The sequence below is a fragment of the Neoroseomonas eburnea genome, assembly GCF_018129005.1.
Taxonomy (GTDB): domain Bacteria; phylum Pseudomonadota; class Alphaproteobacteria; order Acetobacterales; family Acetobacteraceae; genus Neoroseomonas; species Neoroseomonas eburnea.
In genome coordinates, this window is sequence record NZ_JAAEDL010000001.1 from 450258 (window position 1) to 497883 (window position 47626).

At 71.5% G+C, this 47626-nt stretch carries 44 protein-coding genes (1 of these 44 running past the window's edge); 17 read left to right on the forward strand and 27 right to left on the reverse strand.

Features of this window, described 5'->3' with window-relative positions; translation table 11 throughout:
- The 8 genes from GXW74_RS02095 to GXW74_RS02130 form a co-directional block, all read right to left on the reverse strand.
- Positions 1–1544, reverse strand: partial view of a hydantoinase/oxoprolinase family protein gene (locus GXW74_RS02095; protein WP_211844604.1) — the 5' portion only. The gene continues 538 nt to the left of window position 1, outside the view; only the first 1544 of its 2082 coding nucleotides appear in the window; its start codon is at positions 1542–1544; the stop codon falls past the left edge of the window.
- The gene (locus GXW74_RS02100; protein ID WP_211844605.1) at positions 1531–3291 is read right to left on the reverse strand and encodes a hydantoinase B/oxoprolinase family protein; all 1761 of its coding nucleotides are present in this window, start codon (positions 3289–3291) and stop codon (positions 1531–1533) included. Before GXW74_RS02100 ends, GXW74_RS02095 begins: the two co-directional genes overlap by 14 nt.
- Positions 3292–3496: 205 nt before the next feature.
- A complete protein-coding gene (locus GXW74_RS02105; protein WP_338148109.1) occupies positions 3497–4462 on the reverse strand; it encodes an ABC transporter ATP-binding protein in 966 nt (321 codons plus the stop codon).
- Positions 4455–5414, reverse strand: coding sequence for an ABC transporter ATP-binding protein (locus GXW74_RS02110; protein ID WP_211844607.1), 960 nt, complete (start codon positions 5412–5414; stop codon positions 4455–4457). Before GXW74_RS02110 ends, GXW74_RS02105 begins: the two co-directional genes overlap by 8 nt.
- A gap of 8 nt (positions 5415–5422) precedes the next feature.
- On the reverse strand, positions 5423–6265 hold the full coding sequence (locus tag GXW74_RS02115; RefSeq protein WP_211844608.1) for an ABC transporter permease: 843 nt from the start codon (positions 6263–6265) through the stop codon (positions 5423–5425).
- On the reverse strand, positions 6262–7275 hold the full coding sequence (locus GXW74_RS02120) for an ABC transporter permease (RefSeq protein ID WP_211844609.1): 1014 nt from the start codon (positions 7273–7275) through the stop codon (positions 6262–6264). The genes GXW74_RS02115 and GXW74_RS02120 overlap by 4 nt, the downstream gene beginning before the upstream one ends.
- Before the next feature lie 10 nt (positions 7276–7285).
- Positions 7286–8878: an ABC transporter substrate-binding protein gene (locus GXW74_RS02125; RefSeq protein WP_211844610.1), complete on the reverse strand. Its 1593-nt coding sequence runs from the start codon at positions 8876–8878 to the stop codon at positions 7286–7288.
- A gap of 468 nt (positions 8879–9346) precedes the next feature.
- A complete protein-coding gene (locus GXW74_RS02130; RefSeq protein ID WP_211844611.1) occupies positions 9347–10144 on the reverse strand; it encodes an enoyl-CoA hydratase-related protein in 798 nt (265 codons plus the stop codon).
- Positions 10145–10230: 86 nt separating this feature from the next.
- Between GXW74_RS02130 and GXW74_RS02135 the strand changes: the two genes are divergently transcribed.
- The gene (locus GXW74_RS02135; protein ID WP_211844612.1) at positions 10231–11208 is read left to right on the forward strand and encodes a Gfo/Idh/MocA family protein; all 978 of its coding nucleotides are present in this window, start codon (positions 10231–10233) and stop codon (positions 11206–11208) included.
- A gap of 5 nt (positions 11209–11213) precedes the next feature.
- Here the strand turns inward: GXW74_RS02135 and pobA are convergent, their stop codons facing one another.
- A complete protein-coding gene (gene pobA / locus GXW74_RS02140) occupies positions 11214–12386 on the reverse strand; it encodes a 4-hydroxybenzoate 3-monooxygenase (RefSeq protein WP_211844613.1) in 1173 nt (390 codons plus the stop codon).
- A 228-nt stretch (positions 12387–12614) separates the two neighbouring features.
- Here pobA and GXW74_RS02145 point away from each other — a divergent pair, with 228 nt between their 5' ends.
- Entirely contained in the window at positions 12615–14162 is a 1548-nt protein-coding gene (locus tag GXW74_RS02145) for an ABC transporter substrate-binding protein (RefSeq protein ID WP_211844614.1), read from the forward strand.
- 343 nt (positions 14163–14505) lie between these two features.
- On the opposite strand, the gene GXW74_RS02150 is transcribed toward GXW74_RS02145, so the two are convergent.
- The 8 genes from GXW74_RS02150 to minC form a co-directional block, all read right to left on the reverse strand.
- Positions 14506–15459, reverse strand: a complete 954-nt coding sequence (locus tag GXW74_RS02150; RefSeq protein ID WP_338148110.1) for an ABC transporter ATP-binding protein — start codon at positions 15457–15459, stop codon at positions 14506–14508.
- Positions 15456–16433 (reverse strand): ABC transporter ATP-binding protein, encoded by a 978-nt coding sequence (locus tag GXW74_RS02155; RefSeq protein WP_211844615.1) that lies wholly within the window; start codon positions 16431–16433, stop codon positions 15456–15458. The genes GXW74_RS02150 and GXW74_RS02155 overlap by 4 nt, the downstream gene beginning before the upstream one ends.
- Entirely contained in the window at positions 16430–17284 is an 855-nt protein-coding gene (locus tag GXW74_RS02160; protein WP_338148111.1) for an ABC transporter permease, read from the reverse strand. The genes GXW74_RS02155 and GXW74_RS02160 overlap by 4 nt, the downstream gene beginning before the upstream one ends.
- An 8-nt stretch (positions 17285–17292) precedes the next feature.
- Positions 17293–18210 carry an ABC transporter permease gene (locus GXW74_RS02165; protein WP_211844617.1) on the reverse strand — a complete coding sequence of 306 codons (918 nt, stop codon included), beginning with the start codon at positions 18208–18210 and terminating at the stop codon, positions 17293–17295.
- A 48-nt stretch (positions 18211–18258) separates the two neighbouring features.
- The gene (locus tag GXW74_RS02170; RefSeq protein ID WP_211844618.1) at positions 18259–19866 is read right to left on the reverse strand and encodes a gamma-glutamyltransferase family protein; all 1608 of its coding nucleotides are present in this window, start codon (positions 19864–19866) and stop codon (positions 18259–18261) included.
- A gap of 217 nt (positions 19867–20083) precedes the next feature.
- Positions 20084–20371 (reverse strand): cell division topological specificity factor MinE, encoded by a 288-nt coding sequence (gene minE, locus GXW74_RS02175; protein WP_211844619.1) that lies wholly within the window; start codon positions 20369–20371, stop codon positions 20084–20086.
- Positions 20371–21189, reverse strand: coding sequence for a septum site-determining protein MinD (gene minD / locus GXW74_RS02180; protein WP_211844620.1), 819 nt, complete (start codon positions 21187–21189; stop codon positions 20371–20373). Before minD ends, minE begins: the two co-directional genes overlap by 1 nt.
- A 38-nt stretch (positions 21190–21227) precedes the next feature.
- On the reverse strand, positions 21228–21998 hold the full coding sequence (minC, locus tag GXW74_RS02185; protein ID WP_211844621.1) for a septum site-determining protein MinC: 771 nt from the start codon (positions 21996–21998) through the stop codon (positions 21228–21230).
- A gap of 236 nt (positions 21999–22234) precedes the next feature.
- Between minC and GXW74_RS02190 the strand changes: the two genes are divergently transcribed.
- The 5 genes from GXW74_RS02190 (at position 22235) to GXW74_RS02210 (ending at position 25928) form a co-directional block, all read left to right on the forward strand.
- Positions 22235–23140 (forward strand): ABC transporter substrate-binding protein, encoded by a 906-nt coding sequence (locus GXW74_RS02190; RefSeq protein ID WP_211844622.1) that lies wholly within the window; start codon positions 22235–22237, stop codon positions 23138–23140.
- A gap of 2 nt (positions 23141–23142) precedes the next feature.
- Complete coding sequence (locus GXW74_RS02195; protein ID WP_211844623.1) at positions 23143–23589, forward strand: acyl-CoA thioesterase; 447 nt, start codon at positions 23143–23145, stop codon at positions 23587–23589.
- A 61-nt stretch (positions 23590–23650) separates the two neighbouring features.
- The gene (locus GXW74_RS02200) at positions 23651–24622 is read left to right on the forward strand and encodes a D-2-hydroxyacid dehydrogenase family protein (RefSeq protein ID WP_211844624.1); all 972 of its coding nucleotides are present in this window, start codon (positions 23651–23653) and stop codon (positions 24620–24622) included.
- Positions 24619–25458 carry an alpha/beta hydrolase gene (locus tag GXW74_RS02205; RefSeq protein WP_211844625.1) on the forward strand — a complete coding sequence of 280 codons (840 nt, stop codon included), beginning with the start codon at positions 24619–24621 and terminating at the stop codon, positions 25456–25458. Before GXW74_RS02200 ends, GXW74_RS02205 begins: the two co-directional genes overlap by 4 nt.
- The gene (locus tag GXW74_RS02210; protein WP_211844626.1) at positions 25455–25928 is read left to right on the forward strand and encodes an MOSC domain-containing protein; all 474 of its coding nucleotides are present in this window, start codon (positions 25455–25457) and stop codon (positions 25926–25928) included. Before GXW74_RS02205 ends, GXW74_RS02210 begins: the two co-directional genes overlap by 4 nt.
- 198 nt (positions 25929–26126) lie before the next feature.
- Here GXW74_RS02210 and GXW74_RS02215 read toward each other — a convergent pair whose 3' ends face one another.
- Positions 26127–27833, reverse strand: coding sequence for a BTAD domain-containing putative transcriptional regulator (locus GXW74_RS02215; protein WP_211844627.1), 1707 nt, complete (start codon positions 27831–27833; stop codon positions 26127–26129).
- Between the two features lie 738 nt (positions 27834–28571).
- Here GXW74_RS02215 and GXW74_RS02220 point away from each other — a divergent pair.
- The 6 genes from GXW74_RS02220 (at position 28572) to GXW74_RS02245 (ending at position 33614) form a co-directional block, all read left to right on the forward strand.
- A complete protein-coding gene (locus GXW74_RS02220; RefSeq protein WP_211844628.1) occupies positions 28572–28757 on the forward strand; it encodes a hypothetical protein in 186 nt (61 codons plus the stop codon).
- 79 nt (positions 28758–28836) lie between these two features.
- Positions 28837–29649 carry a DUF6065 family protein gene (locus GXW74_RS02225; RefSeq protein WP_211844629.1) on the forward strand — a complete coding sequence of 271 codons (813 nt, stop codon included), beginning with the start codon at positions 28837–28839 and terminating at the stop codon, positions 29647–29649.
- Positions 29650–29753: 104 nt separating this feature from the next.
- Positions 29754–30566, forward strand: a complete 813-nt coding sequence (locus tag GXW74_RS02230; protein WP_211844630.1) for a DUF169 domain-containing protein — start codon at positions 29754–29756, stop codon at positions 30564–30566.
- 74 nt (positions 30567–30640) lie between these two features.
- Positions 30641–31789, forward strand: coding sequence for an efflux RND transporter periplasmic adaptor subunit (locus GXW74_RS02235; protein WP_211844631.1), 1149 nt, complete (start codon positions 30641–30643; stop codon positions 31787–31789).
- Positions 31786–32919 (forward strand): ABC transporter permease, encoded by a 1134-nt coding sequence (locus GXW74_RS02240; RefSeq protein WP_211844632.1) that lies wholly within the window; start codon positions 31786–31788, stop codon positions 32917–32919. Before GXW74_RS02235 ends, GXW74_RS02240 begins: the two co-directional genes overlap by 4 nt.
- Positions 32919–33614, forward strand: coding sequence for an ABC transporter ATP-binding protein (locus GXW74_RS02245; RefSeq protein WP_211844633.1), 696 nt, complete (start codon positions 32919–32921; stop codon positions 33612–33614). Before GXW74_RS02240 ends, GXW74_RS02245 begins: the two co-directional genes overlap by 1 nt.
- A gap of 262 nt (positions 33615–33876) precedes the next feature.
- Here the strand turns inward: GXW74_RS02245 and GXW74_RS02250 are convergent, their stop codons facing one another.
- Both GXW74_RS02250 and GXW74_RS02255 read right to left on the reverse strand, forming a co-directional pair.
- Complete coding sequence (locus GXW74_RS02250) at positions 33877–35298, reverse strand: M20 family metallopeptidase (RefSeq protein WP_211844634.1); 1422 nt, start codon at positions 35296–35298, stop codon at positions 33877–33879.
- 93 nt (positions 35299–35391) lie between these two features.
- Positions 35392–36153 carry an amino acid ABC transporter permease gene (locus GXW74_RS02255; RefSeq protein ID WP_211844635.1) on the reverse strand — a complete coding sequence of 254 codons (762 nt, stop codon included), beginning with the start codon at positions 36151–36153 and terminating at the stop codon, positions 35392–35394.
- A gap of 24 nt (positions 36154–36177) precedes the next feature.
- Between GXW74_RS02255 and GXW74_RS02260 the strand changes: the two genes are divergently transcribed.
- Positions 36178–36972: a transporter substrate-binding domain-containing protein gene (locus GXW74_RS02260; protein ID WP_211844636.1), complete on the forward strand. Its 795-nt coding sequence runs from the start codon at positions 36178–36180 to the stop codon at positions 36970–36972.
- Here the strand turns inward: GXW74_RS02260 and GXW74_RS02265 are convergent, their stop codons facing one another.
- The 7 genes from GXW74_RS02265 to GXW74_RS02295 all read right to left on the reverse strand — a co-directional run bounded on the left by GXW74_RS02265 (position 36973) and on the right by GXW74_RS02295 (position 43766).
- The gene (locus GXW74_RS02265) at positions 36973–37287 is read right to left on the reverse strand and encodes a hypothetical protein (protein ID WP_211844637.1); all 315 of its coding nucleotides are present in this window, start codon (positions 37285–37287) and stop codon (positions 36973–36975) included.
- Positions 37288–37344: 57 nt separating this feature from the next.
- Positions 37345–38172: a carbohydrate ABC transporter permease gene (locus GXW74_RS02270; protein WP_211844638.1), complete on the reverse strand. Its 828-nt coding sequence runs from the start codon at positions 38170–38172 to the stop codon at positions 37345–37347.
- Positions 38172–39092, reverse strand: a complete 921-nt coding sequence (locus GXW74_RS02275) for a carbohydrate ABC transporter permease (protein ID WP_211844639.1) — start codon at positions 39090–39092, stop codon at positions 38172–38174. Before GXW74_RS02275 ends, GXW74_RS02270 begins: the two co-directional genes overlap by 1 nt.
- Positions 39093–39096: 4 nt before the next feature.
- Complete coding sequence (locus GXW74_RS02280) at positions 39097–40431, reverse strand: extracellular solute-binding protein (RefSeq protein ID WP_211844640.1); 1335 nt, start codon at positions 40429–40431, stop codon at positions 39097–39099.
- Positions 40432–40525: 94 nt separating this feature from the next.
- Entirely contained in the window at positions 40526–41089 is a 564-nt protein-coding gene (locus GXW74_RS02285; protein WP_211844641.1) for a cupin domain-containing protein, read from the reverse strand.
- A gap of 10 nt (positions 41090–41099) precedes the next feature.
- Positions 41100–42068, reverse strand: coding sequence for a S1C family serine protease (locus tag GXW74_RS02290; RefSeq protein ID WP_211844642.1), 969 nt, complete (start codon positions 42066–42068; stop codon positions 41100–41102).
- A 108-nt stretch (positions 42069–42176) separates the two neighbouring features.
- A complete protein-coding gene (locus GXW74_RS02295) occupies positions 42177–43766 on the reverse strand; it encodes an ABC transporter substrate-binding protein (RefSeq protein WP_211844643.1) in 1590 nt (529 codons plus the stop codon).
- A 182-nt stretch (positions 43767–43948) separates the two neighbouring features.
- Here GXW74_RS02295 and GXW74_RS02300 point away from each other — a divergent pair, with 182 nt between their 5' ends.
- From GXW74_RS02300 to GXW74_RS02310, 3 genes are all read left to right on the forward strand, one after another.
- A complete protein-coding gene (locus tag GXW74_RS02300) occupies positions 43949–44935 on the forward strand; it encodes a phosphotransferase family protein (RefSeq protein WP_211844644.1) in 987 nt (328 codons plus the stop codon).
- A complete protein-coding gene (eno, locus tag GXW74_RS02305; RefSeq protein WP_211844645.1) occupies positions 44932–46221 on the forward strand; it encodes a phosphopyruvate hydratase in 1290 nt (429 codons plus the stop codon). Before GXW74_RS02300 ends, eno begins: the two co-directional genes overlap by 4 nt.
- 376 nt (positions 46222–46597) lie before the next feature.
- Positions 46598–47536 carry a 2-hydroxyacid dehydrogenase gene (locus GXW74_RS02310; protein ID WP_211844646.1) on the forward strand — a complete coding sequence of 313 codons (939 nt, stop codon included), beginning with the start codon at positions 46598–46600 and terminating at the stop codon, positions 47534–47536.
- Positions 47537–47626: the final 90 nt, after the last annotated feature.

The following is a 47626-nucleotide window of genomic DNA, read 5'->3' on the forward strand; positions in this document are numbered from 1 at the left end:
ACGCTGCGCGTGAACTCGGCCTTGAGGTCGGCGGCAAGCAACCCCTGCGCGCAGAGCACGCCCGGCGCCGGCGGCACCAGCACGCGGGTGATGCCGAGCAGTTCCGCCAGCGCGCAGCCATGCAGCGGCCCGGCGCCGCCGAAGGGCACCAGGGTGAAGTCGCGCGGATCATGCCCGCGCTCCACCGAGACGACGCGGATGGCGCCGACCATGTTGTTGTCGGCGATGGCGAGGATGCCGCGCGCCGCCGCGTCGAGCGTCAGGCCGAGCGGCTCCGCGACCCGCGCCACCGCCGCCGCCGCCTGCGCGGGATCGAGCGCCATGCGCCCGCCGAGCAGCGAAGGCGGCAAATGCCCGAGCACCATATGCGCGTCGGTCACCGTCGCTTCCGTGCCGCCACGGCCGTAGCAGGCGGGGCCGGGTTCGGCGCCGGCGCTCTGCGGGCCGACGGTCAGCGTGCCGTCGGCGCCGATGCGCGCGAGCGAGCCGCCGCCGGCGCCGATCGTCACCATGTCCACCATCGGCAACGGCAGCGGCCAGGGGCCGACACGGCCGGTCTGGGTCAGGCCGATCTCCCCCTTGGCGATCAGGCAGATATCGGCGCTGGTGCCGCCGATATCGACGGTGATGAGGTTCCCGACACCGGCGGCCGCGGCGACGGCGCGCGCGCCGACCACACCGGCGGCGGGGCCTGAGAGAGCGGTCTGCGCCGGCGCGCGGCGGATCGCGGCGGCGCCGGCGACACCGCCATTCGACTTCATCAGCAGCAGCGGCGCGGCGATGCCGGCCTGTTCGAGCCGCGTCTCCAGCCGCGCGATGTAGGTCGAGACCGCCGGCATCACCGCGGCGTTGAGCACCGTCGCCATGCTGCGTTCGTATTCGCGCACCACGGGGAAGACATCGACCGAAGCGGTCAGCGCCAGGCCCGGCGCTTCCTCGGCGAGGATCGCCAGCGCGCGGCGTTCATGGTTCGGATTGGCGAAGGCGTGCAGGAAGCAGACGGCGATGGCGGCGACCCCGGCGAGCTTCGCCGCACGGGCGGCGGCGCGCACCGCGGCCTCGTCGAGTGGCGCCAATTCGCTGCCATCCGCCGCCATGCGCCCGCCGGCCTCGAAGACCAGCGAAGGCGGCACGGGCCGCCTTGGCTTCACCCAGGCCCAGAGATTGTCGCGCCGCGGCAGGTCGGCGCGGCCGATCTCCAGCACGTGGCGGAAGCCGGCTGTGGTCAGCAGCGCGGTCGGCGCCGTGCGACCTTCCAGGATCAGGTTGGTGGCGACGGTGGTGCCGTGCAGGACGCGGCCGGTCTCCTCCGCGCGGCGGCCGGCGGCATCGAGCGCCAGGCGCACGCCGGTGACGAAGGCCTCGGACGGGTCGCGCGGCGTGGAGGGGGTCTTGGCGGTCCAGGCCTCGCCGGTCACCGCATCCTGCAGCGTGACGTCGGTGAAGGTGCCGCCGATGTCGACGGCGACGATCAGCGGAGCCGGCGCTTCACGCTGCACGCCTTCGGCATCCCGCGATCGCGGGTCGAGGTCACGCGACGGCATCGCGGTATCCGTTCCGATGAAAGAGGCCCGTCGCCGGGCGCCGCGCCCGATGCTCCGCGGTGGCGGCTTCGTCCAGCGCGCCGTTGCGGATGACCACGCCGTAGTCGCGCGCGGCGCGCTCGGGCGAGACGAAGCCGCCGAGCACATCGGCCAGCACCTGCGCAGCCGGCCTGTCGAAGGGATCGCCCCAGCCGCCTCCGCCGCCGGTCTCGATGCGGAACACGTCGCCCCTGCGCAGGATGGTGCCGTCCGACAGCGGCGCGAGGATGCGCTCGCGCTCCGTGCCCGGGTTCACCACCGCGCGGCCGGAGCCGCCGTTCATCCCGCCGGCGACGCCCCAGGGCGGGTTCTTCACGCTGTCGATGCGCACGGCGAGCATCGCCTCATCGGCCAGCACTTCGAACTCGCGGATCACGCCGCAGCCGCCGCGATGCAGGCCCGGCCCGCCGGAATCGCGGTTCAGGCCATAGGCGCGCAGGCGCACCGGGTAGGTCAGTTCCATGAACTCCGCCGGGTAGTTCTCCTGCGCCACGAAGTAGACGGCGTCGGTGCCATCGGCGAAGGGGCGCGCGCCGTAGCCGACGCCGATGCCGTCGCTCATCAGGAAGCGCCTGCCCTCCGCCGTGCCGCGCAGGGCGATGACGACATAGGCGGAATGCGCCGCCGGCGCCTCGCCGTGGCGCGCGACGGCGACCAGCCCGTGCAGCGCCGCCAGCAGGCGCATCATCGTCAGCCCGCGCAGGCCGAGCGGCGCCGGGGCGCGCGGCGCGAGCAGCGAACCCTCGCGCAGCCGCACCTCGTCGATCGCATGCGGCGCGCCGGCGTTCAGCACCTGGCCCGTGGTGCCCTGCAGCACATAGAGGCCGAGCGCCATGCCCGGCACGTCCGGATGCATCAGCAGGTTCACCGGGCCGGGCGCCTGGTCGTCGGTCCCGGTCGCGTCGAAGATGAAGCGGTCGTCCTCGGTGCGCGTCAGCTCGAGGCGCAGCGTGAAGGGGCCGTTGCCGTGGCCGTCGGTGTCGATGGCATCGGCGAAGCGCGTCGTGCCGACGGGGAAGATCTCCTTCAGCTTGCCGCGCACCGTCGCTTCCGTGCGCGCGAGCAACTGTCGGAAGGCATCGGCGAGCACCCACGGCCCGAAGCGGCCGGCCATCTCGGACAGGCGCTTCTCGCCCAGCCGCACCGCGGCCATCAGCGCGCGCGTGTCGCCCTGCGACTGCGTCGGGAAGCGGCTGTTGCGCCAGAAGGTGCGCAGCAGGTCCTCGTTGGTCTCGCCGTCGCGGGCGAGGCGCACCGGCGGGATGATGATGCCTTCCTGGAAATGGTCCGTCGCATCGGGGCTGAGCGAGCCCGGCCGCAGCCCGCCGATGTCCGAGAAATGCGCCCAGCCCATGACGAAGCCGACGCGCCTGCCCTCATGAAAGGCGGGCGCGAGGAAGACCTGGTCGTTGGAATGGGAGACGGCGCCGCGGCTGCCGTAGCAGTCATTGTACCAGTAGAGGTCGCCCTCCCGCATGGTCTCGATCGGGAAGCGCGCGGCGACCGGCGCGACGATGTCGCCGAAGATCGGCAGGTCGCTGCCGACCGCCATGGCGCCCTCCGCGTCGAACAGCGCGGTGTAGAAGTCCTTTTTCTCGCGGATGAAGGCGGACATGGCGGTGCGCTCGAGCAGCGCCTCCATCTCCGCCTGCGCGGCGCGCGCGGCGCCGCGGATGATCTCGAGGGTGACGGGGTCGCAGTGGGTCATGGACATCCTTCGGCGGGAGGGGCTTTGCCCCTCCCGAACCCTCCCCACCAAAGGCCGAAAGGCCTTTGGAAACCGGTACCTGGATCGTACGCCTGCGCCACGGCCGGCGATCCCGCCCCACGGACAGAATCCGGGGGGAATTCACTTTCGCCCCGGTGGGGGAGGCCCGGAGAGGGCGGCGCCCTCTCCAACGCAACCGCACGGCTCACGCCAGCACCCGCCAACGCAGGCACGCCACCGCGTGGTCCGCCGCCGCCACCTCGCGCACCGGCTCGCTCGTCGCGCAGGACGGCGCGGCGTGCGCGCAGCGTGGGTGGAACCGGCAGCCCGGTGGCACCGCGCGCAGGCTCGGCGGATCGCCGGGCAGCGACGGCCCGCTCTCCCGCCCGTCGAGATGCGGCGCGGCGGCGATCAGAGCCCGCGTGTAGGGGTGGCGCGGCTCGGCGAACAGCGTCGCGGCGCTGCCTTCCTCCACCACCCGGCCGAGATACATCACCGCAACGCGGTCGCAGACGCGCCGCACCACCGAGAGATCGTGCGAGATGAACACGTAGGTCAGGCCGAACTGCGCGCGCAGGTCGCGCAGCAGCCGCAGCACCGCCGCCTGCACCGAAAGGTCGAGCCCCGCCGTCGGCTCATCCAGGATCACCACCTTCGGCCGCAGCAGCAGGATGCGCGCAAGGCCGATGCGCCGCTGCTGGCCGCCCGAGAGCTCGTGCGGGTAGCGGTCCGCCAGCGCCGCATCGAGGCCGACGGCGCGCAGCATCCCGGCGATGCGCGCCTGCTGCTCCGCGCGATCCCCTACGCCATGGATGGCGAGGCCCTCCGCCAGCGTCGCACCGACCCGCCACCACGGATCGAGCGCCGCGCCGGGATCCTGGTGGACGTACTGGATGGCATCCCGTGCCCGCCGCGCCGCGCGCGGATCGAGACCGGAGACCACGCGGCCCTCGAGGCGCACCTCGCCCGCGCTTTCCCGTTGCAGGCCGAGCAGCGTGCGCGCGAGCGTCGTCTTGCCGCAGCCGCTCTCGCCGACGATGCCGAAGGTCTCGCCCTCGGCGATGGAGATCTCGACGCCATCGACCGCGCGCACGCCCGCGCGGTGCCGCAGCAGTCCACGGCGGGCGCCGAGTTCGACGACGAGCTGCGACGCCCCAAGGATCTCAGGCACGCAGGGCCTCGGGAATGGCATCCTCGTGCCACGGGCAGGCCACGGCGCGGCCGCCGGGCAATGCGACGAGCGGCGGCGGCTCCACCGGGCAGCCGGAATGGATGATGGGGCAGCGAGGATGGAAGCGGCAACCGCCCGGCTGCGCCGTCGCCGCCGGCACGGTGCCTGGAATGCCGAGCAGATCCGTCGCCCGGTCCGGATGGCAGGCGAGCAGCAGGCGCGTGTAGGGGTGCCGCGGCGCGTCGAGCACCGCGCGCGTCGGGCCGCGTTCCGCCACGCGCCCGGCGTAGAGCACCGTCACCTCAGCGCAGACCGAGGCGAGCACGCCGAAATCATGGGTGACGAACAACAGCGACAGGCCGCGTTCCGCCACCAGCCGGCGCAGCAGCGCCAGGATCTCCCGCTGCGTGGTGACGTCGAGCGCGGTGGTCGGCTCGTCCGCCACCAGCAGCGCCGGGTCGCAGGCGAGCGCCGCGGCGATCAGCAAGCGCTGCCGCTGGCCGCCGGAGAACTGGTGCGGATACTTGCGCAGCGCGGCCTCCGGGTCCGGCAACTGCACGGCGCGGAACAGCTCGACGATGCGGCGCTTGCGGTCGGCGCGCGACCCCGGCGCGTGGCGGCGCATGATCTCGAGGATCTGGTCCCCCGCACGGAACACCGGGTTCAGCGACAGATACGGGTCCTGCGGCACGAAGCCGATGCGCCCGCGGGCAGAGGCCGCCCGATCGGAGAGGATGTCCCGGCCTTCGAACAGGATGGCGCCGCGCGGCGTCTCGCCGCCCTTGGGCAGGATGCCGAGGATCGCGCGCAGCAGCGTGGACTTGCCGCAGCCGCTTTCCCCCACCACGCCGACCGTGCCGCCGCGCGGGACGGTCAGCGAGACATCGTCGAGGATCTCCGCCACCCCGCCTTCCGTCCGCATGCGCACGGCCAGGCCTTCGACCTGCAGCACGGGCGGGCTCATCGCCGGGACCGCCGCAGGCGCGGATCGGCGGCGTCGCGCAGGCCGTCGCCGAGCAGGTTGAAGCCGAGCACCAGCAGCAGGATCGCCAGCCCCGGGAAGGTCGGGAACCACCAGGCCTCCGGCAGGTGCTGCCGCGCCTCGGAGACGGCGAGCCCCCAATCCGGCGAGGGCGGCGCCGCGCCGACCCCGAGGAAGCCGAGGATCGCCGCCGTCAGGATGGTGAAGCCCATGCCGATCGTCGCGCGCACCAGCACCGCCGGGGCCGCATTGGGCAGTACGTGCAGGAAGAGGATGCGCGAAGGGCTCGCACCGATGCCGGCGAGCGCATCGACGAACAGCGCGCTGCGCAGGCGGCGCGTCTCGGCGAAGACGGTGCGGGCGAAGAAGGGCCAGTAGGTCAGCGCCAGCGCCACCATCGCCGAGGCGATGCCCGGCGCCAGCAACTGCCCCAGCGCGAGCGCCAGGATGAGCTGCGGCACGGCGAGGAAGACGTCGGTCACGCGCATCAGCGCCTCCGACAGCCAGCCTTCCTTCCAGCCGGCGGCGAGCCCGATGGGCACGCCGATCGCCATCGCCGCGACCACCACCGCGACCGCCACCAGCAGCGCGTTCCGCGTGCCGAGGATGACGCGGGAGAGGATGTCGCGCCCGAGATTGTCCGTGCCGAAGGGAAACTCCGCCGAGGGCGGCCGCAGCCGCTGCAGCAGGTGGCTCTCGAAGGCGTCGTCCGGATGGGGCGCGATCCAGGGCGCGAAGACCGCGACCAGTGCCGCGAAGACCACGATCAGCAGGCCGAAGGCCGCCACGGGATCGCGCATCAGGTGGCGCAGCGCCGTCATCGCGCATCCTCCGCCACGCGCGGGTCGATCAATGCCTGTGCCACGTCCACGGTGACGTTGACGACGGCATAGACCACGCCGACCACCAGCGTGACCGCGAGCAGCGCCTTGTAGTCGGAGGACAGGATCGCCTGCACCGCATAGGTGCCGAGCCCCGGCCAGTCGAAGATCGCCTCCACCGCCACCGCGCCCGAGATCAGCGCGCCGAACAGCAGCCCGATCTGCGTCACCACCATCGTCACCGCGTTGCGCAGCACGTAGATGGCGGCCAGCCGCACCCGCCCATAGCCGGCGGCGCGCGCATAGAGCACGAAGTCCTTCTGCAGCGTCTCCAGCACGCCGGAGCGGGTGAAGCGCGCGATGGTCGCAAGCCCCGGCAGGCTCAGCGTCACCGCGGGCAGCAGCAGGTGCCGGCAGGCATCGGCGAAGATGTCGAAGCGGCCCGCGACCAGGCTGTCCACCAGCACCAGGCCGGTCACGCGCGGCGGCAGGCCGGTCGCGACATCCACCCTGCCCCGCAGCGGCAGCACGTCGAGGTCCATGGAAAAGACGAGCTGCAGCATGATCGCGAGCCAGAAGGAGGCGATGGCGAGCCCGCCCACCGACAGCAGCCGCACCAGGTGGTCGATCGGCCCGTTGTGGTTCACCGCCGCGAGCAGGCCCAACGGCACGCCGAGCAGCGTCGCCAGCAGCAGCGCCGCGAAGGTCAGTTCCAGCGTCGCCGGCAGGCGCTGCGCGATCTCCTCCGTCACCGGCCGGCCGGAGAAGACGCTGCGCCCGAAATCGCCGGTCAGCACCTGCCGCACATGGATCAGCGCCTGCTCCAGGATCGGCCGGTCCAGCCCGTACTGCGCGCGGATCTCCGCGAGTTGCGCCGGCGTTGCCGCATCGCCCGCCAGCGTCGCCGCCGGATCGCCCGGGACGACGCGGGACAGGACGAAGGTCAGGATCACCAGTCCGAAGAGCGCCGGCAGCGCGAGCAGCAGCCGGCGAAGGATGTAGCGCGCCACCGGCCGGTGCTCAGTTCTCCAGCGACATCAGCCGGATCTCCCCGCCCGAGCCGACCGGCGAGAACTGGTAGCCCTGCACGCGCCGCGTCAGGCCACGCAGGTTGAGCGTGTTGTAGACCCAGATATCCGGGCTGTCGGCGACGATCCGGCGCGTCGCCTGCTGATAGAGGCTTTCCCGCTCGGCGCGGTCGAGGCTCGCGCGGGCACGGCGCAGCAGCGTGTCCACTTCCGCGTTGGTGTACCAGGCGCTGGCCTTCCAGGTGCCGTGGAACTGGCTGTCGTACATCTGGCCGACCCAGTTCTCGGGATCGACGAAATAGGTCGAGACCCAGTGGATCCACATGTCGGGCGTCGTCTCGGCCCGGCCGGTGCTGCCGGTGATGTTCGCCCAGGTGTTCGGCACGATGCGCAGGTTGATGCCGAGCCGCCGCAGGTCGGCCTGGAACATCTGCGCCGCCTGGACGGTCTGTTCGAGCTCCGACTGGATGTGGATCTCGATCTCGCGGCCGATCGGCGCGCCGGCCGCCCGCGCGCGGTCGCAATGCTGCCGTGCGGTCTCGAGGTTGAAGGCGTAGGGCTGCAGGTCCGGCGGATTGCCCCAGAGGTTGTTCGGGTTCGGCCCGCCGTTGCGCACCACGAGCCCGCGCAGGATGACGTCGTTGAAGCCCTGGTAGTTGAAGGCGTGGGCGAAGCAGAGCCGCGCGTCACGGTTGTCGAAGGGCGGCTTGCTGTTGTTCATGCGGATGATGAAGACGCGCATGCTCTCGTCGCGCGCGACGCGCGTGCGGGCGTTGCGGTCCACCCGCTCCACCTGGTCTGTCGGCAGGTAGGAATCGGTCGCGTCGATCTCGCCGCGCAGCAGCGCCAGGACGCGCGTCGAGGTCTCCATCACCGGGCGGGAACGCACCTGCTCGATCGGCCGCTGGTTGTGCGCCCAGCCCATGAAGTGGCCGGGGAAGCGGGCGAGGTCGAGCGACACCCGCGTCTGGTAGTTGGACGGGTCGATCCGGTAGGCGCCGGAACCGGCGTCGTTCGAGGCGAGCCAGGCCGCGCCCCAGTCGTCATTGGCGACATTCGGCGCGATGGCGCGCGGGTTGACGATCGCGACCAGCGGAATGGCCGAGAGGAACGGCGCGTAGGGGCTCGACAGCACGAAGCGCACCGTGCGCGGGCCGGTGGCGGTCACGCTCTCCGGCCGCAGCACCGGCTTGAAGGCGGCGGCGGGCGCGCGGTTCATCGCCAGCAGGCGGCGGAAGGAATAGACGACGTCCTCCGCCGTCATGTCGCTGCCGTCGTGGAACTTGATGCCCTCGCGCAGGGTGAAGTCCCAGGTCAGGCCGTCGGCGCTGGTGGCGTGGCTCTCGGCCAGCCAGGGCACGAGCTGCGGCGGGTTGGCCTGATAGCGATAGAGCCCGTCATAGACGTTGAGCAGGATGAACTGGCTCGGCACGTCGAAGATCGCATGCGGATCGAGCGTCGCGGGCAGCTGGTCGCCCCAGACCAGAGGGCGCTGCTGCGCGAGGGCCGGCGCAGGGGCCACCGCGACGGGCAGCGTGGCGACGGCGGCGGCGAGCAAGGCGGCACGCAGGCGGCGGAAGCCCATCTCTCGGTTCTCCCTGAGACGCATTTCGGGCGGCATGAGAACCCCGGCCGCGGGTGCCGGCAAGCCCCCTGTCGCCACGAAACCGCGCAGGCCGCGCACCGGCATGCCATCGCGCGCGGCAGGATGCATCGGCATGCGGCAGCGATGCGACCCCTGCCCACCCGCTGGCGGATGCCGCATGCCGTGGCGCGACCGTCGGTGCGGGCATGCGGGCATTCGGAACCATGACGCTGGCCGAAACTGCGGCATGAGGCCCTGGATTGCCGCGCTCGGTGCCACGCTGCCGATGCGGTCGGTGGCATCGCCCATGACGCAGCCAGCCGGTGATCGCGCCGATGATCACCGCGAACGCCGCCGGACCGCGTCAGCGACGTCACCTGTCGCCGTTCTCCGCCCTGGTCACGCCGAGCGGCGGCCGGGTGGCGCGGATGCTCCCCGTCGCCGCACAACCCGCGCCTGCGGCGCCGATCAGGATGCCCAGCGCGGCGGCCGCTTCTGCTGGAAGGCGGCGATGCCCTCGCGCGCTTCCTCCCCCGCCGCGCACCTGGCGAAGGCAAGCGCGCCGGCCTCGGCATAGCCCTCCGGCGCGAGCGGACCGAGCGCGGCGATCAACGCCTTGGTCTCGGCGATGGCGCTCGGCGCGCCCTTGCGGATATCGGCCAGCACCGCCTCGACCGCCGCCTCCAGCCCCGCCGCATCGGCTGCCACCTGATGCACGAGACCGAGACGCAGCGCTTCGGCCGCGTCGATCACGTCGGCGCGCAGCACCAGCCGGGTCGCCGCGCTGCGGCCCATGCGGCGCACCAGCCAGGGCAGGATCTGCGCCGGCACCAGGCCGCGCAGCGTCTCCGGCGCACAGAACCGCGCATCCGCCGAAGCGATGGCGATATCCGCCGCGCAGACCCAGCCGAGCCCACCCGCATGCGCGGCCCCCTGCACCGCGGCCACCACCACCTTCGGCAGGGCGCAGAGCCGGCGGTAGCGCTCGCCGATCTTCCGGTTGCGCTCCTGCGCGGCTGCGAGGCGCTCGGCCTCGCTCTCCTGCGAGCCCACCTCGCCGAGATCGAGCCCGGCGCAGAAATGCCCGCCGGCCCCGCAGAGCAGCAGGACGCGGCTTTCCCGGTCCGCCTCCAGCGCGTCGAGCGCCGCATCGAGCGCCTCGCCCATCGCGCTGTTCATGGCGTTGCGGCGCTGCGGCCGGTTGAGCACCAGGCGCGCCACGGCGCCATCCAGCGTCAGCAGCACCGGCGTCTCGGCTTCGGACATGCATTCCCCTTTCGATATGTGCACGGAGGATAGACCGCGACGCCAAGGGCGGCGATACAGGCGCCCGCCTCGCGGAGGGAACGGACATGGCGGATCGGATCGGCCTCGGCATCGTCGGCTTCGGCATCATGGGCGAACGGCTTGCCCGCTTTGCCGCGGATCATGAGCAGGTGCGCCTCATCGGCGTGTGGGACCCGGCGCCCGAGGCCGCGGCGCGGCTCGCCGCCGCGGTGCCGGGCGTGCCGATGCTCGGCTCGGCGGAGGAAGTGATCGCCGTCTGCGACTGCCTCTACGTCGCCTCCCCGCCGGCCTTCCACCTGGCGCATGCCAAGGCGGCCTTCGCCGCGGGCAAGGCGGCCTTCCTGGAAAAGCCGCTGGCGGTGAATCCGGAAGAAGCGCGCGCCTTCGTCGCTGCCGCGGAAACCTCCGGCGCACGCGGGGCGGTGAACTTCCCGATGGCGTCCTCGCCGGCGGTCGCGCAGTTGACCGCCTGGCGCGCGGCCGGCGCCGTCGGCACGCCGCGGGAGCTCTCCGTCACCGTCGCCTTCGCCGGCTGGCCGCGTTCCTGGCAGCGCGACGCAGCGTCGTGGCTCGACAAGCCGGAACAGGGCGGCTTCACGCGGGAAGTCGTCTCGCATTTCCTGTTCCTGACGCGGCGGCAGCTCGGGCCGATGGTGCTGGAGGCCGCGCGCGCGACCTTCGCCGTGCCAGGCCATTCCGAGACCGCCATCGCCGCGCGTCTCACCGCCGGCGGCGTGCCCGTGGCGCTGTCGGGCGGCGTCGGCACGACGCTCGCCGACGACCACAATGCCTGGGTGCTGGAAGGCCCGGCCGGCGCGATCCGCCTGCGCGACTGGTCCTTCGCGGAACGCCGCGGCGCCGACGGGGTCTGGTCGCCCGCGCCGGACGCGCTGCCGAACGAGCGCATGCGCCCCATGGTGCTGCGCCGCCAGCTCGACGGCGTTGCCGCCATGACGCGCGGCGAGCCGCACCACCTCGCCACCCTGCGCGAGGCGCTGGAGGTGCAGGAGGTCGTCGAGGCGGTGCTCGCCGCGCGGGGCTGAACGGTTCAGCCCAGCGGCAGGCCGACGTAGTTCTCGGCCAGCGTGGTCTGCGCGGCGACCGAGCCGGCGAGGTAGTCGAGCTCCGCGATGCGGATGTGCTCCTCGAAATCGTCCTGGCCATCGTAGCGGTGCAGGAGCTGCGTCATCCACCAGGAGAAACGCTGCACCTTCCAGACACGGTCCAGGCAGGTGGCGGAGTAGCTGTCCATCAGCGCCTCCCCCCTGCCGGCGAAGAAGGCCTCGAGCGCGCGCACCAGCACGCGCACATCGGCGATCGCGAGGTTCATCCCCTTCGCCCCGGTCGGCGGCACGATGTGCGCCGCGTCGCCGGCGAGGAACAGCCGGCCGTGGCGCATCGGCTCGGCGATGAAGGAATGCATGGCGGTGACGCCCTTCTGCAGGATCGGGCCGTCCTCAAGCTCGCCGTCGCGCGCGCCGAGGCGCGTGCGCAGCTCCGACCAGATGCGAGCGTCGGACCATTGCGCGAGGTCCTCCCCCGGCGCGCATTGCAGGTAGAGCCGGCTGATGCTGGTGCTGCGCATGGTCGCCAGCGCGAAACCGCGGGTGTGGCGGGCGTAGATCAGCTCCTCGGCCATCGGCCGCGCGCGCGCCAGGATGCCCAGCCAGGCGAAGGGGTAGACGCGATCGAACAGGCGCAGCTCGCCGCCGGGGATCGAAGCGCGGCTGACGCCGTGGAAGCCGTCGCAGCCGGCGATGACGTCGCAGTCCAGCGCCTGGTCGCGGCCGTCATGGCGGAAGGTGACGCGCGGGCGGGCGGTGGCCAGGTCGTGCAGCGCCACCCCCGCCGCCTCGAACAGCAGCGGCAGGCCGGCGGCGAGGCGGATGGCGATCATGTCCTTCACCGCCTCCTGCTGGCCGTAGATGGTCACCACCTTGCCGCCGGTCAGGCCGGAAAGATCGATGCGGTGGTCCCGGCCGCCGAAGCGCAGATGCAGCCCGCGATGGACCAGGGCTTCGCGGTGCAGGCGATCGGCGACGCCGGCCTCGCTCAGCGTCTCGACGGATCCCTGTTCGAGCAACCCGGCGCGGATGCGGCCCTCGACATGGGCGCGCGACCGCGCCTCCAGCACCACGCTGTCGATGCCGCGCTGATGCAGCATCTGCGCCAGCAGCAGCCCCGCCGGCCCGGCGCCGATGATGCCGACCTGGGTCCGCATGCCCGCTCCCCCCTTTCCAGGCGGTATGGGCGATCGGGCAGCGCCGATGCAAGTGCGCCGATCGGCGGGCCCGCGTGGTCGGATTGGCGACCCTGCACTGGACGGAGGAAGCCGGCCCCGTCACTTGCGGCACTCCGCCATCAACGCTTCCGGAGGCGGGCCGAGCCCGGGCTTGCTCCCCGGGCGACTCCGTCCCTAGGCTTTCCCCACGACAGGGAGAATACGGACATGACCATCGGACGACGCTTACTTGGCCAGAGCCTTGCGGCGACGGCGGGCGGCTTGGCGCTGCCGGGGCTGATCGGCGGCCCGGCGCAGGCGCAGCGCGGCACGGACACGCTCCGCATCGTCTTCCGCGACGCGGTGCCGAACATCGACCCCTATTTCAACAGCCTGCGCATCGGCCTGATCATCGGGCACCAGTACATGGACGGGCTGGTGCACCGCGACCCGGAGACCTTCCGCATCGTCCCCGCACTCGCCTCCGAGTGGAACTGGGTCAACACCACGACGCTCGACTTCACCCTGCGCCGCGGCGTGAAGTTCCATGACGGCAGCGACTTCTCGGCCGACGACGTGGTCTACACCGTCAACACCGTCTCCAACCCGGAGACGCGCGTCGCGACGCCGAGCAACTACGCCTGGATGGACCGCGCGGAGAAGACGGGCGACCACGCCGTCCGCCTGCACCTGAAGCGGCCGACGCCGGCGGCGCTGGACTACCTGGCGCTGGTGACGCCGATCTGGCCCAAGGCCTATCGCGAGCGCGTCGGCGGCGACGGCTTCGCCCGCGCCCCGGTCGGCACCGGCCCCTATCGCGTGACCAAGGTCGAGGTGAGCGCGAGCGTCGAGTACGAACGCTTCGACGGCTACTACCAGGGCGGCCCGAAGGGCCGGCCGGCGATCCGCCGCCTGCTGGTGCGCTACATCCCCGATGCGGCGACGGAGCTGACGGAGCTGCTCGGCCAGCGCACCGACTGGATCTGGAACATGAACCCGGACCAGATCGACAACGTGAACCGCCTGCCCTACCTGCAGTCGCTGCAGCAGGAATCCATGCGCATCGGCTACCTCTCGCTGGATGCGGCGGGGCGCAGCGGCGCCGGCAACCCGATGACCAACCTGAAGGTGCGCCAGGCGGTCTGGCACGCCATCGACCGCCAGCAGATGGCCGACCGGCTGGTGCGCGGCGGTTCCCGCGTGCCGATCGCGCCCTGCTACCCGTCCCAGTTCGGCTGCAATGCCGATGCCGCGGTGCGCTACGACTACAACCCGGCGAAGGCGCGGCAGCTTCTCGCCGAGGCGGGCTTCGCGAACGGCTTCGACATCGAGCTGACCTCCTACGTCCAGCCGCGGCAATGGTCGGAGGCGGTGCAGTCCTATCTCCAGGCCGTCGGCATCCGCGCGCGCCTGAACCTGATGCAGGTGGCGGCGCAGATCCAGCGCGCCTGGCGCGGCGAACTCGCGATGTCGATGGGGTCCTGGGGGTCCTATTCGATCAACGACGTCTCAGCGATCCTGCCGAACTTCTTCGATGGCGGGAACGACGACTATGCCCGCGATCCGGAGCTCCAGCGCCTGCTGTTGGAAGGCGGATCGACCGCCGACGAGGAGGCCCGCAAGCGCGCCTACGACGCGGCGATCCGGCGCATCACCGAACAGGCCTACTGGGTGCCGCTGCACACCTACGTCAACACCTACGCCTACCAGAAGCAACTCGACTTCAAGGCCTACCCCGACGAGCTGCCGCGCTTCTACCTGGCGAAGTGGAAGTAGGGAGGAGGCCTTGTTTGGCCCTCAGACGCCGGGCGGCGGCCATCCGGCCGCCTTGGCTTCGCGCGGCCATGTCGCGCCGGCGATCGCGGATGGTCGCGCGCGGTCGCGCTTCGCGCTCCCGGCCCGAGGCTGGCGCCTCGGGCCGCGTTGCCTCTCCATTCCGCTGTGGGATGCGCCCCCCTGCCCCGGACTCATACCAGCGGCACGAGTCTTTGCCTCGTGCCGAGGCCGCGAATGCGGCCCGCCCGCAGTCCGGCGAAGCCAAGCAGACCGGAGGTTTGCACCCGGCGCCTGAGGGCAGGAAAAGGCGGATACCAGCGGTCGCGAATGGCGGCCGCTGGTATCAGGCCAGGTGGCACTCCACGAGGCCCGCCTGATCCGTCGCGGGCCTCGGCGCTTCGGTGGAACAGCGCGCGACCGCGATCGGGCAGCGCGGATGGAAGCGGCAGCCGGGCGGGATGTTCGCCGGGTCGGGCATGATGTCGCCGAGCCCAACATCCGGCACGCCGAGGCCCGGCTCCGGCGTCAGCACTGAAGCGAGCAGCGCCCGCGTATAGGGGTGGCGCGGCGCGGCGAAGAGTCGCTCGGACTCGCCGCGCTCCACGATGCGGCCGAGATACATCACCGCCACCTCGGTCGCGATGTGCTCGACCACCGCCAGGTTGTGGCTGATGAACAGGTAGGTCAGGCCGAGCTCGCGCCGCAGCTCCGCCAGCAGGTTGAGGATCTGCGCCTGCACGCTGACATCGAGCGCGCTGGTCGGCTCGTCGCACACCACGATGCGCGGCCGCAGCACCAGCGCGCGGGCGATCGCCACGCGCTGCCGCTGCCCGCCGGAAAGCTGCGCCGGGAAGCGCGTGCCCTGGTCCTGCGACAGGCCGACGCGGTCCAGCGCCTCCGCGACGCGGCGCGCGATATCCTCCCGCCCGATGTCGCCCTGCGCGATCAGCGGCATGGCGACGATGTCGCGGATGCGGCGGCGCGGGTTGAGCGAGGCGAAGGGGTCCTGGAAGACCGGCTGGATCAGCCGCGCCCGCGCCCGCCGATCCATGCCGCCGAGCCGCCTGCCATCCACCAGCACGTCACCCGCGCTCGGCTCCAGCAGGCCGAGGATCAGCCGCGCGAGCGTCGACTTGCCGCAGCCGCTTTCCCCCACCACGCCGAGCACGCTGCCGGCGGGGACGGAGAAGGAGACATCATCCACCGCCACCACATGCTTCGCCGGGGCGAACATCCCCTGGCGCACGCGGAACTCGCGCCGCAGGCCGCGGACCTCGATCGCCGCAGTGTCGCTCACGCGGCCGCCTTCCCGCCCCAGCCGGGCTCGAGGGTGCACAGGACCTCGTGGCTGTCGCCGGCGTTGCGGCGCGGGATGGCCCCGGCGCAGGCGGCGCTCGCCCGGGAGCAACGGTCGCGGAAGCCACAGCCGGCAAAGCCCGGCCGGATGCGCGGCACCACGCCCGGAATGCTGCCGAGCGGCTCGTCGCGCTTCACCTTGCCGGGCACCGGCACGCAGGACAGCAGGCCGCGCGTGTAGGGATGCTCCGGCGCGGCGAACAGCGCGGCGGTCGGCGCGCTCTCCACCACCTCGCCGGCATACATCACCGACACGCGGTCGGCGATGCGCGCGACGATGCCGAGGTCGTGGGTGATGAGCAGGATGCCGAGGCCGAGGTCCTTCTGGATCCCCGCCAGCAGCCGCAGGATCTGCGCCTGCACCGTGACGTCGAGCGCGGTCGTCGGCTCGTCGGCGATCAGCAGCTCGGGGTCGCACATCAGCGCCATGGCGATCATCACGCGCTGGCGCAGGCCGCCGGACAATTGATGCGGATACTGGCCGAGCCGCAGCCCCGGCGCGGTGATGCCGACGCGCGCCAGCAGCTCCGCCGCGCGGTCCACCGCCTGGGCGCGCGGCGTGCCGCGGTGGCGGCGCAGCACCTCGGTCATCTGCGACCCGACCGTATAGGCCGGGTTCAGGCTGGTCATCGGTTCCTGGAAGATCATCGCCATGCGGTCGCCGCGCAGGCGCTCCATCTGGCGTTCGTCGTAGCGGCCGATCTCCTCCCCGGCGAAGCGCAGCGCCTGCGTCTCCCGCAGCGAGCCCTTCGGCAGCAGGCCCATGACGGAGAGCGCGGTGATCGACTTGCCGCAGCCGCTCTCGCCGACCAGGCAATGGGTCTCGCCCTTGTTCACCGACAGCGACACGCCGCGCACGGCGGCGGTGCTGCCGATCGTCACGCGCAGGCCCTGCACCTCGAGCAGCGCGCTCATCGCGAGAGGTCCGTGCCCATCATGTCGCGCAGCGCGTCGCCGAGCAGGTTCACGCCCAGCACCAGCACGAACAGCGCCATGCCCGGGATGACGATCACCCAGGGGGAGAAGAACATGTAGTCCTTGGCTTCCGAGATCATCAGCCCCCAGGAGGGCAGCGGCGCCGGCACGCCGAGGCCGAGGAAGGACAGCGCCGCCTCCAGCAGGATGGCGAGCGCCATCTCCAGCGTCGCCACCACGGCGAGGTGCGTGGCGATGTTCGGCAGCACCTCCCGCGTCAGCACCCACCAGCGGGAGACGCCGGCGCACCAGGCAGCCGCGACATAATCGAGGTTGCGGATCTGCATGGTGGTCGATCGCGCCACCACCGCGAAGCGGTCCCACAGCAGCAGGCCGAGCACCAGGATCACCAGCATCAGGCTCGACCCGCGCAGCGCCGCGACCGCCAGCGCCACCAGCACGGCGGGGATGGACAGGCGCGTGGTGATGGCGAAGACCACCGCGTCGTCCACCCTGCCGCCATAGAACCCGCCCAGCACGCCGAGCGTCGTGCCGATGATGCCGGAGGTGATGACCGTCAGCACGCCGATCAGCATCGAGATCCGCGCCCCGTAGATCAGGCGGGAGAGGTAGTCGCGCCCGAGCTGGTCGGTGCCCAGCAGATTCTGCAGGCTGCCGCCTTCCATGAAGGCAGGCGGCACGACGCGGCGGTTGAGGTCGATGGCGAAGGGATCATAGGGCACGATCCACGGCGCGAGGACCGCCAGCACAGCGCAGGCGCCGACGATGAAGGCGCCGACCAGGAAGCCGGGGTTGCGCAGCAGCCGCGCGCCGCGGCCGACGGGAAGCACGGCGCCGCTCATCCGGTGCGCAGCCGCGGGTCGAGCACCGCGTTCAGCAGGTCGGCGGCCAGCGTCAGCCCGATATAGAGCAGCGCCAGCACCAGCACGACCGCCTGCACCACCGGGAAGTCGTTCTTGCTGATGCTCTCCCAGGCCAGGTAGCCGATGCCGTGCAGCGCGAAGACCGTCTCGATCACGATCGAGCCGCCGAGCATGAAGCCGAGTTGCACCGCGGCGATGGAGACCACCGGGATCGCCGCGTTGCGGAAGCCGTGCTTGACCAGGATGGACAGGCGCGAGAGCCCCTTGGCCCGCGCGGTGCGGATGTAGTCGGAGGCCAGCGCCTCGATCATCCCCGACCGCGTCAGCCGCGTCAGCGACGGAATGGCCGAGAAGGCCAGCACCACCCCGGGCATCACGTAGTGCTCCCAGGACCCGGTGCCGGAGATCGGCAGCCACCCCAGTTGCAGCCCGAAGACCACCATCAGCACCAGGCCGAGCCAGAAGGACGGCATGGCTTGCCCGATCAGCGCCACCAGCGAGACCGCCCGGTCCACCCAGGTCCCTTCCCGCACCGCCGCCAGGATGCCGAGCGGCAGGGAGACCACCAGGGCGATGCCCAGCCCGACCAGGCCGAGCGTCAGCGTCACCGACATGCGGCTGGCGATCAGGTTGGCGACACGGTCACGGAAGAAGAAGCTGTCCCCGAAATCGCCCTGCACGGCGCGGCCCAGCCAGTCGAAATACTGGACATGGAGCGGCCGGTTCAGCCCGTAGACCTGCCGGATCGTCTCCACATCCGCCGCCGTGGCATTCGGCCCGGCGATCGAGATGGCGAGATCGCCCGACAACCGGGTCAGCAGGAAGGCGAGCGTCAGGACCGTCAGCGCGACGAGCACCGCGACCGTGAAGCGCCGGAGGAAGAAGCGAAGCATCCCGGCAGCGAGCCTAGGCGGGGCTCGCGCGCTGCGGCAAGCCCGGCGTTACCAGGCCGCCGCCCAGCCGTCCCTCCGCGGGTCGGAAGCCGCCATGCGCACGCCGTTCTCCAGCACGCGGATGGCCTCGACGCTGCAGGCGCCTTCCAGGTCGCCCACCACCTTCACCGCGTGGCCGCGCTCGCGCAGGCCGGCGATGGCGGCCTCCCCCGCGCCGCTCTCGATGGTCAGCACGTCGCCGCCGCCATGCGGGTAGTTGGATTCCTGGCCGGGCTGGGAGGAGGTCCAGCGCGGCGCCTCCAGCGCCTGCTGCGGGTCCATGCCGAAGACGGCGCAGGCGACCAGCACCTGGAAATTCACCTGCACCTGGTTGTCGGCGCCCGGCGTGCCGAACACCATCCAGGGCTTGCCGCCCTTCATCACCATCGGCGCGTTCATGGTGTGCCGCACGCGGCGGCCGGGGGCGAGCGCGTTCGCATGGCCCTCGTCCAGATGCCAGTAGGACATGCGGTTGTTGAGCAGGATGCCGGTGCGCGGCCCCGTCACGCCCGACCCGAAGGCCGAGTTGATCGACTGGATGGCGGAGACGGCGTTGCCCTCCGCATCCACCACGCAGAAATAGGTGGTGTCGGCCTCGGCCATGGCGCGCACGGGCAGCTGCGCGGCGCGCTCCCCGATCGCGGCGGCATGCGCGGCGCGGCGCGCGTCGGAGAGCAGGCCGGCGAAGTCCGGCGCCGCCTTCCCCGCTTCGGTCTCGCGGTCGAGGAAGGCGCGCTTCTTCGCCTCCACCATCAGGTGGATCAGTGCCGCGCTGCCCCAGCCGAGGGCGGCGAGGTCCTTCTCCTCGACGATGCGCAGCATCTGCAGCAGGGCGAAGCCCATCGACGGCGCGGGGGTCTGCCGCACCTCGAAGCCGCGCCAGGAAATGCCGATCGGCGGGGCGTGCAGCGGCGCGACGGCAGCGAGGTCCGCTCCCGCCACCAGCGCGCCGACATCATCCATGTCGGCGGCGAGGTCGCGCGCCAGGCCACCGCGGTAGATGTCTTCCGGTCCCGCCGAGGCGAGCCGCTGCAGCGTCGCCGCCAGCGCCGGCTGCGTGACCAGCTCCCCGAGCGCCGGCGGCGCGCCGCCGGCGAGGTAGATGGCGCGGCTGGCCGGGTCGGGCTCCAGGCGCCCGCGGTTCTCGCCGATGAAGTGGCGCAGCGCATGGGTGGCGGCGAAGCCGTCGCGCGCCGCCTCGATCGCCGGGCCGAACAGCGTGCCCCAGCCCCTGGCGCCGTGCGCCGCGTGCAGTGCCGCGAGGCCCGCCACCTTGCCCGGCGTCTGGACGGAGAGCGGTCCGTGGACGGGAATGCCGCCCTCGGCGCGATAGCGCGCGATGGTCGCGGCGGCCGGCGCCTGGCCGGTGCCGGCATAGGTTTCGGCCCTGCCCGTTTTCGCCGACCAGTGGTGGTAGAAGCCGTCGCCGCCGAGGCCCGACATGTGCGGCTCGACCACGCCCAGCGTCAGGGAGACGGCAACCGCCGCATCCGCCGCCGAACCGCCGGCGCGCAGAACTTCCATGCCCGCCGCCGTCGCGACCGGGTGGTTGGTGGCGACCGCGCCGCGGCGACCCATGATCAGCGGTCGGTGCGCCCGGATGCCCTCATAGGCCATGATTCAGTCCCCTGCCTGCGCTCGCGATCCGCGAGCGGCCCTGGGGAAGGCTACGCCAGTGCCGGGGGGAGGCCCAGGGCAGGAAGGTCGGGGGGAGAGAACTCCCCCCGAATCCCCCCTCCTTCTTTGGATACCTGGTGCTGTCCGTCGCGGCCGGCACCCGGAAGCCAAAGAAGGGAGGGGGAGCGGGGGAGGTTCCCCTCCCCCGCCCTTTCTCTCACCGCGCCTGCGCCGCCACCCGCATCGCTGCCGGCGCCGGCAGTTCGATCTCGATCGCCAGCGTGGACATGTCCCCGCCCCGATCAAGGTTCACATTCACCTTCCCCGGATCGATCGCGACGTAGCGCGCGACCACGGCGACGAGTTCCTGCTGCAGCTTCGGCAGGAAATCCTCCCGCGTGCGCCCGATCCGTTCGTGCGCCAGCACGATCTGCAGGCGTTCCTTGGCGGCGGAGGCGCTGGTCTCCTCCCTGCGCTTGCCGCGGAAGAAGTCGATCCAGGACATCACGCTGCCCTCCCGCCGAACAGGCGCTTGAAGATGCCCTTCTTCTCCGCCTCGATGAAGCGGTGGGGCTTCTCCTCGCCGAGGAAGCGGGCGACGGCGTCGGCATAGGCCTGGCCGGCCATGCTCTCGGCATCCATGATCACCGGCGTGCCGGTGTTCGATGCCCTGAGCACGCTCTCGCTCTCCGGGATCACGCCGAGCAGCGGGATCGACAGGATCTCACGGATGTCCTCGAGCTTCAGCATCTCGCCGCGCTCGACGCGGGCGGGGTCGAAGCGGGTGACGAGGAGGTGCTCCTTCACCGGCTCCCGCTTCTCCTCCGCACGCTTGGACCGCGACTGCAGCACGCCGAGGATGCGGTCGGAGTCACGAACGGAGGACACTTCCGGGTTCGTCACCACGATCGCCTGGTCGGCGAAGTAGAGCGCGAGCAGCGCGCCCTTCTCGATGCCGGCGGGGCTGTCGCAGAGGATGTAGTCGAAATCCTTCGACAGTTCCTCGATGATCTTCTGCACGCCTTCCCGGGTCAGCGCGTCCTTGTCCCGCGTCTGGCTGGCCGGAAGGATGGACAGCGTCTCCACGCGCTTGTCGCGGATCAGCGCCTGGTTGAGCCGCGCCTCGCCGCTGATCACGTTGACGATGTCGAACACCACCCGCCGCTCGACCCCCATGATGAGGTCGAGATTGCGCAGCCCGACGTCGAAGTCGATGACGACGGTCTTCTTCCCCCGCTGCGCGAGGCCGGTGGCGAAAGCGGCGGAGGAGGTGGTCTTGCCCACGCCCCCCTTGCCCGATGTGACGACAACGACCTGTGCCATGTCCCCTGCCTCCTACGTAGTCCCCTGTGGCGGCGCGTTCAGCCGATCGGGTCGAAGCGCATGCGCTCGCCCGTCAGCCGCACCTGCACAGCCTTGCCGATCGGTGCCCCCGTCAGCCCTTCCCGCACCGCGTAGTAGCCGGCGATGGAGATCAGCTCGGGGTCGAAATTCAGTGCGAAGATCCGCGCCTCGGCATTGGCGCCCCCGCCTGCGATGGCGCGCCCGCGCAGCGCGCCGTAGACGTGGATGTTGCCGTCCGCGATGACCTCGGCCCCGGCATTGACGGTGGAGGTGACAACCAGGTCGCCGCCCTGCGCCCAGACGCGCTGGCCGGCGCGGACCGGCTGCTCGACGATCATGGTCGGGCGCGCCATGCCCTCGGGCGGCGGTGGGGCCGGCGGCGGCGCGGCGGGTTCGGCCGGCGCGGCGGCGGCCGGCTCGGGGGCGCTCTCCTCGGTTTCCTTGCCGCCGGCGCTGCGGATCGGCGGCAGGCCGAAGGCCATCGCCGCATTGCGCAGTTCCGGCGTGCCGCCCGTGGTGCCGATCGGCACGATCGAGAGCTCGCGCAGCCCGTCGATCAGCCCGCGGAAATCGACCGCATTGGCCGGCACGTCGAGGTCGCCGAGGCCGAGCACCACCGGCGCGAAGCGCAGGAAGCCAGGGGCGCGGCGGAACTGGTCGCCGATCGCCGGCACCACGGCTTCCGGACGCGGATCGAGCAGGCGCAGGACGAGCAGGTTGAAGTTCGCGCCACGCAGGCGGAACGGCTCCAGGCGGGGCGACGTTTCGGGCCGAGGCGCGGCGGACATGGGTCTCCCGATGGGGTTCGTCTGGGGGCGGAACCATACGGATTGTGTCCGAAGGCGACGCTGTACACCAGATATAGCGTTGCGGTCAGCCTCGGCGAAGGGCGCCGGACGGCGACCCTGTCGGGGCAAGGCCTTATGGCGCGAAGTTCGCAGATGACGCCAGGGGCGAATCGGGGGGCCTTTGCGGTGCGGCATCCGGTTGCGCAGGATGCGCATCCGTCCCGGAGGCCCGCGCCTTGCAGCCCATCACCCTCAACGAGCCCTTCCGCGCCGTCTTCTACGCCCCCTTCTACGTCGCCGAGGCGCGCGGCCTGTTCGCCGCCCAGGGGGTGGAGGTGCGGCGCGACACCGCGGGCGATCCCTCGAAGGCGGCGGAGAACCTGCTCGCCGGCCGCGCCGACATCGCCTGGTCGGGCCCGATGCGGCCGATGATGCTGCGCGACCGGGATCCCTCCTGCCCGCTGCGCTCCTTCTGCGCGGTGGTGATGAAGGACCCCTTCCTGCTGGTCGGGCGCGGGCCGAACCCGGGCTTCACGCTCGCGGACCTGTCGCGGCTGCGCTTCGGGGCGGTCACCGAGGTCCCCACCCCCTGGTGGTGCCTGCAGGACGACCTGCGGCGGGCGGGCATCGACCCCGCCACGCTGAACCTCGCGCCGGGCAGGCCGATGGCCGAGAACGCCGCGGCGGTCGCCGCCGGCACGCTGGATGTCGCCCAGGTCTTCGAACCGCATGCCGCGCTGCTGGAAGCAAAGGGCGGCGCGGTCTGGCACCGTGCGGCGGATCGCGGGCCGTCCGCCTACACCGCCTTCTACGCGACCGAGCAGCGCATCGCCGAACGCAGCACCGAATTCGAGGCGATGATCCGCGCCATGGCCGAGGCGCTCGCCTGGATCGTCCAGGCGCTGCCGGAGGAGATCGCCGCCGCCATCGCCCCGTCTTTCCCCGACGTCCCGCGCGCGGCGCTGACGACCGCCCTCGCCCGCTACCAGGCGCTGGAGCTGTGGTCCCCGACGCCGCATTTCCCGCGCGCCGCCTTCGAACAGTTGCGCGGCGCGATGACGACCGCGGGCATCCTCAAGGGCGTGCCGGATTTCGACACCTGCGTGGACGAGGCCATCGTCGCCCGCGCCCTCGGAGCCTGAAGATGACCAAGACCCGCGGCACCCGCGCCGATTACCGCTTCTTCCTGCCGATCCCGACGCGCTGGATGGACAACGACGTCTACGGCCACGTCAACAACGTCACCTACTACTCCTGGTTCGACACGGTGGTGGCGCGCTTCCTCACCGACTGCGGCTTCCTCCACATCCCGACCGCGCAGGTGATCGGCCTGGTGGTGGAGACGCAATGCCGCTACTTCGCGCCCATCGCCTTCCCCGACGAGGTGACGGCCGGGCTGCGCTGCGGCCGCGCGGGCAATACCTCGGTGCGCTACGAGATCGGCATCTTCCGCGCCGAGGAGGACATCGCGAGCGCCGAGGGCCATTTCGTCCATGTCTATGTGGACCGCGCCACGCAGAAGGCACCGACGCCATTGCCGCCGCCGCTGCGCGAGGCGCTCGCCGGCATCACCCTGCCCGCCGACGACTGAGCGCGGCTTGCGCGTTCAAGGCGCCGGGGCGATCTAGGCGGCATCCCAGGGGAGACGATCCATGAGCCAAGCCACCACGCCGCTGAAGCGGCTCGCCATACTCGACGACTACCAGGGCGTGGCGCTGTCGCTCGGCCCCTGGGACAGGCTGCAGGGCATCGAGATCACGGTCTTCCGCGATACCGTCACCGACCGCGACGCGCTGGCGCGGCGCCTCGCCCCCTTCGACGCCATCCTGGCGATGCGCGAGCGAACCCCCTTCCCGCGCGCGCTGATCGAGCGCCTGCCGAACCTCCGCCTGCTGATCACCACGGCGGCGCGCAACCGGTCGATCGACGCCGCCGCCTGCGCCGAGAAGGGCATCGTCTTCTGCGGCACCCCCTCCTTCGGCGATCCGACGGTGGACATCGCCTGGGGGCTGATCATCGGGCTGATGCGCGACCTGCCGCGCCAGGTGATGTCGCTGCGCGGCGGCGGCTGGCAGACCTCGGTGGGCCACGGCCTGGAAGGGCGGACGCTCGGCGTCATCGGCCTCGGCAAGCTCGGCGCCCGGGTGGCGAAGGTCGGCCAGGCCTTCGGCATGAAGACCATCGCCTGGAGCCAGAACCTGACCGAGGAGCGCGCGGCCGAGATCGGCGCGACCCGCGTCGACAAGGCGACGCTGCTCGCGGAGGCCGATGTCGTCACGCTGCACCTGATCCTCTCGGACCGTTCGCGCGGCACCCTCGGCGCCGAGGATCTCGCGCGCATGAAGCCGACCGCCTATGTCGTGAACACCTCGCGCGGGCCGCTGATCGACCAGGACGCGCTGATCGCCGCGCTGAAGGCGGGGACCATCGCCGGCGCCGGCCTCGACGTCTTCGACACCGAGCCGCTGCCGCCGGGCCATCCGCTGCTCTCGGCCCCCAATACGCTGCTGACGCCGCATCTCGGCTATGTCACGCAGCAGAACTACCGCGCCTACTACCAGGGCGCCGTGGATGCGATCGAGGCTTTCAACGCAGGTGCGCCGGTCCGGGTGATCGCGCCATGACCTCTGCCTATCCGCTCGCCGAAGGCTGGGCCTCCTGGCCGCAGAAGGCGCGGGACGACGCCTACGACAACACCGGCATGGTGCCGGACAGCGCCGGGCAGATCGCCGCGCGCAACGCCGCCTCGGTGCCGTTCCGCGCCGCGCATGGCGGGCATCTCGACCTGCCCTACGGCGAGGCCGAACGCGAGAAATGGGACCTCTACCCCGGCCGCGACCCCGCCGCGCCCTGCCTGGTCTTCATCCACGGCGGCTACTGGCAGCGCAACCGGCGGGAGGATTTCGCCCGCCTCGCCGAAGGCGCGCTCGCCATGGGCTGGTCGGTCGCCATGCCGGGCTACACGCTGGCGCCCGAGGCGTCGCTTGCCGCCATCTGCCGGCAGATCTCCCGCGCGCTCGACTGGCTGGCGGCCAACGGCGCCACGCACGGCATCGCCGGGCCGCTCGTCGCCTCCGGCTGGTCCGCCGGCGGGCACCTCGCCGCGCTGGCCGCCGAGCATCCGGCGGTGACCGCGGCGCTCGCCATCTCGGGCATCCACGAGCTGGCGCCCATCCGCGACACCTTCCTCGACGAGAAGCTCCGCCTGACCGAAGCCGAGATCGCCAACCTCTCGCCGATCCGCCGGCCGATCGTGCAGAAGCCGATCGCGGTCGCCTACGGCGCGGCGGAACTGCCGGAGCTGCGCCGCCAGTCCCGCGTCTTCCACCGCGTGCGGGCGGAGGCGCAGGCGCCGGGTCCGCTCATTCCCATCCCCGGCGCCGACCATTTCCGCGTGCTCGAGTCGCTGTGGACGCCCGGCGGCGTGCTGCTGCGCGCCGCGGCGGAGCTGCTGCGATGAGCTTCGACTTCACCGGCGTGCTGGTGGCCATCCACATCGCGCCGGAGGCCTCGGCGCCGATGGTGGAGCTCGGCGCAGCGCGGCTGATCGCAGGCGTCGGCATCGACGGCGACCGCTACGCCACCGGCCGCGGCACCTACAGCCACAAGCCCCATGCCGACCGCCAGGTGACGCTGATCGAGGCGGAGACGCTCGAGGCCCTGCGCCGCGACCACGGCATCGACCTGCCGCCGCACGAGACGCGGCGCAACCTGACGGTCGCCGGCGTGCCGCTGAACCACCTGGTCGGGCGGGACTTCCGCGTCGGCGAGGTGGTACTCCATGGCGGCCGGCTCAACGTGCCCTGCCAGTATCTCGAGGACCTCCTGGGCAAGAAGGTGTTCAAGCCGCTGATCAACCGCAGCGGGCTGAACTGCATGATCGTGAGGGGCGGCACCCTCCGCCCCGGGGAGGCCATTCGCCCCCTATGATGCCGCCGAGCCTTGCCGATGACGGGCCATCGGGGGCCCGGCGGTATCGCCGCGCGGGGCTGGCGGTGCGGCCACGCGCACGACAAGGATCCTCCTGCCGAGGTGGCCGAATGGCAGACCGGCACGCTGTGGCGAAGGTCGGATGCGGGCCGGTGCCGGACCCGCAAACGCGCCGCGAGGCGCGCTTCCAAACGGCACTCAGGACAGCCCCGCCTTCCTCAGGCCGGTGAGGTAGTGGTCGAGATCGACGGCCGGCTGGAACGGCGCGCGCTCGCGCGCCTTGGCCAGGCTGAAGTCGGGCTCCATCGCGGTCAGCCGTCCCCTCACCTCCGCCGCCTGGTCGCGGCGGCCGAGATGCCCGAGCGCCGAGAGCCAGATCTTGTACGGGAAGGTGAAGTCGGTGTGCAGCGCCGTCACCTGGCGGGCGGCGGCATCGACCTCCTCGTGCCGGCGCAGCAGCAGCAGCGGCACCAGCCTCGCGGCGTCGAAGAAGAAGGCGTGCGGATGCAGCGGCGCCAGGCGCTTGTAGCGCTCCCACCGCTTCAGCGCCTCGACGTGATCGCCCCGGTAGGACAGGGTCAGCGCCGAGAAGACCCAGGCCATGGGCAGGTTCGGGTTCAGCGCGATGGCCCGCTCATAGAGCGAGACCGCCTCGTCCACGCGATGGTGCAGGAAGGCGCGCACATGGCCGAGGATGGCCAGCGCCTGGGCATCCGAGGGATCGAGCGTCACGGCGCGGGACGCCAGCGCCTCGCTCTTCGCCAGCACCTCCTCGCTGTTCTGCGCCCAGCCCTGCCCGACGAGGAACAGGTGCCAGTAGGCGTGCCACGCGAAGGCCGGCGCATAGTCGGGTTCGAGCCGCGTCGCCTCCGCCAGCATGCTGCCGGCGAGTTCATAGGACTCCCGGTCGAGCCGATAGATCGCGGGGATCGCCCGCAGCAGCAGGTCATAGGCGGTGGCATGGACCGGCGGCCGCGCCGCGGCGCGGTTGGCTTCGATCAGCAGGATCTCGGGGTCGATCCGGGCCACCACCTCGGCGGCGATCTCATCCTGAAGGGTCAGCAGATCGCCGGCGTCTCGGTCGAAACGCTCGGCCCAGGCGACGGATTCGGGCGGGCGGTGGTCGGTCAGCCGCAGGGTCACGCGCACGCGGTCGCCGGCGCGCTGCACGGTGCCGGACAGGCTGAAGTCGAGCTCGAGGCTCTGCCCCCCGCCCTCCTTCCGGGCCGCCGCGGCAATCGAGGAACTGTCGACCAGGACCAGCCACCGGAAACGTGCCAGCGCCGCCGTGATCTCGCCGGCGAGGCCGACCGAGACCTCCGCATCCGGCTCTCCGCCCAGGACACGGAAGGGCATCACGCCGAGCCGGGCGCCGCGCGCCGCAGTGCGCGGCGGCGGCACCAGTTGCGGGGTCGCGACCTCGCCGCGCAGCGATTCGGCCAGCGCGGCGGTTTCGGGCGAAGGCGCGCTGCGGAAGCGCTCGGCGAAGATGCGCCGGCAGTCCTCCCATGCGGCGAAGGCGGCGCCGCGGTCGCCGCGCTCGGCCTCGGCCCGGATCAGGATGCGCCAGACCGGTTCCTGCGCGGCGTCGATGGCGAGCACCCGCCGCGCTTCCAGCGCCCGGGCCTCGGCACTGGTCGCCGCGGCAAGGCGGGAGGTGGCGGCATCGAGAGCCATGTCGCGCAGCCGCCGGCGCTGGTCGACAAGCCAAATGTCGAAGGCCGCATCGAGCCCATCGAGGTCCGACAGCAGCTCGGCCTGGAGCAGGTTCAGCGCTTCGGGCCGATCCCGCGCCATCAGCGGCAATTCGCGCGCATCCGCCCAGACGCCATCGAGGTTAAGGGTAACCGTTTCCCGCGTCGGGACCAGCAGCCCCCGTCCCCAGGAGCCAAGTGATTCCTGCAATTCGTGCAGAGCCTGGCGGAGCGATCCGCGCGCCTGCTCTTCCCCTCTGCGGCTCCAGAGAAGGTCGGCGAGCCTCTGGCGGGAAACCAGTGCGGGCGATTCCAACACGAGAATGGCAAAAATGGCACGCGTCTTACGTGATCTGGGTAACAGCGGCTCGTCCGTGACTGAGCGCACATCCATGCGGCCGAGCATCGTGATGCGCAGGCGAGTCGTAGGCGCGGCGCCCAGGATTCCCAGGTCGACAAGCCCCTCGGTCGAAGGTCTGTCGTCCTGTCCGGTGCGGACGATGAGGTCTGACATGCTCACGTCCTCATAACGCGTTGGGCCGGCTTCACCAAACCCATGCCGAAAGATGGTCGCCTCCCCCGGAGCGCACGGGCGGCATGAAGGAATCCTTTACGCTTTTCGATTCGCCATCGATGTGAAACAATACACGCAGAGCGTGCATAACGTATGCCGCGATCAACCCTCGGCGGTATTAACCAAATGGTTGTATCCACCTCCGTTATTTTCGCGTTATAGACGTCACATCCGCATGAATCTAGCGTTCAACTGAGTCATGTTGCTGGTCTTTAGGCGTCCCGCTGGATTGGCCTCCTGATCGTATTCCTATTGTAGATAGTACTAGGAATTTATATTGCATCAAGTAGGATTGTTTGCTTGCTCTGGGCGTTTCGCTTGGCCATGGTCGGGCCACTGGCTGCTCGCCAGCGACCTACAGCCTGGAGAAAGCAAGTGACCAAATTCCTCCCCTCCGTCGCCGATAAGGCCACCGTCCGCATCGGCGCCGGCGTCCGCACCCCGAAGGCCTCCGTCGCCGACCACGGCACCGTCCGCACCGGCGCCGGCGTCCGCACCCCGAAGGCCTCCGTCGCCGACAAGGGCACCGTCCGCATCGGCGCCGGCGTCCGCCGCGCCTGATCCTCGGGGCAGGGGGACCCCTGAGAGGGTCCCCCGCCCTGTCGCGTGAAGCCCCTCCTACCCATCAGGACGCCTCGCCATGGGCCCGGACCGCACTCCGATCGTCAGCTTCCATCGCCTGATCCCCGGCATCCCGGCGCCCGAGCGCGCCGACCGCTCGGGCCTCGGCGGTTTGCCGACGCGGGCCTTCCGCTACTGCGACGCCGTCACCACCGCCGCCGGCTTCGGCTGGCACATCACCGCCCCGCTCGACCTCTCGCTGATGTGGGACGGGCACGAGATCCTCTGGACCTGCGAGGAGCTCGAGCACGAATGGATGCCGCTCGGCCTCGGCGCCGTGCAGTACCCGCATTTCCGGGCCCGCTTCGACGAGGAGGTGCCGGAGGACATCCGCGGCTTCTCGCCGCCCTTCCTCACCGGCCTGCCCGAACCTGGCGTCGTGCAGATGTGGACCGGCCTCTTCGTGCGCACCGCGCCGGGCTGGTCGCTGCTGACGCGCGCCCCGGCGAACCTGCCGCGTCCGGCCGCCTATGAGCAGTTCGAGGGCGTCGTCGAATTCGACAAGTGGTTCGGCCCGCTCTTCACCAACATCCGGCTGACGCGCACCGACACGCCGGTCGAGATCAACCAGCTCCGCCCGATCCTGCAGGTGCAGCCCATTCCCCAATTCGCCTATGCGGATGCGGTGATGAACGCCTCCACCGTGACCGACGCCTTCACCCAGTGGGGCGATGCGGAATGGGACGCCTATCGCGACAGCGTCGTCGTCCCGGCCAGCGTCGAGGAGCACCAGCCCGGCCGCTACGCCGCCGAGGTCCGCCGCCAGCGCCGCGGCGCCGGCTGCCCCTTCGCCGCCATGGCCGCCGCACGGGAAGCCGCGCCGGCCGCCTGATCCGCCCGATCGGCACGATACGAAGCCGCCCGTCCGCGAGGACCGGCGGCTTTGCCGTTCCTGCCTCCCCGGCGCATCATCGGCGCGTTGAGGAGGAACCGCCCATGAATGTCGCCCCGCCGATGGCGGAGACGCCGGCGCTCGACGCGAAGCAGATCGCCGAGCTCGGCCGCCAGCTCACCGACCTGCTGCGCCTGCGCACCCTGCCGATCGGCATGAAGCTCTTCGCCGATGCCGAGGAGATGGCGAAGGTCCCCGGCCTGCGTCGCCCGCCCGAGGGCAAGACCTTCTCGACCTGCCAGCTCGTCACCCAGGCGCGCATCGCCGGCTTCACCATGGGCATCACCACGGCGAACGTGCCGGGCTTCTCCAATTGCGGCGGCGTGATCGGGCTGAACGAACCCTCCGAGCTCTACCTTTCGGGCCGCAAGTTCGAGGGCGTGTGGTTCGAGAACCGCGAGGCCGCGGCGAAGCACCAGGCCGAGATGCCGCGGGTCCCCGCCCGCTATGCGGGGCTGGTGGTCTCGCCGCTGCGCAGCGCGCGGCTCGATCCGCCCGACATCTGCCTCTTCTACGCGAACCCGGCGCAGATGATCCTCTTCATCAACGGCCTGCAGTGGAAGAGCTACAAGCGCTTCGAGTTCTCGGTGACGGGAGAGAGCGCCTGCGCCGATTCCTGGGGCCGCGCGCTGCGCGACCGTGCGCCCTCGCTGTCGATCCCGTGCTACGCGGAGCGCCGCTACGGCGGTGTCGCCGACGACGAGATGCTGATGGCATTGCCTCCCGCGGATCTCGCCATCGCGGTCGAGGGGCTGCTCGGCCTGTCCAAGGCGGGGCTGCGCTACCCGATCATGCCCTACGGTCCGCAGGCCGATCCCGGCGAGGGCATGGCGAAGTCCTACGCCGGCAAGGTCTAGCGCCGGCAAGGTCTAGGCTGGGCGCATCCCGACTGCTATTTCGGCAATGCCTTACGCAGGGAACCCGCCGGCCCATGCGCCTGCGCATTTCGATGTTCGGCGCCGTCCTCCTCGTCCTGGCGGGCGGCGGCTGGTGGTTCGCGACGCAGCGGCCCCTCCCCGTCCCGGTTGCGGGCGTGGCCGAGGACGTTCCGGTGACCGTCTTCGGCCTCGGCGCGGTGGAGGCCCGCATCCTCTCCCGCGTCGGCTTCGAGGTCGCCGGCACCCTGGTGGAAGTCCTCGCCGACCATGGCGACCGCGTCGCGGCCGGCGCGCCGCTCGCCCGCCTCGCCAGCGCGAGCCAGGAGGCGCGGGTCGCGCGCGCCGAGGCCGCGCTGCTCTCCGCCGACGCCGCCGCCCAGCGTGCCGAGGCGCAACGCGAGCGCGCCGAGGCGCTGCTGGCCCAGCGCCTGGCGACCGCCCGGCGCCGCCGGGAACTCGCGAGCCGCGGCGTCGGCAGCCCCGAATCCGCCGAGCTCGCGGAAACCGAGGCCGCCGCCGCCCAGGCCGACCTCGCCGTGAACCGCGCCGACGCCGCGGTGGCGCGCGCCCTGCAGGCCGAGGCCCGCGCCAACCTGCGGGCCGAGCGCACCACGCTCGACAAGCACACCCTGCGCGCCCCCTTCGATGCGCTGGTGATCACCCGCGCACGGGAAGCCGGTGCGGCGCTGAATCCCGGCGAGGCGGTCTTCACCCTGGTCGCGCCCGACAGCATCTGGGCGCTCGCCTATGTCGACGAGGGCCGCGCGGGGGACATCGCGCTCGGCCAGCCGGCCATCGTCACGCTGCGCAGCCGCCCTGGCCGGCGCATGCGCGCCGAGGTGGTCCGCATCGGCCTCGAGGCCGACCGCGTCACCGAGGAGCGCCGCGTGCATGTCCGCTGCCTTGCCTGCTCCGAGATGCCGGTGATCGGCGAGCAGGCCGAAGTGGTGATCGAGACCCGCCGCCTGCCGCGCGCCCGCCTGGTGCCGGAGAACGCGATCCATGGCTTCGACGGCGCCTCCGGCACGGTCTGGACGGTCGAGGACGGTCGGCTCGCCCGGCGCCAGGTGCGCTTCGCGGCGCGGCTGGTGGATGGCAGCGCCGCCATCACCGATGGGCTGCCGGAGGAGATCCCGGTCGCCATCCGGACCGGCCCCGGCTTCGCACCGGGGCGGGCCGCCCGCGCGGTGGCGGCGCCGTGAACCTCGCCTTCGCGGACATCCGCCACCGGCTGGGCCGCTTCCTGATGACCTGCGTCGGCCTCGGCCTGCTGATGGCCGTCGCCCTCTCCATGGTCGGCATCTACCAGGGGGTGGTTGCCGAGGCGCTGGCCCTGACGCGCAGCCTGCGCGCCGATCTCTGGGTGGTCGAATCGGGCACCCGCGGCCCCTTCGCCGAGGCCTCCCGCATTCCCGGCGACGTGCGGGAGATGATCGCCCGTGTTCCCGGCGTGGATGCCGCCGGCGCCATCACCCTGCGTACCGCCGAGATGCGCGCGCCGCAGGGCCTGCTGCGCGCGCAGGTGATGGGCTACGAGCCCGGGCGGCCGGGCGGCCCCGCGGCGATCGAGAGCGGGCGGGGCCTCGGCGGCGCACGCTTCGAGATGGTGGCGGATGCGCGGGCGCGGCTGCCGCTGGGGGCGATGGTGACGCTCGGCGGCGACCGCTACCGCGTCGTCGGCACCACGCGCGGCCTGGTCGCCTCGGGCGGCGATCCGCTGGTGTTCATCCAGTTGCGCGACAGCCAGGAGCTGCAGTTCAAGCTGGCACCGCCGGCCGCGCGACGGGCCCTGGCTGCGGGCAGCAGCGCGGGCGGCACCGATACCATCAACGCCGTCGTCGCGCAGCTTTCGCCCGCCGCCGACCCCGATGCGGTGGCGGAGACGGTACGGCGCTGGAAGCACCTCGCCGCGCTGACCGATGCCGAGCAGGGCGAGCTGCTGACGCGTTCGGTGGTGAACCGCGCGCGCGTGCAGCTCGGCATGTTCACCGTCGTGCTGCTGTTCGTCTCGGCGGTGATCATCACGCTGATCATCTACACCATGACGATGGACAAGCTGCGGGAGATCGCGACGCTGAAGCTGATCGGCGCCCCGGACCGCACCATCGTCGGGCTGGTGCTGCAGCAGGCGATGCTGCTCGGCGTCGCCGGCTATGCCGCCGCGATCGCGATCGTCTTCATGACCCGCGGGCTGTTCCCCCGCACCGTCGCGCTCGGTCCGGCGGAAGTCGCGATGATGGCGGGCGTCATCGGCGGCATCTGCATCCTCGGCAGCCTTGCCTCGATCCGCGCCGCGCTGCGCATCGAACCGCAGCAGGCGCTCGGCGGCTGATGGAGACGGACGCGCCGCTGGTCCGGGTGGAAGGACTCGGCAAGACCTTCGGCACCGGAGAAGCCGCGGTGCCGGCGCTCGCCGATGTCACGCTGCAGGTCGCGGCCGGCGAGGTGGTCGGCCTGCGCGGCCCCTCCGGCAGCGGCAAGTCCACGCTGCTCAACATCATCGCCTGCATCCTGGAGCCGAGCGCCGGGCGCCTCCGCCTCGGCGGGGAGACGGTGTGGGACGGCGCCTACCGCGTCGCCGACCTGCGCCGGCTGCGGCGGGAGCGCATCGGCTTCATCTTCCAGTTCCACAACCTGCTGCCCTTCCTCACCGCCGTCGACAACGTGGCGCTGGCGATGACGCTGCTGGGCACCGAGCTGGCGGCGGCACGCGCCCGGGCGCGCGCGCTGCTGGACTACCTGCAGGTCGGCAGGCGGGCCGAGGCGATGCCCGCGCGGCTTTCGGGCGGGGAGGCCCAGCGTGTCGCCATCGCCCGCGCCCTCGCCAACCGGCCGCGGGTCATCCTCGCGGACGAACCGACCGCGGCACTCGATTCCGAGCGCGCTCGGGTGGTGATGGACCTGCTGCGCCAGGTGGCACAGGACCAGCAGGCGGCGATCCTCGTCGTCACGCATGACGAGAAGATCTTCGACCGCTTCGACCGCATGATCGCGCTGCGCGACGGGCGGATCGAAGCGGCCGGCTAGAGCGGTTTCCGTTCGCCTTGGCTCACGGCAACCACTCTGGGCTCTTGCTTTCGCGAGCATCTTTGCCCGATCAGGTGATTCCACCTGATCGGGATCTGCTCTAGCCGGCCTCCTATCAGCGGCCGATTTTCGCGACCGCCGGCATGAGGCTTCTCGCCCCCTCAATCGCCGGGCGCAAACCTCCGGTCTGCTTGGCTTCGCCGGACCACCGGCGAGCCGCATTCGCGGCCTCGGCACGAGTCAGGAACTCGTGCCGGCGGCATCAGTCCCCCGACATCCGGATCGGCGGGTTCACATCCGGCGGCAGCGGGCAGACATAGGGCGTCGCCGCGGTGCGGGCCCGGTGGTCCGCCTTGGCGGCGGCGAGCAGTTCGGGCCGGATGATCGCGTCCACCGCAGTCCCCGCCATCACCTTCGCCACATGCACCAGCCCCTTGTGGGCGATGCCGGTCTTGCCCTGCGCGGTGAGCTGCCAGGAATGCCCCGGCGTGCCGATGGCATAGGTCGCGCCGCGCGCCTGCACCGTCGGCACCGCCCAGGAGACGTCGCCCACGTCGGTCGAGCCGACGCCGCCGCTGCCCTCCGCATCCAGCGGCACGATGATGTCGCAGAGCGGCTTGTCGCGTTCCACCTTCAGGCCGTGGCGGCGGAAGGCGGTGGCGATGTCCTCCTCGCTCAGCGTCTTCTGGATCTCGCGCGCGAAGGCGCGGTCCTCCTCGTCGAACTGCGGCGGGCCGAGGCGCAGCAGGTTGTCGTGCATGGCCTGCTCGAGCGGCGTGTTGGCGAGCAGGTTGGACACCGCGCTCACGACCTTGGTGGTGACGGTGGTCTCGGTCATCAGCGCGGCGCCGTCGCCGATCTTGCGCACCCGCGCGACCAGCGCGTTCAGCTCCGTCAGGTCGCGCGCGCGGATCAGGTAGCGCACCTTGGCCGTGCCCTGCACCACGTTCGGCGCGATGCCGCCGGCATCGAGGTAGGCGTAGTGGATGCGCGCGTCGGAGGGCATGTGCTCGCGCATGTAGTTGACGCCGACATTCATCAGCTCGACGGCATCGAGCGCCGAGCGCCCGAGATGCGGTGCCGCGGCGGCGTGCGAGGAGCGCCCGGTGAAGCTGAAGTCGATGCGGGTATTGGCCAGCGAGACCGCCTCGTTCACGCCGGAGAAGGCCGCCGGGTGCCAGCAGATCGCCATGTCCACGTCGTCGAAGGCACCGGCGCGGACCATGAAGCCCTTGGCGGCCCCGCCTTCCTCGGCCGGGCAGCCGTAGTAGCGCACCCGCGCCTTCACCCCGTTCGCCGCCAGCCAGTCCTTCACCGCCGAGGCCGCGAGCAGCGAGGCGGCGCCGAGCAGGTTGTGGCCGCAGCCATGGCCGGCGCCGTCGCCCGGTAGCGGCCGGTGCTCGGCGACGCCGGCTTCCTGCGACAGGCCCGGCAGCGCATCGTATTCGCCGAGGATGGCGATGACCGGGCCGCCCTCCCCCGCCTCGCCCATCACCGCTGTCGGAATGCCGGCGACGTTCTTCGTCACGCGAAAGCCGTGCGCTTCCAGCATGGCGGTGTGCTCGGCGCACGACCGGACTTCCGCGTAGCAGAGCTCCGGCATGCCCCAGACGCGGTCGGAAAGCTCGATCGCGTCCTGCGCCTTGGCGTCCACCAGGCGCCAGATCTCTTCGGTGTTCTGCATGCTGGCCGACTCCGCTTGCGATGAAGGGGTAATGTCGCCCGAGGCGCCGCCGCGGTCCAGCCGGGGCATCCGGCGCGGGTCGCGCGCCGCGACCTAGCCCGGCATGCCCCGCCGCTGATCCGCGCCGAGCCGCCTCTCCAGCCGCCGCACGCCCCAGGAGATCAGCAGGATCAGCGCCAGGTACTCCAGCACGAGGATGCTGTAGATCTCGAGCGGCCGGAACACCGTGACCACCAGCTCGTTCGCCCTGCGCGTCAGTTCCTGGTAGCCGATCACGCTCGCCAGCGAGGACATCTTCACCACGTAGACGAGCTGGTTGCCGATCGGCGGCAGCACCCGGCGGATCGCCTGCGGCAGCACGATGAAGCGGGTGCGCTGCCAGGAGGTCAGCCCCAGCGCCATGGCGGCCTCGTGCTGGCCGCGCTCGATGGATTGGATGCCGGCGCGCAGGATCTCCGCCTCGAAGGCGGAATCGCAGACGGCGATCGCCAGCATCGCGGCCGCGAAGATGCCGATGCGGATGTCGAGCACCACCGGCAGCCCGTAGAACACCCAGAGGATCATCACCAGGATCGGCACGGCGCGGAACAGCTCGACCCAGATGCGGTTGGCCGCGCGCAGCGCCCGCAGCCGCGAAAACCCCGCCAGCGCCACCGCCAGCCCGAGCGCCAGCGACAGCGCCATCGCCGCCAGCGACAGGCGCACCGTCGCCCATAGCCCATCGGCCAGGAACAGCAGATTGGCCTGGCCGCGCGCGTCGGTCGGGTCCACCACGTGCCAGCCCCAATGGCCGCCGCAGCCGGGCAGCGCCATCAGCAGCGCCGGCAGGACGCCGGCCCGCAGCCATGGCATCATGCGCCCAACCTCCGGAGGACGCCCATGCACCGCCGCACCCTGCCCGCCGCCGCCCTCGCCGCCGGCGGCCTCGCCATCCCGGCCCAGGCGCAGGTTCAGGGCGGCGGCCGCCTGGCCGCGGTGCAGGCGGCGGGGCGCATCCGCGTCGGGACCACCGGCGACTTCAACCCGATGTCCTTCCGCGACCCGGCTTCCCGCGAGTATCGCGGCCATCAGATCGACTGCGCCCAGCAGCTTGCGCGCGACATGAACCTGCGCGCGGAGTTCGTCGCGACCGACTGGCGCACGCTGATCAACGGGCTGCAGGCCGACCAGTTCGACGTGGTGATGACCGGCACCTCCGTCTCGGTCGCCCGCGCCATGGCGGCGGCCTTCACCCTGCCCTGGGGGCGCACCGGCTTCATCCCGCTGGTGCGCCGGCGGGACGCCGCGAAATTCCCGAACTGGGAGGCGCTGAACGCCCGTGACGTGACCATCGCCGCCACGCTCGGCACCACCATGGAGCAGTTCGTCCAGCAGGCGCTGCCCAACGCCGCGCTGCGCCGGGTGGAAAGCCCGGCGCGGGACTGGCAGGAACTGCTCGGCGGCCGCGTCGATGCCGCCATGACCAGCGTGATCGAGGCCGCGTACCTCACGCGCGAATACCCTGACCTGGTCGCGCTGTTCCGCGACGCGCCGCGCAACCCGATCCCGATGGCCTTCCTGGCGCAGCAGGGCGATGCGGCCTGGCTGCGCTTCCTCGACACCTGGGTCGCGCTGCGCCAGGAGAGCGGCTTCTTCGCCGAATTGGCGCGGAAATGGGGGCTCGCCGAGGCCTGATCAGCGCCGCGCGCGGGCTTCGACACGCACCGGCACGGGCGCGGCCGGCAGCCGCAGCCGGCGCCCGCCGCCGGGACGGTCGTTCCCGTCCTGCAGCATCACCGCCGTGCCGATCTGCACCGAGCCGAAGGTCAGGCCGGTGAAGAACCACAGCATGGCGACGACCGGCGCGCCGCCGACCCGCAGGATCAGCGACCCGACCCCGCCCGGATCGGCCCAGAGCACCGCGGCGACGAAGGCCGCCGACAGGCCGAAGCCGACCAGGCCGTGCATGATCATGAAACGGACGGCGGGCGGGATGCGGCGCAGGCTCATGACGCGTCTCCTTGATGGATCCAAGATAAGCCTTCACGCAGGAATTGCCAGCGGCGATCAGCCGCCCTTCACGCCCCCGGCGGTCAGCCCGGCGACGATCTGCCTCTGCGCCAGCAGCGTCAGCAGCAGCACCGGCGCCGTCACCAGCAGGGCGGCGGCCGACAGCGGCCCCCAGGAGATCTGCTCGAAGGTCAGCATGTTGTTGACCGCGACGGGCAGCGTCCGCGTCTCCCGCCCCGCCAGCACCATGGCGAAGATGAAGTTGTTCCAGGAGAAGATGAAGGCGAGGATGGTCGCCACCGTGATGCCCGGCCGCGCCAGCGGCATCGCCACGTGGCGGAAGGCCTGCCAGATGGTGGCGCCATCGACCAGCGCCGCTTCCTCGAGCTCCGCCGGCAGCCCCTCGAAGAAGCCCATCATGATCCAGACCACGATGGGCACGGTGATGACCAGGTGGGTGACGACGATCGGCGCCAGCGTCCCCGTCAGCCCGATCCACTGGAACAGCAGGAACAGCGGGATCAGGTAGGACAGGCCGGGCGTGATGCGGGCGATCAGGATCACCACCGCCGCCTTGGTCGCCTTCATCTTCGCGATGCCGTAGCCCGCCGGCACGCCGAACAGGATGGCGAGCCCGGTCGCGCTGAACGACACGATGACGGAGTTGATCGCATAGGTCAGGAAGTCGTTGCGCTCGAACACCGCGAGGAAATTGTCGGCCACCGGCGGGTTCGGGATGAAGACCGGCGGATAGTCGGTGTTGTCGAGCTCGGTCTTGAGCGACAGCGACAGCATCCACAGGAACACCAGGATGGCCGGCGAGACCAGCATCAGCACGCCGAAGCCGAAGCCGATATTGCCGGCGATGCGCCTGAGCTTCCGCATCACGCGTCCTTCACCCGCGCGCGGGTCCACAGCAGCACCATGGCCAGCGCGATGATGATGGCGAAGAACACGACCACCACGGCGCTGGCGTAGCCGAGGTTGTAGTAAGCGAAGGCCTGCAGGTAGAGGAAGATGTTGATGGTCTCGCTCGCCGTGCCAGGCCCGCCCTGGGTGATGACGTAGATGGTGTCGAAGGCCTTCAGCGCGTCGATGGTGCGGATGATCAGCGCCACCACCAGGAAGGGTGCCAGCAGCGGCAGGGTGATGTGCCAGAAGGCCTGCAACGGGGTCGCGCCGTCGATCTTCGCCGCCTCGTAGGGATCGATCGGCAGCGAGGCCAGGCCGCCGAGCAGGATCAGCATCACCAGCGGCGTCCAGTGCCAGACCTCGACCATCACCAGGGTCGGGATCACGGTGTCCGCGGCATAGACCCACATGCTGGGCGGGATGCCCACCTGCTGCAGCAGCCAGTTCAGCACGCCGAGCTGCGGGTGGAACATCATCGTCCAGACCAGCGCGACGGCGACGGGGGTCGCCATCATCGGCAGGATGAAGACGGTGCGCGCCAGCCCGCGCAGCGGGAACTTCCGGTGGAAGGCCAGCGCCGCCAGCAGCCCCAGCACCATCGGGATCAGCACCGACAGGGCGGTGAAGTACAGCGTGCGCAGGATCGAGAGCAGGAAGCGCTCATCCTCCACCAGCTTGGCGTAGTTGGCGAAACCCACCCAGGACCGCCCGCCGCCGAGCTTCCACTCGTGCACCGACATGTACAGCGTGAACACCCAGGGGAAGATGATGGTGGCGATCACCACCGCGCCGCAGGGCACGACGAACCACCAGTATTGCCGGGCGTAGTTGCGCCGGCGGCGCGGGATCGCACCCGCCGCCGCCGTGCCCGCGAGGCTCGCCGCGCTGTCCATGCCCTCAGGCCGCGCGCTCGGAGGCTTCGAGCACCGGGCGGAAGGCCTCCGTCGCGCGCTTCAGCTCGGTCGCCACGTCGGCGCCGCCGATCGTGCTGGTCAGCGCCGCGCCGATGGTGTCGCGGAACTCGGTGACGGGCACGATCTCCGGCAGGCCGGGGCGGCTGATGCGCGCGCTCTCGATCAGCGTGGCGAAGTACTCGCGCGAGAAGCGGCTGTTGCGGATCGCCTCCTCGTTCCGGTAGGGTGAGGTGCGCGCCGGCGCCCCCGCGCCCGAGGTCAGGAAGCGGAGCTGGTTGGTCTTGTTCACCGCCCATTGCGTGTAGAGCCAGGCCGCGCCCTTCTTGCGGCTGGCCTCGGAGATGCCGAGCGCGGTGCCGAACATGGCACAGTGATGATGGGCGGGGCCCCGCGGCACCACCGCATAGCCCACCTTGCCGGCGACGCGCGACCGCGCGCGGTCCTCGAGCGGCGTCGCGAAACCCACACCGTCCAGCCAGAAGGCGGCGCGGCCCTGCATGAAGGTGGTCTGGCTCTCGTTCCAGTTGAAGCCGGAGACGCCCGGCGGCGAGCAGTCGCGCAGCAGCTTCTTGTAGAACTCGCCGGCCCAGATCGCGTCCGGCGTGTCGGTGATCAGCCGGCGCTGGTCATCCAGGCAGTCGCGCTGCTGCGTGCCCAGCAGGAAGGAGGACCACAGCACCACATTGGCGTTGCGCAGGCCGCGCCCGACATTGCCGAAGATCTGGCGCGACGGATCGTTCAGCCGCATCGCGCTGTCGTACATCTCGTCGAAGGTCTGCGGGGGGCGGATGTTCTTCGCCTCCAGCAATTCCTTGTTGTAGTAGAGGATGAAGTAGTCGGTGAACTCGGGCAGCGTGTCCATCCGCCCGTCCGCCTGGGTGGAATAGGCGACGGCGCCGGCGCCGAAATCCGCGAAGTCGAACTCCGGATCGGTGATGGAGGCATCGGCCATCAGCGCCCTGATGTCGGTCGTCCAGCGCGCGCGGCCGACCTGCCGCTTGTTGACGTGCAGGCTGATGCTGATGACGTCGAAGGACGGCCGGCCCGAGGCGAACTCGATGACGAATTTCTGCCGGTGCTGCTGCTCGGGGATCTGCTCGGAGCCGACGCGGATGCCGGTCAGCTCCTCGAATTCGCGCTGGTTCTGGATCAGGATCTGGCTGCGCGGATTGGCGGTCAGGCTGACCTCGATCCGCTCGCCCGCGAAGCGCTTCCAGTCGAAGCGGGACTGCGCATTCGCCTCCCGCACGATGGGGGGTGCCGCAAGCAGGCCGGCGCCAGCCGTCAGCGCCGTCCGGCGCGTGATGCCACGGGTCATGTCGTTCCCTCCGCAGGCGGCGGGTTCGGCCCCGCCTTCCCTGACGGCATGCAGTCTCGGCCCGAACCGGGCGCCCCGGCAAGCGGGGGTGCGGTCACACGGCAGCGCGGCGGAGCGGCTCCAGCACGGCGGGGTCGGTGATCGGCGCCGTGTCCCAGGGGGGCGCGGGCGGCGGGTCCAGCGTCTCGAACACCGTCGCGAGTTCGATCGACCCCGTTTCCGCCGGGCGCGGATAGGGGGTCGGATCGGGCAGGCCGGGCCCTTTCGGCCGGCCGACGGCGATGAAGAAATCCTCGAGCCCGGCCGGGACCAGCATCCACAGCATGCGGAAGGGCTCGGCGCCGTCGTTGATGAAGCCGTGCCGCACATGCGCCGGCGCCACCATGAAGGTGCCGGCGGCGATGCGCCGCACGACGCCATCCAGCCGCGCCAGGCATTGCCCGGACACCACCCAGAAGATCTCGGTCTGCGCCGGATGCGCGTGCTCGCGGATCTTGCCGAGCGGCGGCAGTTCCTGGAGGCCGGCCGAGACCCCCGCCGGCGCACCGGCCATCCGCGGGGAGGTCAGCACCTCGATCCAGCCATTGGCCGGCTGGGGCTGCCAATGCTGCTCGCCCTGGCCGGGCGGCACGACGATCATGCGCGGCGTCCCGGTCACGCGGTTCCCCTCAGTGCAGGCGCGGATGCTTGAGAAAGCTCGAACGGTCGGAGGAGACGACGCTGACGTCGCGCGACCCCCGCGCCCGGCCGAGCTTCAGCTTCACCGTCGCCCCGGCATCGCCCGCGGACCACACCGCGCGCCACAGCTCCGCAAGGTCGGTCACCGCCGCGCCGCCGACCGAGAGCACCCGGTCGCCGCTGCGCACGCCGGAATTCTCCGCCGGCCCGCCGGGCGCGAGGGAAGCCACCGCCACCCCCTCCTCGTCCTCGGTGGCGTAGAGGCCGAGCCAGGGCCGCGCCGGCCGGTTCACCCGCCCGAGGGTCAGCAGGTCGTTGAGGATCGGCGAGAGCCGGTGCACCGGCACCACCATGTTGAGGTCGAGCCGACGCCCCTCCTCGCCCTGCTGCAGGATGAGGGAGCCGATGCCCATCAGCTTGCCGTCCGGCCCGATCAGCCCGGCCCCGCCCCAGGAAGGATGCGCCGGCGCGGTGAACAGCGCGTCCTCCAGCAGGTATTCCCAGTAGCCGGCGAAGGGCTGGCGCGCGACCAGCTTGGCGGAGACCGCATGCGGCCGCCCGCCGGCGGCGGCGAGCACCACCGGCGCGCCGATGCGCAAGGCCTCGCTGTCGCCGAGTTCCATCGGCGCGATGCCGAGCTTGCCCAGCGCCTGCACCAGGCCGAATCCGGTCTCCTGGTCCACGGCGAGGGTATGGCCGGGCACGGCGCGGCCATCGGCGGCGGTGATCCAGATGCTCTCCGCCTCGGTCACCAGGTAGCCGACAGTCAATACGAGCCCGTCACGGATGACGACGCCGCTGCCTTCCCGATCGGTGCCGAGCACGCGCGCGGTGTAGGCATCGGCCGGCACCTGGGAGCGAAGCCCGACCACGCGGCCCAGCGCCGCGTCGAGGTCGAAGGAGAAATCGGTGGGGTCGGGCTGGAGGTGTTCGGGAACGTCCCAGTCGTCCTTGGCCATGCTGTGTCCGTCGGCGCTCCGCGTCGGAAAGGTTGGGTTGCTTCCTAGCACGATCCGGCGGCGGGCGCATGGCGCGCCGGTCCCGCGGGGCCGGCGCGCCGTCCCACCTCAGCTCTTGCGGACGTTCCAGAAGGTCGGGAAGCCCTTCTGCACGCCCGTCACGTTGCTGCGGAAGGCGGTCGGCTGGAAATACTGGCCGAGGGGGATGGAGGGGACATCCACCATGCACTGGATCTGCATCTGGCGGCACACTTCCTGCTGCGCGGCGAGGTTCGGCGCCTCGAACCAGGCTTCGCGCAGTTCCTCGAGCCTCGGGCTGGTGCACCAGCCGGGCCAGGCGGAGCGCTGGTCCCCATTGCCGCGGATCGCGTAGTGGTTGGCGGGGTCCATGTGGTCCACCCCCTCCCAGCCGGTATTGAGGCAGGACCAGCCGCCCTGGTCGACCGGCCCGCGATTGTTGCGCCGCGACAGCATGGTGCCCCAGTCGGTGGCGACATAGTCCACATTCATGCCGATGCGGCCCATCACATCGGCCATCACCTCGCCGATCGCCTTGAACTGCGCGTAGTCGGTGGCGGCGAGCAGCGTCACCTTCTCGTTCGCGTAGCCCGCCTGCTTCAGCATCTCCTTGACCTTGTCGAAATCGCGCGGGCCCTTGAGCGGTTCCAGCCCGGCCTCGCTCGCCATTGGCGTATTGGGGCAGAAGACGCCGTGCGGCACGTGGAACATGGTCGGGTCGTCGCCGACGATCGCCTGCATGAAGTCCGTCTGGCTGAAGGCGTGCAGCATGGCCCGGCGGATCGCGGGATTGTTGAAGGGCGGCTGCAGATGGTTCGGCCGCATCATGTCGACCGAGCCGGTCGGGTTGTTCAGGACGACCGTGATCTGCCGGTTGCGCCGCAGCAACGGCAGCAGGTCATGGGTCGGGTTCTCCCACCAATCCTGCTCGCCCCGGGCGAGCGCGGCGACCTTGGTGGCGGCATCGGGGATGGTGGTCCATTCGACCCGGTCGAAGAACACCCGCTTCGGGCCGGCATTCCATTCCATCGGCCCGTCCTCGCGCGGGACGTAGCCGTCGAACTTCGCGTAGACATTGCGCGATCCCGGAACGCGCTCGCTCGCGACGAAGCGGAACGGGCCGGATCCGACCATCTCGGTGATCTGGGTGAAGGGGTCGGTGTTGGCCAGCCGCTCCGGCATCATCGCCGGCATCGGCGAGGTAACCTTGCCCAGGGCCGCCGGCAGCAGCGGAAATGGCCGCTTGAGCACGAAGCGGATGGTGCGGTCGTCCGGGGCGCTGAGTTCGTCGGTGCGCTCCATCAGCGCGCCGCCCAGCGCGTCGCGCTTCGCCCAGCGGCGGATCGAGGCGACGCAGTCCCGCGCCAGCACGCGTTCGCCGTCATGCCACATCAGCCCCGGGCGCAGCGTGAGGTTCCACAGCTTGCCGTCGTTCCCGATGGTGTGGCCGGCGACCATCTGCGGATGCGGCTGGAAATTCGCATCCGACCCGTAGAGCATGTCGAACACCATGTGCCCGTGGCCGCGGGTGACATAGGCCGGGGTGAAGTGCGGATCGAGAAACGCAAGGTCGATCTGCGGAATGAAGCGCAGGACGTTGGCGCCCTGCGCGGCGGCGAGCCTCGGTGCCGCGATGGCGGCAGCGGCAAGGGCAAAGGTCGATCGACGGCTGACGGACATGCGGCCTCCTCGTTGGAACGTGACCGGTTCTTCTCCCAGTGGCGCAAGGCTAGTGCCCGCGTTGCGATGAGGCTAGCCGCGGCAGGCCACGCCCCGGCAAAAAGGAGCCGTCCGGCGCCATCTGGCCTTCCGGACGCGCTGCGCTACCATGCCGGCCAGGAATGGAAACCGTCCCGAGAGAGATGCAGCAAGGCCTGCACGCGATGGGCCTGCTCGCCCCGGGCGCGGCGGCGCGCGGCATCCCGCTCGCCGGCGGCGTGTCCTCGGACATCTGGCGCGTCGCGCTGCCGGACGGGCGGGAGATCTGCGTCAAGCGCGCCCTGCCGAAGCTGAAGGTGGCCGCCGACTGGCAGGCGCCGGTGGTGCGCAACCGCTACGAGGCGCGCTGGCTCGCCCGCGCCGCGCAGGTCGCGCCGGGCGCCGCCCCCGCCCTGCTCGGCCAGGACGAGGCGACCGGCACGCTGGCGATGGAATGGCTCGCGCCCGAGGCCTATCCGGTATGGAAGGCGCGCCTGCGCGACGGCGAGGCGGACACCGGCTTCGCCGCCGAGGTCGGCCGGCGCCTCGCGCGCATCCAGGCGCAGGTGGCGCTGCGGCCGGAGATCGCATCCGATTTCCCGACGGACGAGCTCTTCTACGCCATACGGATCGAGCCCTACCTGGTCGCGGCGTCGCGGGCCCATCCGGACCTCGCCGCGCCACTCGTCGCGCTCGCGGCGCGCACGGCGGCGACGAAGCGGACGCTGGTGCATGGCGACGTCAGCCCGAAGAACATCCTGGTCGGGCCGAAGGGGCCGGTGTTCCTCGATGCGGAATGCGCCTGGTGGGGCGACCCGGCCTTCGACCTCGCCTTCTGCCTCAACCACCTGCTGCTGAAATGCCTGTGGACGCCGCGTGCGGCGCAGGGCTTCCTCGGCTGCTTCGACGCACTGGCGACGGCGTATCTCGCCGGCGTGGGGTGGGAGGCGCCGGCGACGCTGGAGGCGCGCGCGGCGAGCCTGTTGCCCGGCCTGTTCCTCGCGCGCGTGGACGGCAAGAGCCCGGTCGAGTACCTGACCGGGGAGACGGACAAGAACCGCGTGCGCCGCGTGGCGCGCGCGCTGCTGCTGGCGCCGCCCACCCGGCTGCGCACGGTGCGCACCGCCTGGGAGGAAGAGATCGGCGCATGACCGGAACCACGATCAGCTCCATCCGCGGCCGCCGCGTCTGGGACAGCCGCGGCCGACCGACGGTGGAGGCGGAAGTGCGGCTCGCCGGCGGCGCGCGCGGGTTGGCGATCGCGCCGGCCGGGGCCAGCACCGGCAGCGGCGAGGCGCTCGACCGCCGCGACGGCGGCACCGCCTTCGGCGGCTACGACGTGAAGGGCGCGGTCGCCTCGGTGAACGAGGAGATCGCGCCGGCGCTCGCCGGCATGGATGCGGCGGACCAGGCGGCGCTGGATGCGAAGCTGATCGCGCTGGACGGCACGCCGAACAAGTCGCGACTGGGCGCGAACGCGACGCTCGCGGTGTCGATGGCGGCGGCGCATGCCGCGGCGCATGCGCATGGCATGCTGCTGTGGAAACATCTCGGCGGCGATGACGCGACGCTCTTGCCGCTGCCGCAGATCCAGATCCTCGGCGGCGGCGCGCATGCGGGGCGGCGCGTGGACATCCAGGACTTCCTGGTGATCTGCCCGGCGGCGACGAGCTTCGCCGAGGCGCTCGACTGGACGGCGGAAGTGTACCGCGCCGCCGGCGCCATCATGAAGGAGCGCGGCCTGCTGCAGGGCGTCGCCGACGAGGGCGGCTGGTGGCCCGCCTTCACGGCCAACGAGCAGGCGCTGGAGACGCTGGTGAAGGCGATCGAGCGCGCCGGCTTCGTGCCGGGGAAGCAGGTGGCGATCGCGCTCGACATCGCGGCGACGGATTTCGGCAGGGGCGGGAAGTACCGGCTCGGGCTGGAAGGGCGGGAACTGGATACCGACGGCATGATCCGCATGCTGCTCGGCTGGCTTGCGGCCTATCCCATCGCCTCGATCGAGGACCCCTTGGCGGAGGACGATGCCGAGGGCTTCGCGGCCTTCACGCGCGAAGTCGGCGATCGCGTGCAGGTGGTGGGCGACGATTTCCTGGTGACGGATGCCGCGCGCGTGCGCGCGGCGGCGAAGGCCGGCGCCGCGAACACGGTGCTGATCAAGCCGAACCAGCGCGGCACGCTGACCGAAACGCGCGCGGCGTGGGAAGCTGCGAAGGAGGTCGGCTATGCCGGCATCGTCAGCGCACGGTCGGGCGAGACGGAGGATGTGACGATCGTGCACCTCGCGCTCGGCTGGGGCGTGGGGCAGTTGAAGGTCGGGTCCTTCGCGCGGTCCGAGCGCATGGCGAAGTGGAACGAGGCGCTGCGGATCGAGGAAGGGCTCGGCGCGCGGGCTCGGTTTGCCGGCGGGGCGGTGCTGGGTCGGTGCCGCCGATGAGGACACCTCATGGCTTTGGCCGTTCCGGAGATCCTGTCTCTTTGACAGGCTGCGGAAGATCGGCGGATCGACGCGTTGAGAGGGGCGCCGCCCCTCTCAAACTCACCCCGCCAAAGGCCGAAAGGCCTTTGGAAACCATCACTTCGGGTCATCGCGGGTCCAGGCGACCGCGCCCCCCGGTGGGGGAACTTGAGGAAGCAACTCCCCCTCGATTCGGGCCATTCGGCGGATCGGCGCGATCGCATGGGCGCAGTGCGATCCTTGGCGATTCTCCTACACCCTGCTCGCCGGCGCTACATCAAGTCCCGGTTTCCAAAGGCCTTTCGGCCTTTGGCGGGGTGGGTCCGGGAGGGGCGGCGCCCCTCCCGTCCGTCCGATGAGGGTCCTGCTCCACTACGCCGCCGGCCCCGGCCTTGAGGCGCGCCTGCGGGCCTTGCCCGGCCTCGACCTCCGTTTCTGCGCCGAAGCGGACCAGGCGGGCCTCGCCGCCGCCCTGCCCGAGACGGAAGTGCTCTGGCATGTGCTCAAGCCCCTCACCGCCGCGCATATCGCCGCCGCGCCGCGGTTGCGGCTGATCCAGAAGATCGGCGTCGGGGTGAACACCATCGACCTCGATGCGGCGCGTGCGCGCGGCATCGCGGTGTGCAACCTGCCCGGCACCAATTCCCGCGCGGTGGCGGAACTGACGCTGCTGCTGATGCTGGGCGCGCTGCGCCGCGTTTCGCATTTCGACGCCGAGACCCGCGCCGGCCGGGGCTGGGCGCAGCCGCCGGCGGTGCAGGACGGGTTGTTCGAACTCGGCGGCCGCACGGTCGGGCTGGTCGGCTATGGCGCCATCCCTGCCCTGCTCGCCCCCGTGCTGGCGGCGATGGGGTGCCGGCTGCTCTACACCGCGCGTGCGCCGAAGCCGGAGGCGGAGTGGCATTTCCGCGACCTCGACGCGCTGCTGGCGGAGAGCGACGTCGTCTCGCTGCATATCCCGGAGACGCCGGAGACGCGCGGGCTGATCGATGCGCGGGCGATCGCGCGCATGAAGAAGGGCGCGGTGCTGGTGAACACCGCGCGCGGCGGGCTGGTGGACCAGGCGGCGCTGACGGCGGCGCTGCGGTCGGGGCATCTCGCGGCGGCGGGGCTCGATGTCTTCGCGCATGAGCCGGCGGATCCGCGCGACCCGCTGTTCGGCCTGCCGAACGTCGTGGTCACGCCGCATGTCGGCTGGCTGACGACGGGCACCTTCGACCGCTCCTTCGCCATCGCGGCGGAGAATGTCCGTCGCCTCGCCGCCGGCGAGCCGCTGCTGCACAGGGTGGCGTGAGCGCGCCCGATCGCCGGAGGGCGCAGGCGGAGCCGAGCACCGCAGGCGTGAATCGGTCGCGCGAAACAAGCGCGCCCGGTCGCCGGAGGG

Excerpts from the sequence above, each read along its gene's own strand:
- GXW74_RS02100 (WP_211844605.1), bottom strand. The coding sequence starts at position 3,291 with ATGACCCACTGCGACCCCGTCACCCTCGAGATCATCCGCGGCGCCGCG.
- GXW74_RS02115 (WP_211844608.1), bottom strand. The coding sequence starts at position 6,265 with ATGACGGCGCTGCGCCACCTGATGCGCGATCCCGTGGCGGCCTTCGGC.
- GXW74_RS02125 (WP_211844610.1), bottom strand. The coding sequence starts at position 8,878 with ATGGGCTTCCGCCGCCTGCGTGCCGCCTTGCTCGCCGCCGCCGTCGCC.
- GXW74_RS02130 (WP_211844611.1), bottom strand. The coding sequence starts at position 10,144 with ATGTCCGAAGCCGAGACGCCGGTGCTGCTGACGCTGGATGGCGCCGTG.
- GXW74_RS02135 (WP_211844612.1), top strand. The coding sequence starts at position 10,231 with ATGGCGGATCGGATCGGCCTCGGCATCGTCGGCTTCGGCATCATGGGC.
- pobA (WP_211844613.1), bottom strand. The coding sequence starts at position 12,386 with ATGCGGACCCAGGTCGGCATCATCGGCGCCGGGCCGGCGGGGCTGCTG.
- GXW74_RS02145 (WP_211844614.1), top strand. The coding sequence starts at position 12,615 with ATGACCATCGGACGACGCTTACTTGGCCAGAGCCTTGCGGCGACGGCG.
- GXW74_RS02155 (WP_211844615.1), bottom strand. The coding sequence starts at position 16,433 with ATGAGCGCGCTGCTCGAGGTGCAGGGCCTGCGCGTGACGATCGGCAGC.
- GXW74_RS02165 (WP_211844617.1), bottom strand. The coding sequence starts at position 18,210 with ATGCTTCGCTTCTTCCTCCGGCGCTTCACGGTCGCGGTGCTCGTCGCG.
- GXW74_RS02170 (WP_211844618.1), bottom strand. The coding sequence starts at position 19,866 with ATGGCCTATGAGGGCATCCGGGCGCACCGACCGCTGATCATGGGTCGC.
- minE (WP_211844619.1), bottom strand. The coding sequence starts at position 20,371 with ATGTCCTGGATCGACTTCTTCCGCGGCAAGCGCAGGGAGGAGACCAGC.
- minD (WP_211844620.1), bottom strand. The coding sequence starts at position 21,189 with ATGGCACAGGTCGTTGTCGTCACATCGGGCAAGGGGGGCGTGGGCAAG.
- minC (WP_211844621.1), bottom strand. The coding sequence starts at position 21,998 with ATGTCCGCCGCGCCTCGGCCCGAAACGTCGCCCCGCCTGGAGCCGTTC.
- GXW74_RS02195 (WP_211844623.1), top strand. The coding sequence starts at position 23,143 with ATGACCAAGACCCGCGGCACCCGCGCCGATTACCGCTTCTTCCTGCCG.
- GXW74_RS02200 (WP_211844624.1), top strand. The coding sequence starts at position 23,651 with ATGAGCCAAGCCACCACGCCGCTGAAGCGGCTCGCCATACTCGACGAC.
- GXW74_RS02205 (WP_211844625.1), top strand. The coding sequence starts at position 24,619 with ATGACCTCTGCCTATCCGCTCGCCGAAGGCTGGGCCTCCTGGCCGCAG.
- GXW74_RS02210 (WP_211844626.1), top strand. The coding sequence starts at position 25,455 with ATGAGCTTCGACTTCACCGGCGTGCTGGTGGCCATCCACATCGCGCCG.
- GXW74_RS02225 (WP_211844629.1), top strand. The coding sequence starts at position 28,837 with ATGGGCCCGGACCGCACTCCGATCGTCAGCTTCCATCGCCTGATCCCC.
- GXW74_RS02230 (WP_211844630.1), top strand. The coding sequence starts at position 29,754 with ATGAATGTCGCCCCGCCGATGGCGGAGACGCCGGCGCTCGACGCGAAG.
- GXW74_RS02235 (WP_211844631.1), top strand. The coding sequence starts at position 30,641 with ATGCGCCTGCGCATTTCGATGTTCGGCGCCGTCCTCCTCGTCCTGGCG.
- GXW74_RS02245 (WP_211844633.1), top strand. The coding sequence starts at position 32,919 with ATGGAGACGGACGCGCCGCTGGTCCGGGTGGAAGGACTCGGCAAGACC.
- GXW74_RS02250 (WP_211844634.1), bottom strand. The coding sequence starts at position 35,298 with ATGCAGAACACCGAAGAGATCTGGCGCCTGGTGGACGCCAAGGCGCAG.
- GXW74_RS02255 (WP_211844635.1), bottom strand. The coding sequence starts at position 36,153 with ATGATGCCATGGCTGCGGGCCGGCGTCCTGCCGGCGCTGCTGATGGCG.
- GXW74_RS02260 (WP_211844636.1), top strand. The coding sequence starts at position 36,178 with ATGCACCGCCGCACCCTGCCCGCCGCCGCCCTCGCCGCCGGCGGCCTC.
- GXW74_RS02265 (WP_211844637.1), bottom strand. The coding sequence starts at position 37,287 with ATGAGCCTGCGCCGCATCCCGCCCGCCGTCCGTTTCATGATCATGCAC.
- GXW74_RS02270 (WP_211844638.1), bottom strand. The coding sequence starts at position 38,172 with ATGCGGAAGCTCAGGCGCATCGCCGGCAATATCGGCTTCGGCTTCGGC.
- GXW74_RS02275 (WP_211844639.1), bottom strand. The coding sequence starts at position 39,092 with ATGGACAGCGCGGCGAGCCTCGCGGGCACGGCGGCGGCGGGTGCGATC.
- GXW74_RS02280 (WP_211844640.1), bottom strand. The coding sequence starts at position 40,431 with ATGACCCGTGGCATCACGCGCCGGACGGCGCTGACGGCTGGCGCCGGC.
- GXW74_RS02290 (WP_211844642.1), bottom strand. The coding sequence starts at position 42,068 with ATGGCCAAGGACGACTGGGACGTTCCCGAACACCTCCAGCCCGACCCC.
- GXW74_RS02295 (WP_211844643.1), bottom strand. The coding sequence starts at position 43,766 with ATGTCCGTCAGCCGTCGATCGACCTTTGCCCTTGCCGCTGCCGCCATC.
- GXW74_RS02300 (WP_211844644.1), top strand. The coding sequence starts at position 43,949 with ATGCAGCAAGGCCTGCACGCGATGGGCCTGCTCGCCCCGGGCGCGGCG.
- eno (WP_211844645.1), top strand. The coding sequence starts at position 44,932 with ATGACCGGAACCACGATCAGCTCCATCCGCGGCCGCCGCGTCTGGGAC.
- GXW74_RS02310 (WP_211844646.1), top strand. The coding sequence starts at position 46,598 with ATGAGGGTCCTGCTCCACTACGCCGCCGGCCCCGGCCTTGAGGCGCGC.